General features: G+C 63.7%; 55 protein-coding genes and 3 tRNA genes (1 of these 58 only partly in view). 32 read left to right on the top strand and 26 right to left on the bottom strand.

The window, feature by feature from the left end; all coding sequences use genetic code 11:
* Positions 1 to 607 precede the first annotated feature (607 nt).
* The 11 genes from O4H53_RS19635 to O4H53_RS19585 all read left to right on the top strand — a co-directional run bounded on the left by O4H53_RS19635 (position 608) and on the right by O4H53_RS19585 (position 9,532).
* Positions 608 to 994, top strand: a complete 387-nt coding sequence (locus O4H53_RS19635) for an HU family DNA-binding protein (protein ID WP_269366498.1) — start codon at positions 608 to 610, stop codon at positions 992 to 994.
* 58 nt (positions 995 to 1,052) lie between these two features.
* A tRNA-Val gene (locus O4H53_RS19630) sits at positions 1,053 to 1,127 on the top strand.
* 337 nt (positions 1,128 to 1,464) lie between these two features.
* On the top strand, positions 1,465 to 2,088 hold the full coding sequence (locus O4H53_RS19625; RefSeq protein ID WP_269366496.1) for a histidine phosphatase family protein: 624 nt from the start codon (positions 1,465 to 1,467) through the stop codon (positions 2,086 to 2,088).
* 5 nt (positions 2,089 to 2,093) lie between these two features.
* Complete coding sequence (locus tag O4H53_RS19620) at positions 2,094 to 2,657, top strand: histidine phosphatase family protein (RefSeq protein ID WP_269366494.1); 564 nt, start codon at positions 2,094 to 2,096, stop codon at positions 2,655 to 2,657.
* Positions 2,658 to 2,692: 35 nt separating this feature from the next.
* A tRNA-Val gene (locus tag O4H53_RS19615) sits at positions 2,693 to 2,768 on the top strand.
* A gap of 671 nt (positions 2,769 to 3,439) precedes the next feature.
* Positions 3,440 to 4,516: a hypothetical protein gene (locus tag O4H53_RS19610; RefSeq protein ID WP_269366492.1), complete on the top strand. Its 1,077-nt coding sequence runs from the start codon at positions 3,440 to 3,442 to the stop codon at positions 4,514 to 4,516.
* A gap of 76 nt (positions 4,517 to 4,592) precedes the next feature.
* Positions 4,593 to 5,687, top strand: a complete 1,095-nt coding sequence (locus O4H53_RS19605; protein ID WP_269366491.1) for a GSCFA domain-containing protein — start codon at positions 4,593 to 4,595, stop codon at positions 5,685 to 5,687.
* Positions 5,688 to 5,709: 22 nt separating this feature from the next.
* Positions 5,710 to 6,480: a hypothetical protein gene (locus tag O4H53_RS19600; RefSeq protein ID WP_269366490.1), complete on the top strand. Its 771-nt coding sequence runs from the start codon at positions 5,710 to 5,712 to the stop codon at positions 6,478 to 6,480.
* A gap of 163 nt (positions 6,481 to 6,643) precedes the next feature.
* The gene (locus tag O4H53_RS19595; protein ID WP_269366488.1) at positions 6,644 to 8,155 is read left to right on the top strand and encodes an aldolase catalytic domain-containing protein; all 1,512 of its coding nucleotides are present in this window, start codon (positions 6,644 to 6,646) and stop codon (positions 8,153 to 8,155) included.
* Between the two features lie 7 nt (positions 8,156 to 8,162).
* Positions 8,163 to 8,861: an acylneuraminate cytidylyltransferase family protein gene (locus O4H53_RS19590; RefSeq protein ID WP_269366486.1), complete on the top strand. Its 699-nt coding sequence runs from the start codon at positions 8,163 to 8,165 to the stop codon at positions 8,859 to 8,861.
* The gene (locus tag O4H53_RS19585) at positions 8,858 to 9,532 is read left to right on the top strand and encodes an HAD family hydrolase (RefSeq protein WP_269366484.1); all 675 of its coding nucleotides are present in this window, start codon (positions 8,858 to 8,860) and stop codon (positions 9,530 to 9,532) included. The genes O4H53_RS19590 and O4H53_RS19585 overlap by 4 nt, the downstream gene beginning before the upstream one ends.
* Positions 9,533 to 9,608: 76 nt before the next feature.
* Here O4H53_RS19585 and xth read toward each other — a convergent pair whose 3' ends face one another.
* On the bottom strand, positions 9,609 to 10,418 hold the full coding sequence (xth, locus tag O4H53_RS19580) for an exodeoxyribonuclease III (protein WP_269366482.1): 810 nt from the start codon (positions 10,416 to 10,418) through the stop codon (positions 9,609 to 9,611).
* A 125-nt stretch (positions 10,419 to 10,543) separates the two neighbouring features.
* The gene (locus O4H53_RS19575; RefSeq protein WP_269366480.1) at positions 10,544 to 10,867 is read right to left on the bottom strand and encodes a HesB/IscA family protein; all 324 of its coding nucleotides are present in this window, start codon (positions 10,865 to 10,867) and stop codon (positions 10,544 to 10,546) included.
* Between the two features lie 92 nt (positions 10,868 to 10,959).
* Here O4H53_RS19575 and O4H53_RS19570 point away from each other — a divergent pair, with 92 nt between their 5' ends.
* The 7 genes from O4H53_RS19570 (at position 10,960) to O4H53_RS19540 (ending at position 18,170) form a co-directional block, all read left to right on the top strand.
* On the top strand, positions 10,960 to 12,159 hold the full coding sequence (locus O4H53_RS19570) for a deoxyguanosinetriphosphate triphosphohydrolase (protein ID WP_269366478.1): 1,200 nt from the start codon (positions 10,960 to 10,962) through the stop codon (positions 12,157 to 12,159).
* A gap of 337 nt (positions 12,160 to 12,496) precedes the next feature.
* The gene (gene argS / locus O4H53_RS19565; RefSeq protein WP_269366476.1) at positions 12,497 to 14,242 is read left to right on the top strand and encodes an arginine--tRNA ligase; all 1,746 of its coding nucleotides are present in this window, start codon (positions 12,497 to 12,499) and stop codon (positions 14,240 to 14,242) included.
* 78 nt (positions 14,243 to 14,320) lie between these two features.
* Positions 14,321 to 15,331, top strand: coding sequence for an SPOR domain-containing protein (locus O4H53_RS19560; protein WP_269366474.1), 1,011 nt, complete (start codon positions 14,321 to 14,323; stop codon positions 15,329 to 15,331).
* Positions 15,332 to 15,372: 41 nt separating this feature from the next.
* Positions 15,373 to 16,386 (top strand): beta-N-acetylhexosaminidase, encoded by a 1,014-nt coding sequence (nagZ, locus tag O4H53_RS19555; RefSeq protein ID WP_269366472.1) that lies wholly within the window; start codon positions 15,373 to 15,375, stop codon positions 16,384 to 16,386.
* Positions 16,379 to 17,176 carry a segregation and condensation protein A gene (locus O4H53_RS19550; protein WP_269366470.1) on the top strand — a complete coding sequence of 266 codons (798 nt, stop codon included), beginning with the start codon at positions 16,379 to 16,381 and terminating at the stop codon, positions 17,174 to 17,176. The genes nagZ and O4H53_RS19550 overlap by 8 nt, the downstream gene beginning before the upstream one ends.
* A 40-nt stretch (positions 17,177 to 17,216) precedes the next feature.
* Entirely contained in the window at positions 17,217 to 17,822 is a 606-nt protein-coding gene (gene scpB / locus O4H53_RS19545; RefSeq protein WP_443069620.1) for an SMC-Scp complex subunit ScpB, read from the top strand.
* Positions 17,823 to 17,909: 87 nt separating this feature from the next.
* On the top strand, positions 17,910 to 18,170 hold the full coding sequence (locus O4H53_RS19540) for a hypothetical protein (RefSeq protein ID WP_269366468.1): 261 nt from the start codon (positions 17,910 to 17,912) through the stop codon (positions 18,168 to 18,170).
* A 76-nt stretch (positions 18,171 to 18,246) separates the two neighbouring features.
* On the opposite strand, the gene O4H53_RS19535 is transcribed toward O4H53_RS19540, so the two are convergent.
* The 8 genes from O4H53_RS19535 to O4H53_RS19500 form a co-directional block, all read right to left on the bottom strand.
* Positions 18,247 to 19,323, bottom strand: coding sequence for a 2'-deoxycytidine 5'-triphosphate deaminase (locus O4H53_RS19535; protein ID WP_269366504.1), 1,077 nt, complete (start codon positions 19,321 to 19,323; stop codon positions 18,247 to 18,249).
* A gap of 75 nt (positions 19,324 to 19,398) precedes the next feature.
* A tRNA-Pro gene (locus O4H53_RS19530) sits at positions 19,399 to 19,475 on the bottom strand.
* 67 nt (positions 19,476 to 19,542) lie between these two features.
* Positions 19,543 to 20,715, bottom strand: a complete 1,173-nt coding sequence (locus tag O4H53_RS19525) for a MerR family transcriptional regulator (protein ID WP_269366466.1) — start codon at positions 20,713 to 20,715, stop codon at positions 19,543 to 19,545.
* 4 nt (positions 20,716 to 20,719) lie between these two features.
* Positions 20,720 to 21,022, bottom strand: coding sequence for an integration host factor subunit alpha (gene ihfA / locus O4H53_RS19520; RefSeq protein ID WP_114273520.1), 303 nt, complete (start codon positions 21,020 to 21,022; stop codon positions 20,720 to 20,722).
* Between the two features lie 110 nt (positions 21,023 to 21,132).
* On the bottom strand, positions 21,133 to 22,104 hold the full coding sequence (locus tag O4H53_RS19515; protein ID WP_269366463.1) for a beta-ketoacyl-ACP synthase III: 972 nt from the start codon (positions 22,102 to 22,104) through the stop codon (positions 21,133 to 21,135).
* The gene (plsX, locus tag O4H53_RS19510) at positions 22,101 to 23,177 is read right to left on the bottom strand and encodes a phosphate acyltransferase PlsX (protein WP_114273518.1); all 1,077 of its coding nucleotides are present in this window, start codon (positions 23,175 to 23,177) and stop codon (positions 22,101 to 22,103) included. The genes O4H53_RS19515 and plsX overlap by 4 nt, the downstream gene beginning before the upstream one ends.
* 44 nt (positions 23,178 to 23,221) lie before the next feature.
* Complete coding sequence (rpmF, locus tag O4H53_RS19505; RefSeq protein ID WP_114273517.1) at positions 23,222 to 23,428, bottom strand: 50S ribosomal protein L32; 207 nt, start codon at positions 23,426 to 23,428, stop codon at positions 23,222 to 23,224.
* Positions 23,429 to 23,646: 218 nt separating this feature from the next.
* Positions 23,647 to 24,198, bottom strand: coding sequence for a YceD family protein (locus O4H53_RS19500; protein ID WP_205388133.1), 552 nt, complete (start codon positions 24,196 to 24,198; stop codon positions 23,647 to 23,649).
* 90 nt (positions 24,199 to 24,288) lie between these two features.
* Between O4H53_RS19500 and O4H53_RS19495 the strand changes: the two genes are divergently transcribed.
* The 4 genes from O4H53_RS19495 (at position 24,289) to O4H53_RS19480 (ending at position 27,773) form a co-directional block, all read left to right on the top strand.
* Positions 24,289 to 24,744 carry an outer membrane protein assembly factor BamE gene (locus O4H53_RS19495; protein ID WP_269366458.1) on the top strand — a complete coding sequence of 152 codons (456 nt, stop codon included), beginning with the start codon at positions 24,289 to 24,291 and terminating at the stop codon, positions 24,742 to 24,744.
* Positions 24,745 to 24,813: 69 nt separating this feature from the next.
* A complete protein-coding gene (locus O4H53_RS19490; protein WP_269366456.1) occupies positions 24,814 to 25,536 on the top strand; it encodes a GNAT family N-acetyltransferase in 723 nt (240 codons plus the stop codon).
* 64 nt (positions 25,537 to 25,600) lie between these two features.
* Positions 25,601 to 27,409: an ABC-F family ATP-binding cassette domain-containing protein gene (locus O4H53_RS19485; protein ID WP_269366454.1), complete on the top strand. Its 1,809-nt coding sequence runs from the start codon at positions 25,601 to 25,603 to the stop codon at positions 27,407 to 27,409.
* A 46-nt stretch (positions 27,410 to 27,455) separates the two neighbouring features.
* Entirely contained in the window at positions 27,456 to 27,773 is a 318-nt protein-coding gene (locus O4H53_RS19480; protein ID WP_269366452.1) for a DMT family transporter, read from the top strand.
* Here the strand turns inward: O4H53_RS19480 and O4H53_RS19475 are convergent, their stop codons facing one another.
* The 4 genes from O4H53_RS19475 to tyrS all read right to left on the bottom strand — a co-directional run bounded on the left by O4H53_RS19475 (position 27,774) and on the right by tyrS (position 31,327).
* The gene (locus tag O4H53_RS19475; RefSeq protein WP_269366450.1) at positions 27,774 to 28,319 is read right to left on the bottom strand and encodes a sugar O-acetyltransferase; all 546 of its coding nucleotides are present in this window, start codon (positions 28,317 to 28,319) and stop codon (positions 27,774 to 27,776) included.
* Positions 28,320 to 28,324: 5 nt separating this feature from the next.
* The gene (locus tag O4H53_RS19470; RefSeq protein ID WP_269366448.1) at positions 28,325 to 29,080 is read right to left on the bottom strand and encodes a 3-hydroxyacyl-CoA dehydrogenase; all 756 of its coding nucleotides are present in this window, start codon (positions 29,078 to 29,080) and stop codon (positions 28,325 to 28,327) included.
* A gap of 42 nt (positions 29,081 to 29,122) precedes the next feature.
* Positions 29,123 to 29,956 (bottom strand): GNAT family N-acetyltransferase, encoded by an 834-nt coding sequence (locus tag O4H53_RS19465; protein ID WP_269366446.1) that lies wholly within the window; start codon positions 29,954 to 29,956, stop codon positions 29,123 to 29,125.
* Between the two features lie 120 nt (positions 29,957 to 30,076).
* A complete protein-coding gene (tyrS, locus tag O4H53_RS19460) occupies positions 30,077 to 31,327 on the bottom strand; it encodes a tyrosine--tRNA ligase (protein ID WP_269366444.1) in 1,251 nt (416 codons plus the stop codon).
* Between the two features lie 77 nt (positions 31,328 to 31,404).
* Between tyrS and O4H53_RS19455 the strand changes: the two genes are divergently transcribed.
* Positions 31,405 to 32,511: an anhydro-N-acetylmuramic acid kinase gene (locus O4H53_RS19455; protein WP_269366443.1), complete on the top strand. Its 1,107-nt coding sequence runs from the start codon at positions 31,405 to 31,407 to the stop codon at positions 32,509 to 32,511.
* Between the two features lie 306 nt (positions 32,512 to 32,817).
* Here the strand turns inward: O4H53_RS19455 and O4H53_RS19450 are convergent, their stop codons facing one another.
* The 4 genes from O4H53_RS19450 to O4H53_RS19435 form a co-directional block, all read right to left on the bottom strand.
* Complete coding sequence (locus O4H53_RS19450) at positions 32,818 to 33,234, bottom strand: cupin domain-containing protein (RefSeq protein ID WP_269366441.1); 417 nt, start codon at positions 33,232 to 33,234, stop codon at positions 32,818 to 32,820.
* An 11-nt stretch (positions 33,235 to 33,245) separates the two neighbouring features.
* A complete protein-coding gene (locus tag O4H53_RS19445) occupies positions 33,246 to 33,767 on the bottom strand; it encodes a GNAT family N-acetyltransferase (protein WP_269366439.1) in 522 nt (173 codons plus the stop codon).
* On the bottom strand, positions 33,760 to 35,037 hold the full coding sequence (gene eno / locus O4H53_RS19440; protein ID WP_269366437.1) for a phosphopyruvate hydratase: 1,278 nt from the start codon (positions 35,035 to 35,037) through the stop codon (positions 33,760 to 33,762). The genes O4H53_RS19445 and eno overlap by 8 nt, the downstream gene beginning before the upstream one ends.
* Before the next feature lie 334 nt (positions 35,038 to 35,371).
* Positions 35,372 to 36,241, bottom strand: coding sequence for a DMT family transporter (locus O4H53_RS19435; RefSeq protein WP_269366435.1), 870 nt, complete (start codon positions 36,239 to 36,241; stop codon positions 35,372 to 35,374).
* 99 nt (positions 36,242 to 36,340) lie between these two features.
* Here O4H53_RS19435 and O4H53_RS19430 point away from each other — a divergent pair, with 99 nt between their 5' ends.
* Positions 36,341 to 37,399, top strand: coding sequence for an AbrB family transcriptional regulator (locus O4H53_RS19430; protein WP_269366433.1), 1,059 nt, complete (start codon positions 36,341 to 36,343; stop codon positions 37,397 to 37,399).
* Between the two features lie 244 nt (positions 37,400 to 37,643).
* Here O4H53_RS19430 and O4H53_RS19425 read toward each other — a convergent pair whose 3' ends face one another.
* From O4H53_RS19425 to O4H53_RS19415, 3 genes are all read right to left on the bottom strand, one after another.
* A complete protein-coding gene (locus tag O4H53_RS19425; RefSeq protein ID WP_114276511.1) occupies positions 37,644 to 38,366 on the bottom strand; it encodes an NYN domain-containing protein in 723 nt (240 codons plus the stop codon).
* A gap of 87 nt (positions 38,367 to 38,453) precedes the next feature.
* On the bottom strand, positions 38,454 to 39,206 hold the full coding sequence (locus O4H53_RS19420) for an NAD(P)-binding domain-containing protein (RefSeq protein ID WP_269366431.1): 753 nt from the start codon (positions 39,204 to 39,206) through the stop codon (positions 38,454 to 38,456).
* 137 nt (positions 39,207 to 39,343) lie between these two features.
* Positions 39,344 to 39,757, bottom strand: coding sequence for a Fur family transcriptional regulator (locus O4H53_RS19415; RefSeq protein WP_114276514.1), 414 nt, complete (start codon positions 39,755 to 39,757; stop codon positions 39,344 to 39,346).
* A 381-nt stretch (positions 39,758 to 40,138) separates the two neighbouring features.
* Between O4H53_RS19415 and O4H53_RS19410 the strand changes: the two genes are divergently transcribed.
* Positions 40,139 to 41,464, top strand: coding sequence for a DEAD/DEAH box helicase (locus O4H53_RS19410; RefSeq protein ID WP_269366428.1), 1,326 nt, complete (start codon positions 40,139 to 40,141; stop codon positions 41,462 to 41,464).
* Between the two features lie 686 nt (positions 41,465 to 42,150).
* Entirely contained in the window at positions 42,151 to 43,059 is a 909-nt protein-coding gene (locus tag O4H53_RS19405; protein WP_269366427.1) for a DMT family transporter, read from the top strand.
* Positions 43,060 to 43,068: 9 nt separating this feature from the next.
* Here the strand turns inward: O4H53_RS19405 and O4H53_RS19400 are convergent, their stop codons facing one another.
* From O4H53_RS19400 to mazG, 4 genes are read right to left on the bottom strand one after another with little or no spacing between them, the layout of a single operon-like run.
* The gene (locus tag O4H53_RS19400) at positions 43,069 to 44,481 is read right to left on the bottom strand and encodes a protein adenylyltransferase SelO (RefSeq protein WP_269366425.1); all 1,413 of its coding nucleotides are present in this window, start codon (positions 44,479 to 44,481) and stop codon (positions 43,069 to 43,071) included.
* Positions 44,478 to 44,927 (bottom strand): GNAT family N-acetyltransferase, encoded by a 450-nt coding sequence (locus O4H53_RS19395; RefSeq protein ID WP_114276517.1) that lies wholly within the window; start codon positions 44,925 to 44,927, stop codon positions 44,478 to 44,480. The genes O4H53_RS19400 and O4H53_RS19395 overlap by 4 nt, the downstream gene beginning before the upstream one ends.
* On the bottom strand, positions 44,924 to 45,865 hold the full coding sequence (locus O4H53_RS19390; RefSeq protein WP_269366424.1) for a nucleoside hydrolase: 942 nt from the start codon (positions 45,863 to 45,865) through the stop codon (positions 44,924 to 44,926). The genes O4H53_RS19395 and O4H53_RS19390 overlap by 4 nt, the downstream gene beginning before the upstream one ends.
* Before the next feature lie 57 nt (positions 45,866 to 45,922).
* Positions 45,923 to 46,744, bottom strand: a complete 822-nt coding sequence (gene mazG / locus O4H53_RS19385; protein WP_269366422.1) for a nucleoside triphosphate pyrophosphohydrolase — start codon at positions 46,742 to 46,744, stop codon at positions 45,923 to 45,925.
* Positions 46,745 to 46,808: 64 nt separating this feature from the next.
* Here mazG and O4H53_RS19380 point away from each other — a divergent pair, with 64 nt between their 5' ends.
* Genes O4H53_RS19380 through O4H53_RS19365 form a run of 4 tightly spaced genes read left to right on the top strand, consistent with a single transcriptional unit; the run spans position 46,809 to position 50,349 of the window.
* On the top strand, positions 46,809 to 47,978 hold the full coding sequence (locus tag O4H53_RS19380; RefSeq protein ID WP_269366420.1) for a M20 aminoacylase family protein: 1,170 nt from the start codon (positions 46,809 to 46,811) through the stop codon (positions 47,976 to 47,978).
* Positions 47,979 to 47,981: 3 nt separating this feature from the next.
* Complete coding sequence (gene speB / locus O4H53_RS19375; RefSeq protein WP_269366419.1) at positions 47,982 to 48,947, top strand: agmatinase; 966 nt, start codon at positions 47,982 to 47,984, stop codon at positions 48,945 to 48,947.
* Positions 48,944 to 49,891 carry an agmatinase gene (gene speB / locus O4H53_RS19370; protein ID WP_269366417.1) on the top strand — a complete coding sequence of 316 codons (948 nt, stop codon included), beginning with the start codon at positions 48,944 to 48,946 and terminating at the stop codon, positions 49,889 to 49,891. Before speB (O4H53_RS19375) ends, speB (O4H53_RS19370) begins: the two co-directional genes overlap by 4 nt.
* 47 nt (positions 49,892 to 49,938) lie before the next feature.
* Positions 49,939 to 50,349: a DUF1499 domain-containing protein gene (locus tag O4H53_RS19365; protein WP_269366415.1), complete on the top strand. Its 411-nt coding sequence runs from the start codon at positions 49,939 to 49,941 to the stop codon at positions 50,347 to 50,349.
* On the opposite strand, the gene O4H53_RS19360 is transcribed toward O4H53_RS19365, so the two are convergent.
* Positions 50,296 to 50,583, bottom strand: a complete 288-nt coding sequence (locus O4H53_RS19360) for a hypothetical protein (RefSeq protein WP_269366413.1) — start codon at positions 50,581 to 50,583, stop codon at positions 50,296 to 50,298. The two genes, O4H53_RS19365 and O4H53_RS19360, sit on opposite strands and share 54 nt — an antisense overlap.
* A 62-nt stretch (positions 50,584 to 50,645) precedes the next feature.
* Between O4H53_RS19360 and prfA the strand changes: the two genes are divergently transcribed.
* Positions 50,646 to 51,701: a peptide chain release factor 1 gene (gene prfA, locus O4H53_RS19355; RefSeq protein ID WP_269366411.1), complete on the top strand. Its 1,056-nt coding sequence runs from the start codon at positions 50,646 to 50,648 to the stop codon at positions 51,699 to 51,701.
* Positions 51,698 to 52,268, top strand: the 5' portion of a protein-coding gene (prmC, locus tag O4H53_RS19350) for a peptide chain release factor N(5)-glutamine methyltransferase (RefSeq protein ID WP_269366409.1). The gene runs 266 nt beyond the window's last position; only the first 571 of its 837 coding nucleotides appear in the window; it begins with the start codon at positions 51,698 to 51,700; the stop codon falls past the right edge of the window. The genes prfA and prmC overlap by 4 nt, the downstream gene beginning before the upstream one ends.

The following is a 52,268-nucleotide window of genomic DNA, read 5'->3' as shown; positions in this document are numbered from 1 at the left end:
ACAACGAAATCGTTCTTCCACGACGCCAGCCACAAGCCTTGGCCCGGGTGTCAGCCCGGGCCGCGCCCGACCCTCCCCCCGGGAGGGCGCTTTTGGTGACTTCTCGTATTACACTGACAACATTGATATTTGTAAGGGAGGCGATCCGAATGCGCGTCTCAATGCGCCCTCCCAGGCTCGGGCGCGGCCCTTCGTTCGAAAACGTAACGCAGAACGCAGAAGAACGATTTACCTCCGGCGGCAGCCGTTTCCGGGTTTGTCAGCAATCTGGCGCCCCGATCCACATCGGGGCGTTTTTGTCCGGATGGCGGATTCGCAGGCAGGCACAGGCAGGCGGCGCAGGGTCCGGCCGATGCCCCGGGTGGCAAGGAAAGACTGTGACCGGCGCGGCAGAAACTGGGCGCAACCAGCTGAAACACTGCGTTTTTTGCCGGTTTTGAACCAAAAACACGCAAAATCGGCACAGTCACGCGGATTTTGGGGCCAACACCCTGATTTTGATATTCTCACAACATGGGGTATGGTAGAAAAACCAAAACACAAGAACCTACGAGGCAGTATGATGGCAACCAAATCAACACGGTCCTCTCGGACCAGAAAGACCCCCGTGGCAACAAAATCCTCAACACCCGCCCCCGTAACCGCAATTGATGGCAAGGCGCCCGCCGCTGCCGCAGCAGCGACACCCACCGTCGTGGAGGCACCGCAATCGGTGATCCTGGGCCCCGTCATGCGCAAGAAAGAGCTGATCGACCAGGTCGTGAAACGCTCCGGCATCAAGAAGAAAGACGCCAAGCCCGTCGTCGAATCCCTGCTTTCCGTGCTGGGCGAAGCGCTGGCCGACAACCGCGAACTGGTCCTGCCGCCCTTTGGCAAGGTCAAGGTGCGCCGTGAAAAGCAGATGCCGAATGGCCGCGTCATGGTGGTCAAGGTGCGCCAGTCCGCACCGCCGCAACCCGGCCCGTCCGACAAGCTGCCCGACGCGGCCGAGTAACAGCTTTTTCGCATCTCCTCTTGCAACGGCCCGCGCGATTGTCTAATTCGCGCGGCAAGGGTGATTAGCTCAGTGGTAGAGCGCTTCGTTCACATCGAAGATGTCAGGAGTTCAAATCTCTTATCACCCACCATTTTCCTCGCGTTTCGTTAGATCTGACCGGGTGGCTTGCTGAGAGCCTGACCGACGCGCGCCCTGCGGGCACTCTGGGTCAGGAGTTCAAATCTCTTATCACCCACCATATTTCCTCGCGTTTCGTATGTTCTGACCGGATGGCTTGCTGAGAGCCTGACCGACGCGCGCCCTGCGGGCAGCTGGGTCAGGAGTTCAAATCTCTTATCACCCACCATATTTCCTGCGTTTCGTATGTTCTGACCGGGTGGCTTGCTGAGAACCTGACCGACGCGCGCCCTTAGGCATCGAAACACCTGCGTTGGAATTTGGCATTTCCATCCGGCAACACCCCGGATATGGCTGTCTGCACCCGACGGAACGACGCAGGCGGCAATCACGTGACGACATATCCGAAAATCTGGTTCCTGCGCCACGGCCAAACGGAATGGAACAAGGTATCGAGGCTGCAGGGCCAGCTCGATTCCCCGCTGACCGACCAGGGGCTGGCAGAGGCGCGGCGGCAGGCGGCGCTGATGCCCCCGATCCTTGCAGATGAGCCGGCGCTTTTTGCCTCTCCGCTTGGCCGGGCACGGCAGACGGCGGATATCGCACTGGGGCAAAGGCCGTACCGGACCGACCCGCGGCTGATGGAAATCCACGCGGGCCGCTGGCAGGGGCTGCTGCGCGACGAGATCATGGCCCGGCATCCCGATTGGGCGGCCACCGATCCCACAGCGCTTGAGATCTACGAGGCGGCCGAGGGCGGCGAGGGGCTGACGGCGTTTCACGCCCGCATCCGCGACTTCATGCGCAGCCTCGATGGCCCCACTGTCATTGTCGCTCATGGGCTGCTGGGACAGGTGCTGCGGGCCGAGGCCCGTGGCCTGCCGCTGGCCGAGGCAGGCCGCCTGTCGAACCTGCAAGGCTGCGTCTACCTGCTTGAAAACGGGGTGGAAACACGGCTGGACCTGCCGGAGTGAGCCGGATGCCGCCGCTCTATATCCTGCGCCATGGCGAGACGACCTGGAACGCCTCGGGCCGCTTGCAGGGCCATTTCCACGCCGATCTGACCGACCGGGGCAGGGCCCAGGCCGAGACCCAGCGCCGGATCCTGGCAGCGCGCGACCTGACCGGTTTCCAACTCCTCAGCAGCCCGCAGGGCCGGGCGGTGCAGACCGCCCGCATCGTGATGCAAGCCGTTCCAGGCCCCCTGCAGACCGAAGCGGCGCTGGCCGAAATCGGCCTCGGCGGCTGGGCCGGGGAAACCCGCGCCGATCTGATCGCGCAGACCGGTGCGCAGGACGGGTTCGCGCTTTATGATCTGGCACCGGGGGGCGAGGGGCTGGCGGCCCTGCACGACCGCTGCAGCGCCTTTCTGACGCGGCTGACGCAGCCCTCGGTGCTGGTGACCCATGGCATCACCTCGCGCATGCTGCGCCTGATCCTGACCGGCCGCCCGCCCCGCGATCTGCGCGTCATCGACGGCGGGCAGGGGGTTGTATTCTACGTTGACGGCGGGGTGCAAACCCGACTGACTTTAGGGGCTTGAAGCCGCCCCCCGCCTTGCGCTAAGAGAGCCGGGCCGGGTCGTTAGCTCAGTTGGTAGAGCGCTTCGTTTACACCGAAGATGTCGGGAGTTCGAGCCTCTCACGACCCACCATCCTTCACCGTTTGATCAAGATGATAGGGAGGCTTTCCCTTGCAGGCCCGACCGACGCGCGCCGCTGCGCGGCACTCTGGGTCTGGAGTTCGAGCCTCTCACGACCCACCATCCTTCACCGTTTGAACTGGACGAACTGTAACGTTGCCTTGAAAGCCCGACCAACGCGCACCGCTGCGCGGCACTCTGGGTCTGGCGTTCGAGCCTCTCACGACCCACCATCCTTCACCGTTTGATCAAGATGATAGGGAGCCTTTCCCTTGCAGGCCCGACCGACGCGCGCCGCTGCGCGGCACTCTGGGTCTGGAGTTCGAGCCTCTCACGACCCACCATCAACTACCTGAAAATATTAGACTAAATGATCGGTCTGGCGTTCGTGTCCGTTCTTGTTTCCCAAGTCACGAGATGTGTTTCCCAACATCGGGCAGCGGCAAGATGGGTTCGGCGTTCATGGGGTCCTGAATCGCGCGGCGCGTCGTGCTCTGCCATGCGCCCCGACATGTACCCCAGCATGGAGTTCACATCGGTCCAATGCGCGTTATCGTCTAGCACCTGACGCAGCTTTGCGGTTGACCGGACCTGAGGCGCCATTGCCCAAAGGGCGTTTGGCCTTGCCCGTCTTGCAGTGAAATCATATACGCTGATGGCTTTAGAAGGAGCTGGATTGACCGATGAGTAACACGAATGACGAGACCACGGTTCAAATGGTTGTTGGCGCTATTGCTTATGATCCCCAGCGCGGTCTTGTCTTCAGTGGAACGGCCGGGGCGCAACCTTCGGCCATTCCAGCAACCGCTCCGATCTCAATGAGCTTGAATTACGACGACCGATCAGTCCCTGCCGCAGCAACCTTCTCATGGCTTGACGCAGCAGCTGAGAAAAATGCCGGAAATTCGTTTGAAATCGTCTTGCCGCTGCCGGAGCATTCCGATCAACCGCTGTGTTCCGTTACTTGCGATTTGCCCGATTGGTTGACACTGGACCCCGCCGTCGCAACGTTTCTTGCCGAGATCTTTCCGCGTGATGACAAGGCGTATGAGGCGATGTTCTTGAGAAAGATTCACCGTTTCGGTGACGAGGCGTTGCAGTACTTCATGGCGCGTCAGCTCTCGCAGAGCTTTAGTGGCAAGCGGGCATACCGGGTCGGCGCCGCCGTTGTGATGACCTACAAGGCCCTTGAGATCAATGATCCCGCGCTGCAAGAAGAGGCACTGAGACATGTCAAGACGCAACTTGTGCGGGTGGATGAATGTGAAATCACAAATCATCCCCGGACCAACCGCGAACATCTCGAAATTTCCTTGCTCTGTGCCAAGTGGCATCTGGAACTGGCTCTCCGGCGCCATGATGAGTTCTTTGCTACCCTGGAGCATTGTCGATCGCGTGCCGCAGGTATTACGAACTTCTTTACGCCTGCTTACAATCTGTCGATGACGCTGTTGATGCTCTGCGCGCTGTTGGCACGTAAGGGAGACGTCGAACAAGCTGCTGTCGTTGCAAATGAGGGGATGCAGATATTCAAGAATGCGGTGGCTTCTACAACCCAACAGCTCACATTGTTTCAAGAGCTGCGCATCTCACATCGAAATGTGCATCTTATGCTTTGCGCAACCAAGCCCGATAAACAAACCGACGCAGATTTCAAGATTTACTTTCGAAACAGCTTGAGGGTCCTGGGTGAGGCGGTGGATCGCCTGACGGATGCGGCTCTTGCGATCTATCCTGTACAGGAGGTCAATCGTTCTTGAAGGTTGGGGAGAGCGTTCCCCAGAACGTTTTGATTCGATAAGCGATAACACCTATCGACCAAACGAGGTATTTCAGATGTCCCATCCTTATAGCGATCTTCCAGCGCCAGCATTTTGGCGCAGCGCCGTTTCCGAGCGCAATCCTCTTGAAACATCCGATCTGTGGTCGCCGAAGCATGCGCTTTTGCCCACAGACAGTGTCGTGACCTTTGGCTCGTGTTTTGCACAACACATCAGCCGCGCCCTGCGACGCAATGGCTTCTCCTGGCTGGATTGCGAACCCGGCGCCAGTTTCGTCTCCGACAAGTTGAATAGCCGCTTCAACTATGGTGTGTTCTCGGCTCGAACCGGCAACATCTATTCGGCCAAAGCACTGTTGCAATGGGTTAAATGGTCATTGGGCCATGAGACAGCGCCCGAAGAAGTATGGGAGCGGAACGGCCGCTATTACGATCCTTTCCGTCCTGCGATCGAACCCGGTGGTTTCGCATCTCCCGAAGAAATGCACGCCTCTCGGGCGCAGACCCTGAGCGCTTTCCGTCGCGCTCTGACAGAATCTGATCTGTTCGTCTTCACCCTCGGCCTTACGGAAAGTTGGGAAAACGCCCAGCACGGCTATACCTATGCAACCTGCCCTGGCACCAACGCGGGCACCTTCGATCCGCAAGCACATGTCTTCCGGAATTACAGCTACGCGGATGTGCATGGCCATCTGCAAGAGGCCCTGACATTGCTGCGGGACGTTAACCCAGATGTTCGCATTCTGCTCACCGTTTCACCAGTCCCGCTTACCGCGACAGCATCAGGCAAGCACGTGGTGGTTTCGACAACATACTCCAAATCGGTTTTGCGTGCGGTGGCGGGTGCCGTGTCGGACACTTGGGACTCGGTAGATTATTTTCCCTCCTACGAGATTATTACGGCACCGAGTTTTCGCGGCATGTTCTACGATCCGAATATGCGCACCGTTTCGGGCAGGGGCGTGGATTTCGTTATGAGCCATTTCATCGCCGGTATCTCGGACAGCGCGACAGACAGCGCATCCGCCGATGTTTCGCAGCCTGCGCCTGCCGAAAAGACAGCACCTGTCGAGACGGCGCTTGAGGCAGAGGCCGACGTCGACGACATCAAGTGCGAGGAAGAGATCCTCGCAGCTTTCGCACCTAACTGACTTGCCCGGAGAATTCCACAGAATGCCCAAGATGTGTATTATCGGTAACAGCCACCTGGGTGCGCTGGCCCAATCGGAAACCGGAATGAAGAACTTTGCCGAAGCCGGTTATGATGTCGTGTATTGGGGGGCTGCGGGGACCCTCTTTGGCAAGATTGAATATTCAGATGGTCAGTTGGTTTCACCGGCGCCCGAGCGTTCCAAGATTATTTCTTCCGGTCGCTACGGCCACCTCCCTCTTTCCGATTTTGACGTCGTGGTTTTCTATGGCATGTCAGTCACACTTTCCAACTTTGCCTCCCAGATCACGAACCGCCTGAAAACGATAGAAGGGCGGTCAAAGTCCTTCGTTGATGCGGTTTTGGCGGAACAGATATCTGAATGGTGGGAGCGGCGGTTGGGGCGCGCCTTGATGCAGGTTGTGACAGATGCCGCGCCTGCGAAGAAGTTCTTCTTCACCCCGGATCCGCTGGTGGCGGAGAATCCAGAGTATCTCGGCAAATTCAAGGACTCTGTTCTTCTGCGAAGGGTTCTGGACGCTTTGTATGCCCATTGCGCGAAGTGGTGTGACGAACGCAATATTTCATTCTACAGACAAAGCGACGCGACCCTTGCTGGCAACCGCGTCACGACCGATTTCGATTACAACACCAATTCGGTCAAGATGGAGGCAGGCAAGCCGCATCCCGAGGATGATTTCGTGCATATGAACAGCAAATACGGCGACATCGTTCTTGCCGATCTGCTGACGCTGCTGGAAGCGGACCGTCCGGCAGAACGCGCGGTCGGCTGACAGCTGTCGGTTGCAGCGAACAGCGATAGACGATAAGCGACTTTCAGTAACTAAAGAGGTCCAGATGTCGGACATTAAGATTTTAGACTGCACATTTCGAGACGGCGGTTATTACAACGATTGGGATTTTTCCACACCCCTGATCAACAGTTATCTTGAGGCGATGAAAGCCGCTCAGGTGGATATCGTGGAGCTGGGATTTCGGTTTCTCAAGAACTCCGGATTCAAAGGGCCCTGCGCCTTTGCCACAGATGATTTCATTCGCTCCCTCACAATTCCCGAGGGGCTTGAAGTCGGCGTGATGCTGAACGGCGGGGACCTGCTGACCGATCTTGGTCTGGTGCCCACGCTCGAACGTCTGTTCCCGGAAAAAGCGGATACCACACCGGTCAGCCTGGTGCGGTTCGCCTGCCACTTCCGCGAATTCGAACAGGTGCTTCCGGCTGTCGGCTGGTTGACAGAGCGCGGATACAGGGTCGGTTTCAACCTGATGCAGATCACCGAACGCTCCGAGGAGGAAGTGCGACACTATGCCCGCACCTCCAAGGAATGGCCGATCGAGGCGCTCTATTTCGCCGACAGCATGGGCAGCATGTCCCCGGATGACGTCGGTCGCATCATCGGATGGATGCGCAAGGAGTGGGACGGCCCCATCGGGGTTCATACGCATGACAACATGGGCCGTGCGCTGGCAAACACATTGCGCGCTGCCGCGGATGGTGCGACATGGCTTGACGCAACCGTGACCGGCATGGGCCGCGGACCGGGCAATGCGCGTACCGAGGAACTCGTGATCGAGGCCGAGGCGCTTCGTGGGCGACCTGCAAATCTCGTGCCGCTGATGAATATCATCCGCAAAACATTCCAGCCTATGAAGACTCATTACGGCTGGGGCACAAATCCCTACTATTATCTCTCCGGGCATTACGGGATTCATCCTACCTACATTCAGGAAATGATGGGTGATGCCCGCTACAGCGAGGAAGACATCCTGGCCGTGATCGACTTCCTTCGCCAAGAGGGAGGCTCGAAATTCAGCTCGGAGCGGCTGAACGGTGCGCGCACCTTTTACCGGGGCGAGGCTCAGGGTTCCTGGTCGCCCAAAGAGATCATGGACGGCCGGGACGTTCTCATTCTTGGCACGGGGCCGGGCGTTGCCGAACACCGCGCAGCGCTGGAGGATTACATCCGACGCACGCAGCCGCTGGTTTTGTCGCTCAATACTCAGTCAGCCATTGATCCCGGTCTGATCGACCTGCGTGTCGCCTGCCACCCGGTGCGCCTGATGGCCGATTGCGAGTTGCATACAAGCCTGCCGCAACCGCTGATCACACCCTTTTCAATGCTGCCCGAGGATCTGCGGAAAAATCTGCAAGACAAGGAAGTGCTGGATTTCGGGCTTGCGGTTTCTCCGGGACGTTTCAATTTCCATGACACGCATTGCGAGGTGCCCGCACCGCTCGTGCTGGCCTATTCCCTTGCCATCGCAACCAGCGGCGGTGCCAAGAGGATCTTGATGGCAGGGTTCGACGGATACCCGGCGGGCGACCGCCGCAACGAGGAAACGGCGGAAATCCTGTCGGCATACAAGGGCCATACCTCAGATGTGATGCTTTCATTGACGCCCACGCGCCATGCCATCGCTACCGCCAGCCTTTATGGCTACTTGGAATAGGTCCGCCATGAGCTCAACAAGTCCGGTCAATTGTTTCTTGCCGTGCCGAAAGGGCAGCGAGCGGGTTCCGCGCAAAAACATCAAGCCTTTCGCGGGGTTTGCGAACGGGCTGATCGAGGTCAAGCTACGACAGTTGATCGGAGCCAAGGGGATTGGAAAGATTTATCTTTCCACCAATGATGAGGAAATTCTCGACTACGCCGCGACCCTCGGTTCTGACAAGATCGTTCTTCACAAACGTTGCGAAGAATTGTCTTCAAGCCAGACCAGCACCGATGACCTGGTCGCACATGCGCTGGAACTGATCGGTGATGGCGATATCATGTGGACCCATGTGACCTCACCCTTTGTCAGTGCTGCATCTTATGATTCCATTGTCGCCCGGTATCGGGAGGCTCTCGACGAGGGTCATGATTCACTGATGACCACATCTGTGATCCATGGTTTCATCTGGAACGAAGATGGTCCGGTCAATTACGACCGCAACATTGAGAAATGGCCGCGGACACAAACTTTGCCGACCTTGTACGAAATCAACAGCGCGGCATTTCTGGCGCCGGCTTCGATCTACCGGGACGAGGATGACCGGATAGGCCGTAACCCCTTCATCTACGGCATGGACAAGATCGAAGGTATGGATATCGACTGGCCGGTAGATTTCCAGATTGCTGAAAGCATGGTTCTGCAAGGAATCGCGTCCGTATGACAAACCTGTCACACTACGGTACGCTGGTGTTCGATTGCGACGGCGTGGTTCTTGATTCCAACCAGGTCAAGACTGCCGCTTTTCGCAGCGCGGCAATGCCTTATGGCGCGGCGGCGGCTGATGCGCTGGTCGCGTATCATGTGGCGAATGGCGGGATATCACGATACGTCAAATTCGCGCATTTCCTTGAACGGATTGTGCCGGAACATGGGGCAGGTGCTGTCCCGGGGTGTGACGGCCCGGATCACGAGGCACTGCTCCAGATCTATGCAGAGACCGTTCGAGACGGGCTGATGAACTGCGGGATCGCCACAGGCCTGGAGCAGTTGCGGAGTAAAACCCGGGGTGCCAACTGGCTGATCGTGTCCGGAGGCGACCAGAACGAGCTGCGCGAAGTTTTCGCGGCGCGTGGCATTTCCGATCTGTTCGACGGCGGAATATTCGGAAGCCCGGACACCAAGAGCATGATCCTGGACCGCGAGCTTTCGGTCGGCAATATCTCCGGGCCGGCGCTTTTCCTGGGTGACAGCCGTCTCGACCACGAAGCCGCCTCTGCCGCAGGGCTGGATTTCATCTTCGTCCACGGCTGGACCGACCTGGCCGACTGGCCGACCTACGTTGAGCAAAACGACATCATCACAATTGCCGGTGTTGGCGATCTTGCCAGCTGAGGGATTGCGGTGACCGCTTTGGTTACCGCAGTCTAACGGCGGATACGCTCCGCCATCTCGCTCCCCCCAAACCCCTTCAAAGATCCAGATCGACCCAGACCGGGACGTGGTCCGAAGGTTTGTCGCGGCCGCGGATGTCGCGGTCGATCTGGCAGTCGCGCAGCAGGTCGGCGCAGGCGGGGGACAGCAGGAAATGGTCGATCCGGATGCCGTTGTTGCGGTTCCAGGCGCCGGCCTGGTAATCCCAGAAACTGTAGTGGCCGGGGCCCTGGGTGCGGGCGCGGAAGGCCTCGGTCAGGCCCAGGTTCAGCAGCCTGCGCCACTTTTCGCGGGACTCGGGGCGGAACAGCGCATCGTCGCGCCAGCTTTCCGGTTTGGCCGCATCCTCGGCCTGGGGGATGATGTTGTAATCGCCCGCCATCAGAAAGGGCGTTTCCTCGGCCAGCAGGCATTCGGCGCGGGCGCGCAGCCGGTCCATCCAGCCCAGTTTATAGGCGAATTTGCCCCCCGCGACCGGTGCCCCATTTGCGTCCAGCTCCACCGGGTTGCCGTTGGGCAGGTAGAGCCCGCAGAGGCGCAGTGCCGCGTTTTCGCCGACAATCGTGGCCTCGATATAGCGGGCTTGTTCGTCTGCCGCATCGCCGGGCAACCCGCGGGTCACATCCTCCAGCGGGTGTTTTGACAGGATCGCCACGCCGTTGAAGGATTTCTGGCCGTGGGTTTCGACGTTATAGCCGCGCTCCTCGAAGATTTCGCGGGGAAAGGCCTCGTCCACCGACTTGATCTCTTGCAAAAGCACCACATCGGGCTGCGCCTCGTCCAGCCAGGCGGGCAGGGCCTCGGCACGGGCCTTGATGCCATTGATGTTGAAGGTGGCAATTTTCATCATCTTACTCCCTGCAGGCTGAGGGAGCTATCGCCGATCTGGGGCAGCGGGGCAAGGGGCAGGGACGGCGATCTGGCAAGGGCGCGCAGGCCGGGGCCGGATCCGGGGCTCAGGACCCGCCGATCCTACATCGAGAAGGAGGTGCCGCAGCCGCAGGCGGAGGTGGCATTCGGATTCTCGATCACGAAGCGCGCGCCGATCAGCTCTTCGGAAAAATCAATCACCGCATTGGCGAGGAAGGGCAGCGAGATGCTGTCCACCACCACCTTTTGCCCCGATCCTTCCAGGATCAGGTCATCTTCCCTGGGGTCATCCAGTGCGATGTCATATTGAAAGCCGGAGCAGCCGCCACCTTCGACCGCGACGCGCAATGCCTTGCCCTGATCGCCTGCGCCGATCTCGGCCAGGCGTTCAAAGGCGCGGGAGGTGACTTTGGGCGGCAGGTTCATGGCGCGTCTCCGTTCTGCAGTGCTGGGCCGGTTTTCATCCCCGGTTGCTTGCAATATAGAAGTCCGCAGGACAGGCTACAAGGACCGGCCAGATGCACGCGCCCTATGCCTCTGATCCGACGCGCGCCCGGGGACGGCGTGTGGCGGAGGAGGAAAGCACGTTTCGTTCCTGCTATCAGCGGGACCGGGACAGGATCATTCATGCCAGCGCCTTTCGCAGGCTCAAGCACAAGACCCAGGTTTTTGTGGAACATGAGGGTGATTATTATCGCACCCGGCTGACCCATTCGATCGAGGTGGCGCAGGTGGCGCGCACCATCGCCGGGGCGCTGGGGCTGAATGGCGAGCTGACCGAGGCGGTGGCGCTGGCGCATGATCTGGGCCACACGCCCTTTGGCCATACCGGAGAGGATGCGCTGCATGCGCTGATGGCCCCCTATGGCGGGTTTGATCACAACGCCCAGGCGATCCGCATCGTGACCCGGCTGGAACGCCATTATGCCGAATTCGACGGGCTGAACCTGACTTGGGACACGCTGGAAGGCATTGCCAAGCATAATGGTCCTGTGACGCCCCTGCGGGGCGATGGCCCTGTGACGCCCCTGCGGGGCGATGGCCAGATTGTGGGCGAACTGCCCTATGCGCTGGCGGAATATGACGCCCAGCATGACCTTGAGCTTCATACCCACGCCAGTGCCGAGGCACAGGTGGCGGCGCTTTCCGATGACATCGCCTATAACAACCACGATCTGCATGACGGGCTGCGCGCGGGGCTGTTCACCGAGGATGAGATTGCCGAACTGCCGCTGGTCGGGCCGGCCTATGCGCAGGTGGACAGGCTTTATCCCGAGACTGACAGCTACCGGCGGCGGCACGAGGCGCTGCGGCGGGTGTTCGGGGTGATGGTTGCGGATGTGATCGACACGTCACGGGCGCTGCTGGAAGGGTCGGGGGCGCAAAGCCCCGCAGAGATCCGCCATCTGGGCCGCCCGGTGATCCGTTTTTCACCCGCGATGTGGCGGGATCTGCGCCAGATCCGCGATTTCCTCTTTGCGCGCATGTACCGCGCGCCCCAGGTGATGGCAGAGCGGGCCCGTGTCACCAAGGTGGTGGAGGAGCTGTTTCCGCTGTTTCTGGCACAGCCCGACCTGATGCCGCGCCATTGGGCGCGCCAAATCGAGGAGGCGGCGCAGGACCGGACCACGCTGGCGCGCATGGTGTCGGATTATATTGCCGGCATGACCGACCGTTTCGCCCTGCAGGAGCATGCGCGGCTGATCGGCACCTCCTGAGCAGCTGCCGCTGCGAAGGTTGGCAAAGAGCCCAACTTGCGTTTTCAAAGTGAAGCCCAATTGCCAAAGCAAAGCTTTGGCAGCGCCCGAACCGCCCGCGTCACCGACAGAGCCAGGGCATCGCCTTGGCGGAGGCGTCGTGACCTGTTTTCGGATGTTGGACAGGGCAGCGATGCCCACTCACCAGTCCTCAATACGCATCGCGTCCAAGGTCCGGCTTGCGGGGGAACGGCTTGATGGCCGGGTCAGGATCGCCCGGCATCCGCCCCGCGCGGCCCGTCCCGATTGACTGTCCCCGGCAAGATGATAGACGAGCCTGAGACGAAGGAACTTTCCAATGAACCTATTTGCCGACATCCGCGATGTGATCCTGAACTGCCTTGGCCAACTGGTCGCCGAGGGCGTGCTGCCCGGGGGCCTGAACACCGACCCGATCACGGCGGAACCGCCGCGCGATCCTGCGCATGGCGACATGGCGACCAATGCCGCGATGGTGCTGGCAAAGCCCGCCGCGATGAAACCGCGCGACATTGCCGATGCGCTGGCCGCAAAGCTGACCGATGATCCGCGCATCACCTCGGCAGAGGTGGCGGGGCCGGGGTTCCTGAACCTGCGGCTTGCGCCCTCCGTCTGGCAGGGCATCGCGGGCGCGGTGCTGGCAGAGGGCACCGATTTCGGGCGCGGCAGCCTTGGCGCGGGGCGCAGGGTGAATGTGGAATATGTTTCCGCCAACCCCACCGGCCCGCTGCATGTGGGCCATACCCGGGGTGCGGTCTTTGGCGATGCGCTGGCCAGCCTGCTGGACTTCGCAGGCTTTGACGTGACCCGTGAATATTACATCAACGACGGCGGCGCGCAGGTCGATGTGCTGGCGCGCTCGGTCTACCTGCGCTACCTCGAAGCGCATGGCCAGGAGGTCGCCTTTCCGGACGGCACCTATCCCGGTGATTACCTGATCGCGGTGGGCGAGGCGCTGAAGGCCAAGGTGGGCGATGCCTATCTCGACAAGGGCGAGCAATTCTGGCTGGAAGACGTGCGCAACTTTGCCACCGATGCGATGATGGACCTCATTCGCGCCGACCTGAAGTCGCTGGGCGTCGAGATGGACGTCTTCTATTCGGAAAAGTCGCTTTACGGCACCGGCCGGATCGAAGCGGCGCTGGAAGACCTCAAGGGCAAGGGCCTGATCTATGAGGGCGTGCTGGAGCCGCCCAAGGGCAAGAAGCCCGAAGATTGGGAACCGCGCGAGCAGACCCTGTTCAGATCCACCGAACATGGCGACGACGTGGACCGTCCGGTGATGAAATCCGATGGCGGCTGGACCTATTTCGCGCCCGACATCGCCTATCACTATGACAAGGTGCAGCGCGGGTTCGACCTGTTGATCGACGTCTTCGGCGCCGATCACGGCGGCTATGTCAAACGGATGAAGGCGGCTGTTTCGGCGCTGTCGGGGGGCAAGGTGCCGCTCGACATCAAGCTGACCCAGCTGGTGAAACTGTTCAAGAACGGCGAGCCGTTCAAGATGTCGAAACGGGCAGGGACCTTTGTGACCCTGCGCGACGTGGTGGATCAGGTGGGGCCGGATGTGACCCGCTTCGTCATGCTGACCCGCAAGAACGATGCGATGCTGGATTTCGATTTCGACAAGGTGCTTGAGCAATCGCGCGAGAACCCGGTGTTCTATGTGCAATATGCCCATGCGCGGGTGTCCTCCGTGCTGCGCAAGGCGGCAGAGGCCGGCATGACGCTCGACGATGCGGCGCTGGCACAGGCGGATCTGACGCTTCTGGATCACGAGGCGGAGATTGCCCTGCTGCGCAAGATCGGCGAATGGCCCCGGCTGGTGGAAATTGCCGCCCGGACCAATGAGCCGCATCGGGTGGCCTTCTATCTTTACGAACTGGCCGGAGAATTCCACGGATTGTGGAACCGGGGCAATGAGGTGCCTTCGCTCCGCTTCCTGCAGGAGGACAACCCGAAGGCCACGATGGCAAAAATTGCGCTCGCGCGGTCCGCAGCGATTGTAATTGCGGCAGGTCTTGGTATTCTTGGGGTCACTCCGGCGCAAGAGATGCGATAACGCACGAGCAACGGCGCTGACAGGCAACCCCATATCCAGACCCGCGCGGCGATGTATCTCGCGGGCAGTGAGGCAAAAATGGCAGAATTCACCTCTTCCCCCATGGCGGGGGATTACTCCTTTGAATCCGCAGCCGATTCCGGCCTGACATCCACCGCCAGAAGCTTGAAAAAGCTGACAAATCTGGCGGGTGCCATGGTGTCGCTGGCGCTGATTGCGGGGATCGGGGTCTGGGGGTACAAACTGCTTGTCCGCGACGTCAGCGGCATTCCCGTGGTCCGGGCGGCCAGCGGCGAAATGCGCATCCGCCCCGAAGATCCGGGCGGCGAACTGGCCGATCATCAGGGATTGTCCGTCAATGTGATCGCCGCCGAAGGCAGTGCCGGCCGGCCCGCCGATCAGCTGCGTCTGGCCCCCAGACCTGTCGATCTGTCCGATGAGGATCAGGTGGTTCAGGCGGCCATGGTGACAGATGCGCCACAGCCGCAAGCGCCCGCCGCCGCGGCACCTGCCGCGCAGGTTTCGGCCGATGAGGTGGCAAGCGCGCTTGCCAGCGGGGAGGTGGATGATCTGGTGGCCAAGCTGACAGATGGTGTCGCCCCGCTGACCGGGATCGAGGATGAAACCGATGCCATCGTGGCCGAGGTCACCCAGGATGTGGTGGCCGAGGTTGTCGAATCCGAAGAACGCCTTGCCAGCGTGATCGACGGGCCCGGCGTGCGCCATTCCCTGCGTCCCAAGCGGCGCCCCGCCACCCGCGCCGTTGTCACCCCGGCGGCGCTGACCACACAAAGCGCCGATACCGCGTCGGAAGAAGTGGATGCCGCCAATCTGCCCGCAGGCACCCGGCTGGCGCAGCTGGGCGCTTTCGACAGCGCCGAGGTGGCGCGCGAGCAATGGGATCAGCTGCAGAACCGGTTCAGCGCCTATCTGGGTGACAAGAAACGGGTGGTGCAAAAGGCCTCCAGCGGAGGGCGGGTGTTCTACCGCCTGCGCGCCATGGGCTTTGAAGACATCGCCGATGCGCGCCGCTTCTGTTCGGCGCTGGTGGCAGAGAATGCCGATTGCATTCCCGTGGTAACACGCTGATGCCCCCCTTTGGGGAAACGTCAGCGCGCCCCTTTGGGGAAATGTCAACGCGCCCCTTTGGGGCGACCATCCTCGATGCGGACGGGTTGACCCTCTCTGCGGAGGAAAAGGCGTTTTTCCGCGACACGCGGCCCTTTGGCTTTATCCTCTTTGCCCGCAACATCGACACGCCGGATCAGGTCCGCGCGCTCGGCGATGAATTGCGCGAGGCGGCTGGGCATGAGGCGGTCATCACCATTGATCAGGAAGGCGGACGCGTGCAGCGCCTGCGCGCGCCGCACTGGCGCGAATGGCTGCCGCCGCTCGATTTCGTGGCCCTGGCCGGGCGCGGGGCGGAACGGGCGATGTATCTGCGCCACCGCATCATCGCGGATGAGCTTGCGGCGCTTGGCATCGACAGCAATTGCGCGCCGATGGTCGATGTGGCGGGCCACCAGACCCACCAGTTCCTGCGCAACCGCTGCTATGGCAGCGAGCCTGCTCGCGTCGCCACCCTGGGCCGCGCCGCAGGGCAGGGGATGCTGGACGGCGGCGTGCTGCCGGTGGTCAAACATATCCCCGGCCATGGCCGCGCCACGATGGACAGCCATTTTGACCTGCCCCGCGTCGATGCCGCCCATGCGGATCTGACAGCTGTGGATTTTGCCCCCTTCAAGGCGCTGAACGACCTGCCGATGGGGATGACCGCCCATCTGGTCTATGACGCGATTGACCCCGAACCCGCGACCTGTTCGGCCCCGGTGATGCGCCTGATCCGCGAGGAGATCGGCTTTGACAACCTGATCATGACCGACGACCTGTCAATGAAGGCGCTGGCGGGCAGCCATGTGGCAAGCACCCGCGCCGCACTGGCGGCGGGCTGCGATGTGGCGCTCTACTGCAACCAGCCGCTGGCGGACCGGATCGAGGTGGCCGAGGCGGCAGGCGAGATGACAAAAGCCGCCCAGACCCGCGCGGATCGTGCCCTGTCGATGCGCAAACGCCCCGACGACGTTGACATTCCCGCACTGGAAAGCGAACTTGAAGCGCTTTTGGGCGGGACGGGGCATGGCTGAATCCACATTCGAGGAAGATATTGTTTCGGTTGCCGAAAGGCGCGCCGCCGAAGCGCTGATTGTCGATGTGGATGGGTTTGAGGGGCCGCTGGACCTGCTGCTGACCCTCAGCCGCACCCAGAAAGTCGATCTGCGCAAGGTGTCGGTGCTGCAACTTGCGCGGCAATACCTGGCCTTTGTGGACAAGGCCAAGACCCTGCGGCTGGAACTGGCCGCCGATTATCTGGTGATGGCGGCCTGGCTTGCCTTTCTGAAATCCCGCCTGTTGCTGCCGCCGGATCCCACGGAAGAGGGCCCCTCGGGCGAGGAACTGGCCGCGCATCTGGCGTTTCAGCTGGAGCGGCTGCAGGCGATGCGCGACGCCGCCGCGCGGCTGATGGCGCGTGACCAGCTGGGGCGCGATTTCTTCGCGCGCGGCCAGACCCATGAAATCCGCCGGGTGCGCCGGGTGACATATACTGCCACCCTGCTGGACCTGATGCAGGGCTATGCCCGGATCCGCACCCGCGACGAATTCCGCCCCTTTGTCATGGACCGGGACGCGGTATTCACCATGGAACAGGCGCTGGAACGGATGCGCGGCCTGATCGGCTATGCCGGGGAATGGGGCGACCTGATGAGCTATCTGCCCGAAGGCTGGGAAAGCGACCCGGTGCGCCGCCGCTCTGCCACCGCATCGACCTTTGCCGCCTCTCTCGAACTGGTAAAAGAGGGCCATCTGGAGATCCGGCAATCGGAGGTCTTTGCCCCGATCCAGCTGCGAAAAAGGGATGTGCCGCGTGGCGGATGATATTGAAGAAAAAGAAGAAAGCCTGTTCGAGGCCCCGCCGATGGCCGAACAGGAACGGATGATCGAGGCGGTGCTTTTCGCCACCTCCGAGCCGATCACCCTCAAGGAGCTGGAGGCGCGGCTGCCGCATGGCTGCGACGCGGGCGAGGCCATGGTGCACCTGCGCCGCCGTTACGAGGGGCGCGGCGTGCAGGTCTCCAAGGTCGGGGATGGCTATGCGATGCGCACAGCGGCTGATCTGGGCTTTCTGATGCAGAAGGAAACCGTCGAGGTCCGCAAGCTGAGCCGTGCAGCCATCGAAACACTGGCGATCATCGCCTATCACCAGCCCGTCACCCGCGCCGAGATCGAGGAGATCCGCGGCGTGTCGGTCAGCCGGGGCACGGTGGATCAATTGCTGGAACTGGAATGGATCCGCTTTGGCCGCCGCAAGATGACACCGGGCCGCCCGGTGACATTTGTGGTGACCGAAGGTTTCCTGGATCATTTCGGGCTGGAAAACGCCCGCGATCTGCCGGGATTGAAGGAATTGCGCGCTGCCGGTCTGCTGGAAAACCGGCCACCCCCCGGCACCCTGCCGCTGATGGGCGAGGGCGAGGACGAGGAAGAGAGCACCGAGGGCCAGAGCGAGCTTTTCGAGGATTGATGCCGATGGCCGGTTTTCTGCTCCGATCAGCCTGAAAATTGCCGCAATACGTGCTATATAGGGGGGGAGGTAAAAAGGGGTCAGTCAATGAACCAGATTATCAACATGATTATCCGCCAGGTCATGCATCAGCTGGTGCGGCGCGGCGTGAACGCCGGGTTCGACCAGGCGTCGAAGATCGGCAAGCGCCGCAATCAGCCCGAAGTGGACGCGGATGGCAACCCGGTGCAGCAGCGCCAGCTGACGCCCGAGGAACGCGCAGAGCGGCGCGCCCGGCGTCAGGCGCGCCAGAATACCGGCCATGCCAAGCAATCCATGAAGGCGATGCGCCGCTTCTCGAAGTTCTGAGGCGTTTTTCCGGCGAGGGTGACTTGCGCGGCAGGCGCTGCGCAGGGATATTTTCTTGCCAAAAAGAGCAGGGGTGTCAGGCAGCTTTGAAATGTTTGCTGAGCTTCAGCCCCTGTCCCTGATAGTTCGACGCGATGCCTGCCCCGTAAAGCTGTGTGGGCCTTTCGGTCATGCGTTCATAGATCAGCCTGCCCACCACCTGGCCATGCTCCAGCACGAAGGGCGCTTCATGGCAGCGGACTTCCAGCACGCCGCGTGATCCGCTGCCGCCCGCCGCGGCATGGCCGAACCCCGGATCGAAGAACCCCGCGTAATGCACCCGGAATTCACCCACCATCGCCAGATAGGGGGCCATTTCGGCGGCATAATCCGGCGGGATGGTCACCGCCTCGCGGCTGACCAGGATATAGAATGCGCCCGGATCGAGGATGATATGACCTTCGGTGCTGTGGACCTCTTCCCAGAAATCCGCCGCTGCATAATGGCCGATCAGATCAAGGTCGATCACCCCGGTATGGGGTTTGGCACGGTAGCCCACCAGCGTCGTGCCGGGCAGTTTCAGATCGACGGAAAAGCCCAGCCCGTCGTCGATCACCGGCTTGCCATCCACCAGCGGCGTCTGGTCGTGCAGGGCGCGCAGGGCCGCGTCGTCCAGCATGGCATCGCCCCGGCCAAAGCGGATCTGGTTCAGGCGCATGCCGGGGCGCACCAGCACCGAAAAGGAGCGGGGGCAGATCTCGGCATAAAGCGGCCCGGTATAGCCCGGCGCGATTCGGTCGAATTCGGTGCCGCCATCGGTGATCGTGCGGGTCAGCAGATCAAGCCGCCCGGTCGAGCTTTTGGCATTGGCCACGGCGGAAACATCGTCAGGCAGTGCCAGGGCCTCCATCAGCTGCACCAGATAGACACAGCCTTTTTCCAGCACCGCACCCGGGGTCAGATCAACCTCGTGCATCTGGAATTCGCTCAGACGCTCCGCAACGCTCTTGCCGTGACCGGCCAGAAAGGAGGCGCGCACGCGAAAGGCACGGCTGCCAAGGCGCAGGTCAAGGCTGGCAGGCTGGATCTGGCCCGGAATGACCGGCAGGGCCGCGCTGATCTGACCTGCGTCGATCATGTCGCTGATCTGCTGGTTGGGGATCACGCCATGCATGACATCGCTCATCGGATCGGGCCTTTCAAAAACAAACGCCCGCGAACCACAAAGGGTGCGGGCGTTCGGATTGTTTGGTCGGGCTAGCAGGACTCGAACCTGCGACCTTCCGTCCCCCAGACGGACGCGCTACCAGGCTGCGCCATAGCCCGAACTCAGGCGGTTCATACCTGATCTTGTCCGGCGTGCAAGAGGGAATTGCCGCCCCGGACATGGGGATCAGCCGTTTGACCGCGGGCCGCCGCCATTGCCCCTGCTGGCGGCCATCGAATCACGCAGCTTTGTCAGCCGTGCGACCAGCGGTTCGATCCGGTCCAGCTTGTCCCGGTTCAGGGACTTCAGCCGGTAGGCGGTGGTCAGCACCGCCGGGATCGCATCGAAGTCCTGTTCCGCGGTCAGCACCAGATCCGGCAGCACGCGTGGTTTCGGTGAGGGCGGTGTGTCCTCCGCCGGTGCCTCGGGGGCGGTTTGCGGCCCGTCGGCCTCTGCGGCGGGCGCGTCGCTTTCCGCGGATGCCGGTGGCGGCGGGTTGTCGGAGGGATCGGCAGGGGCGCTTTCCAGCGGGCGGCGCAGAAAGGCGGGCAGGGCCTGTCTTTCTTCGGCGGCGGGTGCCTCTGGCTCCCGCGCTTCGGTTTCCGGTGCTGCCCCGGGGGCATCGGCCTGCCGGATCGCTACCGGCTCCTCCGCTGCAGATTCGTCTTCCGGATCCTCGACATCCTCGGCCATCGGGGCCTCGGGGATCGGCGCGGGGTCTTCGGCGGGTCGGGCCTCAATCTCGTCGGGCTCAGGCGCGCCTTGCGGCGCAGCGGCGGGGGTATCAGGCGCTGCTTCGGGCGCTGGTGCAGCGGGGGCTTCCGGGGCGGCGCTGGCCTGTTCATCCTCTGCCGGGGCATCCGGAGCACTGGCGGCCGCCGATGGTGCCGCTTCACCCGCATCATCAGCGGGTTCAGAGGTGAAATCCTCTTCTTCTTCAATCGCTTCCGGGTCGTTCTTCACGTTCTTCTCAGCCGCCGGTTCAAAGCTGAGCACAACCCCTGTTTCCGGTTCGACCGCTGCAGCCGGGGGCGGCGGCGCGGCAGTTTCCGGCGTGTCGTCGATCTGGGAGGCGGTCAGCTCATCCAGCGGTGCGGACATGGCCGCGACATGATTCATGCCTTCCTCGCGGAGGATCTTCTGGACGCCCTTGATGGTCAGCCCGTCGTCATGCAGCAGCTTCTTGATGCCGCCCAGCAATTGCATGTCGCCGGGGCGATAATACCGCCGTCCGCCCGCCCGCTTGATCGGTTTGACCTGCGTGAACTTGCTTTCCCAGAACCGCAGGACATGGGCCTGTATGCCCAGCCAGTCGGCCACTTCGGAAATGGTGCGGAAGGCGTCGGGCGATTTGGCCATGATATCAGGACTTGTTGCCGTCTGCGACGCGGTCTTTCATCAGATGGGAGGGGCGGAAGGTCAGGACACGGCGCGGGTTGATCGGCACTTCTTCTCCGGTCTTGGGATTGCGGCCGACGCGGGCGGTCTTGTCACGGACCGAGAAGGTGCCAAAAGACGAGATCTTGACCTGTTCGCCAGCGACCAGCGCGTCGGACATATGCTCCAATACGGATTCGACAAGTTGCGCGCTTTCGTTGCGCGACAGACCCACTTCGCGAAAGACAGCTTCGCTCAGATCCATGCGCGTCAAAGTCTTGTTTGACATTCAATCCCCCATTTATTTTCAGCAACTTTGGCGGCACTGGAATAGGGAGTCAATATCAATGACTTGCAGGGCGCTGTTTCGGCGGAAATTTCCGCCCCGATTACAGGTGCTTACCACCTGAGAACCACGGCGCCCCAGGCCAGGCCGCCGCCGATCGCCTCGGTCACCAGCAGGTCGCCCTGCTTGATCTGGCCCCGGTCGCGGCCCACGGAGAGCGCCAGCGGGATGGAGGCCGCCGAGGTGTTGCCGTGATCCTGGACCGTTACCACCACTTGCGACATCGGCAGGTTCAGCTTGTTCGCGGTGCCCTGGATGATGCGGATATTGGCCTGATGCGGCACAATCCAATCCACGTCTTCGGGGGTCACGCCGGCCCGTTCCATCGCGGTGGTGGCGGTGGCGGCCAGCTTGCCGACCGCGTGGCGGAACACCTGATTGCCCTGCATCCGCAGATAGCCGACGGTGCCCGTGCTGGTACCGCCATCAACATAGAGCAGGTCGCGGTGCCGCCCGTCGGAGTTCAGATCGGTCGAGAGGATGCCACGGTCCTGCGCGGTGCCCTCGCCACTTTGCGCTTCAAGCAGCACGGCACCGGCGCCATCACCAAAAAGCACGCAGGTCGACCGGTCGGTCCAGTCCATGATCCGGCTGAAGGTTTCCGCCCCGATCACCAGAACCCGCGTTGCCTGACCCGAGAGGATCAGCGCATTGGCATTGGCCAGGGCAAAGACGAAACCGGCACAGACCGCCTGTACGTCAAAGGCAAAGCCCTTTGTCATGCCCAGCTGCGCCTGCACCATGGTCGCGGCGGAGGGGAAGGTCAGATCGGGGGTGGAGGTTGCCAGGATGATGGCATCGACGTCATCCGCACCGAGGCCTGCGTCGTCCAGCGCCGCCCGTGCGGCGGCTGTGGCCATCTGCGAGGTGGTCTCCCCCTCGGCCGCGAAATGGCGGCGTTCGATGCCCGACCGCGATCTGATCCATTCGTCATTGGTGTCCAGCGTGGCTTCGAACTCGGAATTCTCGACAATCCGCGAAGGCAGGTAGTGGCCGCAGCCAATGACAACAGATCGGGTATTCATATGGGCGTCTCTTCGGTCGGCAGCGTGGCGGCGACGCGCGCGGCAAGTTTGTCGTTGAAACGGCTTTCGGAAAGCTGCGCCGCCAGTTTGATGGCTGCCGACACGCCGGTCGCATCCGCAGAGCCGTGCGATTTGACCACCGTGCCATTGAGACCGAGGAACACGCCGCCATTGACGCGGCGCGGGTCGATCCTGCGGCGCAGGCGCATCAGCGAGGTATAGGCCAGCAGCGAGGCCAGCCGCGACAGGGGCGAATATTTGAAGGCCTCGCGCAGGCGGTTGCCGATCATGTTGGCAGTGCCTTCGCCGGTCTTGATCGCAACATTGCCGGTGAAACCGTCGGTCACGATCACATCCGCCGCATCGCCGGAGATATCGCCGCCCTCGACGAAGCCGACAAATTCGAACCCGGCCTGATCGCGCTGGTCGCGAATCAGATCATAGGCTTCCTTCAGCTCGGCGCGGCCCTTGTGTTCCTCGGTGCCGACATTCAGCAGCCCGACACGGGGGCGGGCGATGTCCATGCCGTTGCGGGCGTAAGAGGTGCCCATCAGGGCAAAGCGCAGCAGGTCGTCGGCATCGGCACGCACATCCGCGCCCACATCCAGCATCACGTTGAACCCCTGCGGATTGGACGAGGGGTAGAGCACGGCAATGGCCGGACGGTTCACACCGGGCAGTTTCTTGAGGCGGATCATCGACAGCGCCATCAGCGCGCCGGTATTGCCGCAGGAGACCGCCACGGCGGCCTCGCCCGTGCGCACGGCCTCGATCGCGGACCACATGGAGGTATCCTTGCCGGTGCGTACCACCTGGCTCGGCTTGTCCTTCATGGTCACGACGTCGGTCGCATGCCTGATTTCGCAGCGGCCCTCCAGCTCGCGCCGCCTGGCGACAAGCGCAGTGAGCTGCGCCTCGTCCCCGTGCAGGATAAAGGCGATATCGGGATTGAGCTTTGCAGACAGAGAACACCCGGCAACAACGGCTGCCGGGCCTTCATCACCCCCCATGGCGTCCACGGATATCAGGGTGCGTCCGGCCTTCGCTGCGGTATGATCGGTCGGGGCCGTCATGGGTGCGAATGCCTTTTTATGATCTGAAAATGGGCAGCGCCGGCTCAGGCCGCGTCGTCTTCCAGTTCGATCTCGTCTGTCAGGGCGACCACCTCTGCATCATCGTAGTGACCGCAGGCGGCACAGATGTGGTGGGGACGCTTCAGTTCACCGCAGTTGGAACATTCGTTCGGGTTCGCAGCGGAGAGCGAATCGTGCGCACGGCGGTTGTTGCGGCGCGACTTGGAAACTTTATTCTGCTGGACAGCCATGTCTGGTGCCTTTGTCGGTTCGGGGCTGTGCATCATGGGCGCAAACAGCCGTGTTTCAATCGACCCCTCATCGGGCGTGACGCCGCTTTAGGCGAGAGGCCCTGCATTGTCCAACCTTAATTGGGGTGAGGGCGGCAAAATACCCGGAAAATGTCGCGATGCAAGCAGGTATTTCCGGTTGCGCCACACCAATCTCAGGGCCACTCCGGCTGCGGCCCTCAGGGGTCTTCCTTGTTCAGCTTTGCCTTCAGACCGGCCAGCCCGGCAAAGGGTTTGGCGTCATCATCCGTCATCGGGGCCTGACCGGGTTCGGTATAGACGATCTGCACCGGTTCCGCCCCCTCCGCCCGGGGATAATCCGGCACTGCCAGCGCCAGCGCTTCGCGCATCACAATGGCGGGATCAATCCACTGGCCAAGCGGTTCGACGGTGTCATCCTCGGGCATTTCCGCCTCCGGCTCCTCGGGATCTTCGAAGGCAGTCACGAACTGGCGGGTCACATCGGTGTCAATGCGGGTGGTGACGGGGGCCAGGGTGACGACGCAGGGCTGCACCACGGTGGCACCCAGCCTGCCGGTCAGCTGCCAGTCGCTGCGGCCCAGCGGGCTGATCCGCCCGTCGAAGCTGAGTTTGCGCAGCGCGCTGAGGTCGAGGTCGGCCGCGATCTGCTCCAGCGTGGCCTTGTCGGGGCGCAGGGCAAAGCCGTTCTCGGCACTCTGCGACAGCTCCGAGACGCGGATGGCGGTGTCACTTGGGGGCTTGGGGGACATGGGGGGCCTGTTTTCGTTTCTTGAACCTGAGGGGGTCCATGGTGTATGCGAAATAAAGCCAGACCAAACAAGGGCAAGAGGGCAGGACAGATGCACAGGACCAACAAAGCCGGCATGATGGCATTGGCGTTTGCCGGGATCGTCGCCCTGGGCGCATGTTCACCGCAGTACCGCAACCATGGCTATGTCCCCCCCGAGGAAGACCTGCAGCAGATCCAGGTCGGCGCGGATACCAAGGAAACCGTGGCCGAAAAGATCGGCGTGCCTGCCTCCTCCGGTGTGCTGACCAATTCCGGCTATTATTACGTGCGGATGCGCACCCGCACCCTTGGCCCGCTGGCCTCAAAGGAGATCGACCGCCAGGTGGTCGCGATCAGCTTCTCCGAACAGGGTGTGGTGCAGAACGTCGAACGCTTCGGTCTGGAAAAGGGGCAGGTGGTGCCGCTGACCCAGCGTGTCACCTCCTCGCCGGTAAGCGACAAATCCTTCATCCGGCAGCTTCTGGGCAACATCGGGCGCTTTAACCCGGCTGGTCTGGCGGGCTGACATCATGGTGTCATATCCCTTTGGCAGGTGGTGACACAGACCGCGTTGCATAGGGGACATGAACCAGTGATGCATCTGAAAAAGGGAAGATACACCGCCCGCAGCGCCAGCGGCCCCGCCGATCTGGCGGCAGCCCAGCGTCTGCGCGCCTTCTGTTTCGGGCTGCAGGCACCGCTTGATGTGGATGCCTATGACGACCAATGCACCCATGTGCTGATCGAGGACACCTCCAGCGGCACCCTGGTCTGCTGTTACCGGCTGCTGACCCTGCGGGGGGCGGACCTGCCGCAATCCTATGCCGCGCAGTTCTACGAGCTCAGCGCGCTGCAATCCTATGAAGGCCTGATGATGGAGCTGGGACGCTTCTGCGTGCACCCAGACTGGCGCGACCCCGACATCCAGCGTCTGGCCTGGGCGGCAATGACCGAGCTTGTGGACGCGCGCGGGGTGCAGATGCTGTTTGGCTGTTCCTCCTTTGCCGGGACGGAAACCGCAGAGTATCTCGACGCCTTTGCCATGCTGCGCGCCCGCCACCTGGCGCCCAAGCGCTGGCTGCCCCGGGTGAAGGCGCCGGATGTCTTCCGCTTTGCCGCCCGGCTGCGGCGCAAGCCTGACCTGAAGAAAGCGATGCTGCGCATGCCGCCGCTGTTGCGGACCTATCTGATGATGGGCGGCTGGGTCAGCGACCATGCGGTGGTGGACCGCCAGATGAACACGCTGCATGTTTTCACCGGGCTTGAGATCGGCGCGATTCCCGCCGCCCGCAAGCGCCTGTTGCGGGCACTGGTCTAGGATATTTTTGGCCAAAAAGAGGAGGGGCGTTGATTTCCCCTCAAGGTGACGCTAGCTGCGGCGCATGGCACGTGCACCCCTTCTTCAACTGAATGAAATATCGCTCACCTTCGGGGGGGATCCGGTATTCGAGGACCTGTCTCTGGTCGTGCAGCCCGGCGACCGGGTGGCGCTGGTCGGGCGCAACGGGTCGGGCAAATCGACCCTGATGAAGGTCATGGCCGGCCTGGTCGAGGCCGACAGCGGCGATGTGATCGCGGGGCCGGGCGTTTCCGTGGGTTACATGGAACAGGATCCGGATCTGAGCGGTTTCGACACGCTGGGCGATTTTGCCGCCCATGGGCTGGACCCGGGCGAGATGTACAAGGTGGAACGCGCAGGCGAGGGGCTGAAGTTCGACCCGGCGCGCCCGGTGGCCACCGCTTCGGGCGGCGAACGCCGCCGCGCGGCACTGGCGCGGCTGATGGCGCAGGCCCCGGAACTGATGCTGCTGGACGAACCCACCAACCATCTGGACATCGAGGCAATCGGCTGGCTGGAAGAGGAGCTGAAGACCACCCGCACCGCCTTTGTCATCATCAGCCACGACCGCGCCTTCCTGCGCGCGCTGACACGGGCAACCCTGTGGATCGACCGGGGCCAGGTGCGGCGGCAGGAAAAGGGCTTTGGCGATTTCGAAGCCTGGCGCGACCAGATCTGGGAAGAGGAAGACACCCAGCGCCACAAGCTGAACCGCAAGATCAAGGCCGAGGCCCGCTGGGCGGTCGAGGGGATCTCGGCCCGGCGCAAGCGCAACCAGGGCCGGGTGCGTGCCCTGCAGGACCTGCGGGCCGAACGCGCCAGCCAGATCAGGCGGCAGGGCACGGCGGCAATGGCGCTGGATGCCGGCCCCAAATCGGGCCGCAAGGTGATCGAGGCGGAAGGCATCGCCAAGCACTTTGGCGACAAGGTGATTCTGCGCGACTTTTCCCTCAAGGTGCAGCGCGGTGACCGGATTGCGCTGGTGGGCCCCAACGGGGTGGGCAAGACCACGCTGCTGAACATGCTGATCGGGGCGGAACAGCCCGACGCGGGCAGGGTCACGCTGGGCACCAATCTGGAACTGGCGCTGTTCGATCAGGCCCGGGCACAGCTGGACGGCGACATGCCGCTGTGGGACTCGCTGACCGGCGATCCCGAGATGCGGGTCAGCGGCAAGGCCGATCAGGTGCTGGTGCGCGGCCAGCCGAAACATGTGGTGGGCTACCTCAAGGAATTCCTCTTTGACGAGGCACAGGCCCGTGCGCCGGTGCGTTCGCTTTCGGGCGGTGAAAAGGCGCGGCTGTTGCTGGCGAAACTGATGGCGCGGCCCTCCAACCTGCTGGTGCTGGACGAACCCACCAACGATCTGGATGTGGAAACCCTCGACCTGTTGCAGGAACTGCTGGAAACCTACGACGGCACGGTGATTCTGGTCAGCCACGACCGCGATTTCCTGGACCGTGTCGCCGCCACCACCATCGCGATGGAGGGGGACGGGCGCGCCACGGTCTATGCCGGCGGCTGGACCGATTATCTGTCCCAGCGCGGGCAGGATGATTTTTCGCAAAGCGTGGTCAAACCCCGGGAAGCCCCGGTGCGGGAAAAGACCTCCAAAGCGCAGAAATCCGGCCTGAGCTTTACCGAAAAGCACCGGCTTGAGGCCTTGCCCGCAGAGATCGCGCGGCTGGAGGCCGAGATCGGCAAACTGGAAGCGTTGCTGGCCGATGCAGAGCTCTTCACCCGCGAGCCGGTCAAGTTCAACAAGGCGACGCAAGCCCTTGTGGAACGTCAGGAAAAGCTGTCAGCAGCGGAAGAGGAATGGCTGCTGCTGGAAGACAAGGCAGAGGCCTGATCGCGCCCAGAGCGCGGCGGCACCGAGGGCGTGAAAGGATCACATCATGGCTTGGCTACTTCTTGTTCTGGCGGCGGTTTTCGAGGTCATGTTCGCAATGGGCATGAAGATGTCACATGGGTTCACCCGGCTCACGCCGACGCTGGTGACCATCGTGGGGATCATATTCGGCCTGTGGTTTCTGGCCCTTGCGATGAAACAGCTGCCGGTTTCCATCGCCTATCCGGTCTGGACCGCACTTGGCACGCTGGGCACCGTGGCTCTGGGCACGCTGCTGCTGGGCGAGGCGATGACCCCGCTCAAGGCGGTTTCGGTGCTGGCCATCGTCGGCGGGGTGATCGGGCTGAAAATCTCCGGCGGCTGATCAGAGCAGTCGGGCAGGCACGCCCGCTACGGTCAGCCCTGCAGCAACATCCCGGGTGACCACGGCACCGGCCGCCACAATCGCCGCATCGCCAATCGTCACCCCCGGCATGACAATTGCCCCGGCCCCGATCCAGACATTCCGGCCAATCGTGACCGGCAGGGCTATTTCCTGACCGGCCGCGCGTTTGACCGGATCCTTGTGGTGCTGGGCACAAAGCAGCTGCGCGCCGGACCCGATCATCGTGTCATCCCCGATCTCCACCCTGGCGCTGTCCAGAATTGTGCAATTGGCATTGATGTAGACGCGCGCGCCCAGATGGATGTGACAGCCATAGCTGGCATGAAACGGCGCTTCGATCAGGCAGTCGGGGCCATGTTCGGCAAAGAGCCCCCGCAGCGGTGCGCTCAGCGTCTCGCGCCCGGCGGGGGGCATGTGATTGTGCTGATGCACCGCCTCCCGCGCTGTGCGGCGCAGGGCATCCAGCGCCGGGTCAAGGCAGGAGTACCATTCCCCCGCCGCCATCTTCTCCTGCGCGCTCCGCATCGGCGTCAGCGCATCCGCAGCGCGCCGTCCAGGCGGATCACCTCGCCGTTGAGATAGCCCATCTCGACGATGAAACCGGCCAGTCGCCCGTATTCCGCAGGATCGCCCAGCCGCGCGGGGTTGGGCACATCGGCGGCAAGGCCGGCCTGCACCTCTTCCGGCAGACCCGCCAGCATCGGCGTGCGGAAAATGCCCGGCGCGATGGTCATCACGCGGATGCCCTCCTTGGCGAGATCCCGCGCCATCGGCAGGGTCATGCCCACGATACCGCCCTTCGAGGCGGCATAGGCCGCCTGGCCCTTCTGCCCGTCAAAGGCAGCGATGGAGGCGGTGTTGATGATCACACCGCGCGCGCCGTCAGGTTCGGGATCGTTCCCTGCCATTGCCTGCGCCGCCAGCCGCGCGATGTTGAAACTGCCCACCAGGTTGATGTCCACGGTGCGCTGGAAATCGCCCAGGGGATGCGGCCCGTCACGGCCCAGCGTCTTGATGCCAAGCGCGATACCGGCGCAGTTCACGGCAACGGTGATCCGGCCCATCTTCTCGGTGGCCAGCGCGATGGCGGCCCTGACCGAATCCTCATCCGTCACATCGGTTTCGGCGAAATGCCCGCCGATGTCGGCAGCGACCTGCGGCCCGCGCGTGGTGTCGCGGTCCAGCAGGGTGACCTGTGCGCCCTGTGCGGCAAAATGGCGGGCGGTGGCCTCGCCCAGGCCGGAGGCCCCTCCGGTGATGATGGCGGCGGTGGTGTCGAGCTGCATGTGGCCCCTCCCGGATATGCAATTGAACAGGAGTTCAGATGATCATGGGCAGCGGCGGCGCGCAAGGGGATGCCAGCGCAGCCATGTGCCGCCGGTCGCACAGGCCCGCGCGCCGCTGCGCAGCTTGAACCGGTTCAGCCCGGGGGTGGCGCTGTGCAGCAGCCCGAGGTCGAGGGTCTCATGACCCTCTGCCGCCAGCCAGTCGCAGGCTGTCATCAGCAGCAGGTTATGGGCGTGGCATCTGCGCCCTTCCGGAAAGCTGTGGCCGATGTGATAGCTGGCCCCGGTGCCATGGCGCAGGAACAGCATCTGCGCCACCACCCGCTGCCCGCGCCGTGCGGTGAAGAGCCGGGTCTGCGCGGGGGCCACGGCGGCAAAGGCACGGGTCAGCGCCAGCGGCCATCCGGCATAGCCGCGCTGCCGCTGTTGCAGCGCCTCTGTCAGCAGCAGCGGATGGTGCGGATCGGCGGGCATCGGCCCATGTGACAGGCGCAGCTCTGCCCGGCGCGCCTTTCGCCATTGGTTGCGCCATTTCGGATGCAGCCGGGCGATGCGCCGCTCCGGATCGGTGCCGAGGTCCAGCAGGGCGATCTGCTGCGCTGCGCGCAGCCGCAGGGCGCGGGGCAGCGGGCAGGGATGCGCAGGCGACAGGATCAGCGGCAGCCGGGCCAGCCCGGCCGCGGCAAGCTGTTCGTTCAGGTCCCGCGGTGGCGCCATACGCGGCAACATCAGGACCGGCAGACCCAGAATGCGCCGCCGCAGGATTATCGCCCCGCCGGGCAGGATCAGCGGCGCAGCCCCACAAAGTCGCAGCGCCGCGGCAAAGGCCGGGTCCTGCATCAGGGCAGGCGCGGGCGGGGGCGGTGCATCAACCATGCCCCGATGTGAGCGCGAGAAAGGTTAATAGTGCGTTACACCTGGCGGGGGAAAGGCGGCTCTGTTCGCTGCACCACCACCATCCTCACGATGGCGGTGTCGCTGCGCGGCTACAAGCTATCAGCCGATCTGCACCAGCGCATGGCGCTTCTTGCCGGCAGACAGCTTGACCGGGCTGGCCAGCGCCGCGGCATCCAGCATCAGCCCCGCGTTGGTAATCGGCTGATCGTCCAGCCGCGCGCCATTCTCTGCGATCAGGCGCTTGGCTTCCTTGCCGGACCCCGCCAGCCCGGATTTCACGATCAGCTGCACGATGGAGATGCCGTCGCCCAGTTCCGCCGCCGTCAGGGTCAGGGTGGGCAGGTCATCGCCCACGCCGCCGCGTTCAAAGACCTCGCGCGCGGTGGCCTCGGCTGCGGCTGCCGCATCGGCACCGTGCAGCAGTGCCGTCACCTCATTGGCAAGCCGCACCTTGGCCTCGTTGATCTCGGAGCCCGCCAGCGCGCCCAGACGCTCGCATTCATCGACGGGCAGCTCGGTATAGAGCTTGAGGAACCGGCCCACATCCGCATCGGTGGTATTGCGCCAGAACTGCCAGAATTCATAAGGCGACAGCATGTCGCCATTCAGCCAGATCGCGCCCGACTGCGACTTGCCCATCTTCTTGCCGTCACTGGTGGTCAGCAGCGGCGAGGTGAGGCCATAGACCTCCCCCTCGATCACCCGGCGGGTGAGGTCGATCCCGTTGACGATATTGCCCCATTGGTCGCTGCCGCCCATCTGCAGGATGCAGCCATAGCGGCGGTGCAGCTCCATGAAATCATAGGCCTGCAGGATCATGTAGTTGAATTCGAGGAAGGAGAGCGATTGCTCCCGGTCCAGCCGCGATTTCACGGATTCGAAACTCAGCATCCGGTTGATGCTGAAATGCCGCCCGATGTCGCGCAGGAAATCGAGGTAGTTCAACCCGTCCAGCCATTCGGCGTTGTCGATCATCAGCGCATCCGATGGCCCGTCGCCATAGGTCAGATAGGCGCTGAACACCTTGCGGATGCCCGCGATGTTCTCGTCAATCTGTTCCGGCCCCAGCAGCGGGCGTTCATCGGCGCGGAACGAGGGATCGCCCACCTTGGTGGTGCCGCCGCCCATCAGGGTGATCGGCTTGCCGCCGGTCTTCTGCAACCAGCGCAGCATCATGATCTGGATCAACGAGCCGACGTGCAGGGATTTCGCGGTGGCGTCGAAGCCGATATATCCCGGTTGCCCGCCCTTCCGCAGGGCCTCGTCCAGCCCCTGATAATCGGTGCAATCGGCCAGAAAGCCGCGTTGCATCATCGTGTGGATGAACTCCGATTTGGGGTGATAGGTCATGATGTCTTGCCTCGGGCTGGGATTGCGGGGCATCTATAGGCCCAGCAGGATCAAAGGGAAAGGCCTTGGACGGCAACATGAGCAGGGCCATCGGGAAAACGGGCGTGGTGACGGCGCTGGGGGCGATGTCGGGGACATCGCTGGACGGCGTGGATGCGGCGGTGCTGCGCACCGACGGGCGGCAGATCACCGCCTTCGGCAAGAGCGGCTACCGCGCCTATTCCCCGCAGGAGCGGGCGGTGATCGCGGCCGGTCTGGGCAAATGGGCAGGGCCCGAGGTGCAGGCGGCGGCAGAGGTCGTGGAGGCCGCGCATCTGGAACTGCTGCGCGGTTTCGACAGGGTGGATCTGATCGGCTTTCACGGCCAGACCCTTGCCCATGCGCCACGCGCGCAGGGCACGCTGCAGGTGGGTGACGGCGCGGCACTGGCGCAGGAACTGGGCCTGCCGGTGGTCTGGGATTTCCGCAGTGCCGATGTGCAGCTGGGGGGCGAGGGCGCTCCGCTGGCCCCTTTCTTTCACCACGCCTGCGCGCGCTTTGCGGGCATCGGGGGCCCGGTGGGGTTCCTCAACCTTGGCGGGGTGGGCAATCTGACATGGGTGGATCCGGCGATCGAGGCGCCGGAGGCGGAAGGGGCCTTGCTGGCCTTCGACACCGGGCCCGCCAATGCGCCGCTCAACGACCTGTTGCAGTCGCGGCTGGGGCTGCCCTTTGACGAAGGCGGCAGGATCGCGCGGCGCGGCACGGTGGAAACCGGCGCGCTGGAGCTTTTCCTGGCGGAACCCTATTTCGCGCGCATCCCGCCCAAATCCCTGGACCGCAACGATTTTGCCGAGATGGTGGCGCTGGTCAGCGAGCTTTCCGACGCCGATGCCGCCGCCACGCTGACCGCCATGTGTGCCGCCGGGGTGGCCGAGGCGATGCAGCATTGCCCGCGCCCGCCCGACCGGGTGCTGGTCACCGGCGGCGGGCGGCACAACCCGGTGCTGATGCAGATGCTCAGCGTTTCGCTGGAATGTCCGGTCATGCCGGTGGAGGAGGTGGGGCTGGATGGCGACATGCTGGAGGCCCAGGCCTTTGCCTATCTCGCGGTGCGGGTGGCGCGCGGGCTGCCCACATCCTGCCCCGGCACCACCGGGGTCCGCGCCGCGGTGGGGGGCGGCACGGTCAGCCTGCCGGGGTGATCTGCGCTGGCGTGATCTGCGTCGGCGTGATCTGCGTCGGCGTGATCTGCGTCGGCGTGATCCAAAGGTGCGGCTGCGCCGCAAGACATTATGGATTTCGCGATGGGGTGGATCTTCGCTGCGGGCCCACCATCCCAGGAAGGTCTGGCACCCCCCTTGATTGATCTCTTTCATGGCACCATCCGCCCGTCTTCCCAAGCACAATAGCCGTCTCCCCCTGCGGGGGCCCCTCGGCGATTGTGCTTGGCAATCCGGCCGTCTGGCGCCCTGACGTGCTCAAGCAAGGGCGGCGCCAGACCAGGGATGTCAGCGGGGAATGTCGAAGCCGGGGGGCGCGAGGGTGAAGCCCTCGAACTGGAAGCCGGGAGAGACGGTGCAGCTGACCAGGGTGTAATCGCCGGTGCTGCGCGCGGCCTGCCAGTGGTTTTCCGGCACGATCACCTGGGGCGCGCCCTGCGACAGATCCGGGGTCAGCAGGTGATCGCGCGCGGGCCCTGCATCGGTTGCGGACAGCGACAGGATCAGCGGTGCGCCCGCGTGGTAGAGCCAGATCTCGGTTGCATCGACCCGGTGCCAATGGCTGCGCTCGCCCGCCTTCAGCAGGAAATAGATGCAGGTGCCGCTGGGGCGGCCCGCATTCCCGGCCACCCAGGTCTGGCGGTAATGGCCCCCCTCCGGATGCGGGGCAAGCCCGAGCTGCGCGATGATCTGGTCGGCGGTCATGGGCAGGCCTCTCAGCTCAGCGGATATTCGAAAAACAGCAGATGGGGCAGGGCATCTTCCGGGAGCGGCTGGTAGGGTCCGCGTGCCTTGAACCCCAGCGCAAGATAGAGCGGACCCGCCGCGGGCAGGCTGCGCGAGGTGTCGAGCACGACGCGGGTGAAACCATCGGCGCGGGCCTGATCCAGCAGGGCGCGGCAGATCGCCTTGGCCAGTCCCGCGCCGCGCGCGGCCGGGCTGACGAAAACGCGTTTGATCTCGGATGTCTCTGCGTCCAGCGGGTGCGACATGCCGCAGGCGACGGGGCTGCCCTCTGCGGATCTTGCCAGCAGGATCACACCCTTTGGCCGGGCGTGGATCACCGGCAGTTCCGCCATCAGCGCCTCGTATTTGGGCACCGGATAGAAGGTTTCGGTGATGTCCCGGTCTTTCGGCGAATTGGCGACCAGGGTGGCGCGGTAATCCCAGCACAGGGCGACCACCGCCGCGAGGTCAGCGGGGGTGGTCGCCTGAACGATGCTGTAACTCTCAGCCACGCAGGATCGAGCGGCCTGCGTATTCGGCCGTTTCACCCAGCGATTCCTCGATCCGGATCAACTGGTTGTACTTTGCCAGCCGGTCGGAGCGCGCGAGGCTGCCGGTCTTGATCTGGCCGCAGTTGGTGGCAACCGCAAGATCGGCGATGGTGGCATCCTCGGTCTCGCCCGAGCGGTGCGACATCACATTGGTGAACCCCGCGCGATGCGCCATCTCGACGGCTTTCAGCGTTTCGGTCAGCGTGCCGATCTGGTTGACCTTGACCAGCATGGAATTGGCCGAGCCGCGTTTGATCCCTTCGGCAAGGCGGGCAGGGTTGGTCACGAAAAGATCGTCGCCCACCAGCTGCACCTTGTCGCCCAGACGCGCGGTCAGCGCCGCCCAGCCGTCCCAGTCATCCTCCGACATGCCATCCTCGATCGAGATGATCGGATAGTCGGCCACCAGGGCGGCAAGGTAATCGACGTTTTCCGCCGAGCTCAGCTTCTTGCCTTCGCCCGCCAGGGTATAGACGCCGGACTGATAATATTCGGTGGCGGCACAATCGAGCGCGAGATACATGTCCTCGCCCGGTCTGTAGCCTGCTTTTTCGATGGATTTCAGAATGAAATCAAGCGCGTCGCGGGTGGAGCTGATGTTGGGGGCAAAGCCGCCCTCATCGCCCACACCGGTGGCCAGACCCGCCGCCGAGAGTTCCTTTTTCAGGGTGTGAAAGACTTCGGCCCCCATGCGCACGGCGTCGCGGATGTTCTCCGCGGCAACCGGCATGATCATGAATTCCTGGATGTCGATGGGGTTGTCGGCATGTTCGCCGCCGTTGATGATGTTCATCATCGGCACCGGCAGAACCCGGGCCGAGGTGCCGCCGACATAGCGGTAAAGTGGTTGCGTGCAGAAATCCGCCGCCGCCTTGGCCGCGGCCAGGGACACGCCCAGGATCGCATTGGCGCCCAGGCGGCTCTTGTTCTCGGTGCCGTCCAGCTCGATCATCATCGAGTCGATTTCTACCTGTTCGGTGGCGTCGATGCCCACCAGCGCCTCGGCGATTTCGCCGTTCACGGCGGCGCAGGCCTCCAGCACGCCCTTGCCCATGTAGCGGGCCTTGTCGCCGTCGCGGCGTTCTACCGCCTCATAGGCCCCGGTGGAGGCGCCCGAGGGCACGGCGGCCCGGCCCATGGTGCCATCTTCGAGGATCACGTCGACCTCGACCGTGGGGTTGCCCCGGCTGTCCAGGATTTCGCGGGCATGGATGTCGATGATGGTGCTCATGAGATGTCCTAAGGTAAATGGCTTTGAGCGGGTTTTAGCGGCATGGGGCCGGGATGAAAAGAAGGCTTTGCGGGGGAGCGTCAGCGGGCTGCCCCGCGCGCGCGGACAGGGGGGCGGGATGAGGCAACGGCTTGCCGGGGATTCGCGGTGCCTGCGGTGCCGTCAAAGGCATGCAAAAAGCCAGCAAATGCCTGCAATGTTTGCCATCCCGAAATGATGACATGTCATTTTTGACATGTCTTCGGTGACATGTCTTGCATGACAAGTCGTCCTTTATTTCATCCCTAGCGGGCATCTCTTCCCTGGCGGCTCAGGCCGTGGCATCGTCGCGCGCTCAGGGCAGCACGCCGATCCTGCGTTCGCGCCAGACCGTGTAGATGCCCGACAGCACGATCACTGCTGCACCGATCAATGTCAGCGCATCGGGGCTTTCGCCAAAGACCGTCACGCCGATGACCAGCGCGAACAGCAGCCGCGCATAGCGGAACGGGGTCACGAAACTGACCTGCCCCACGCGCATCGCCGCCACGATGGCATAATAGGCCAGGATGCCGACGCTCATGCCGCTCAGGAAATAGACCCATTCGATCCCGCGCGGCAGCACGAAGGCGTCACCCTGCGCCGCCATCAGGATCAGCCCCGCCGGGACCACCACGGCGAATCCCAGAAAGCTGAGCTGCATGGTGGAAAAGACCGCCGGGGTGCGCCGGGTCGCCAGATCGCGCATCGCCAGGGCAAAGACCGCACCCACCGCCAGCAGCGACAGCATCTGGAAACTTTCCATGCCGGGCCGGATGATCAGCAGCACGCCCAGCAGCCCCGCGATGATCGCGCTCCAGCGCCGCCAGCCGACCGCTTCGCCCAGAAACAGCGCCGCCCCCAGGGTGACCACCAGCGGCGTGGCCTGAAGGATCGCCGAGGCGCTGGAGATCGGCGTCAGCACGATGGCAGAGACAAAGCACATCGTGCCGATGATTTCTCCCAGCGCGCGCAGGGCGATGGGCAGGTTCAGCATGTCGCGGCTCAGCGGTTTGCGCCCCTGTGCCACGACAACACCGCCAAAGACCAGCGCGCCGCCAAGGCCCAGCATGACCAGAATCTGCCCGACGCTCAGCGCATCGGCCAGCAGCTTGATGAACATGTCCTCAAAGGCAAAGCCCAGCATCGACAGCACCATCAGTGCCGCGCCGCGAAAATTGTCCATGATGCCTGTCCTTTGCCAGTTGTCGCACCGTTGCCCGGTTTTTGTGCAAAGGACAAGGGACGGCTGGCAGGCGCGCATCAGCGATGATAGCTGTCGGCCATGCGCTGGCCAAACATGACCCTCCCGCCACTGGTGACCTTGCTGACCCTTGCTGTCGGCGCCTTTGGCGCCGCTGTGGCCTGGGCAATGTCCGCGCCGATCTTCATCCTGCTGGGGCCTGCGGTGGCGGTCTCGCTGGCCGGGCTGGCAGGGCTGCGCACCGGGGTCGACCTGCGGCTGCGCGATGCCTGTTTTGTGGTGCTGGGTATTGCCGTGGGCGCGGGCTTTGACAGCGACGCATTGGGCGCGATGCTGCGCTGGCCGCTGGCTTTCGTGCTGATGGCGCTGGTGCTCTGGCTGATCCTCGTGGCCAGCCGCGCGGTGCTGACCCGGCACTTCGGTTTCGACGGCCGCTCGGCGCTGCTGGCCGCTGCTCCGGGGCACCTCAGCTTTGTCATCGCGATCGCGGCGGACAGCGGGCTGGATGTGCCGCGCGTCTCCATCGTCCAGTCGGTGCGCCTGCTGGCGCTGACGCTGGTGGTGCCCTTTGTCGCCATCGCCCTGGGGGTCGAGGTTTCGGGCAATATCGCGCCGCAGGGGCAGGCGATGGGCCTTGGCACCTTGGCCATGCTTGCACTGGTCTCGCTCGGGCTGGGGCAGGTCTTTGCCCGGCTGTCGGTGCCCGCGCCGCTGCTGCTGGGGGCGATGGTCGCCTCTGCCCTGGGGCATTTGACGGGGCTTGCCACGGGGGTGCTGCCGGGCTGGCTGATCCAGCCTGCCTATCTGGTGCTTGGCGCGCTGATCGGCACCCGGTTCTCCGGCGTGACACCCGCCCTGCTGATGCAGGGGCTGGGCGCGGGGCTGATGGTGACGGCGGTTGCCGTCGGGGTTGCGGGGCTGGGCGCGCTGCCGGTGGCGCTGGCACTGGGCATGCCGCTGGCCCATGTGCTGGTGGCCTTTGCCCCCGGCGGGCTTGAGACGATGATCGCTCTCGGCGTGGTGCTGGGGGTGGTTCCCGGCTTTGTCGCGGCCTGCCATATCGCGCGGCTGCTGGTGCTGACCGTGTTGCTGCCCCTGATGCTGGGCCGCCGGACCCCGGCGGCAGAGGGCTGCCCGTAGCGCCAGTCACCCGAAGCTGAAATGCGCCTCATTGATCCGAAGCGCGGTGCGAAGTTCGGATCCACCATACCAGGGCGGCAGCGCCAAGGAGGCCCGGCAGAACCGCGCACGACGCGCGGTCAAATGATCAAATTCAAGTGAATCAAGAGGGTCCCCGCAGAGAACCCGCGACGCAGGCTCTGCTTGCGCGGTCCCGTCAGTTTTCCATCCATCCGGCCCAGGGCGCCCCCGGTGGCGTGGTGAGCTAATTCTTCGGCCGGATCACCAGCCGGTTGCCGTTCTTCTCGGTCTCCAGCGCGGTCAATGCCGCGACCAGCGCGCTCAGCTTGCTATGGCCATAGGTCCGCGTGTCAAAGTCCGGGTGGCTGGCCTGTATGGCCTGTCCGACCTGGCCAAGGTTGTACCAGCCGTCCTCGGCATCGATCTTGTCCATCGCCTCTTCGAACAGTGGCAGGGCCTTGTCGGCCTTGGCATTGCTCTCCCTGACGGTTTTGGGCGCATCCGGGTCGGGGATGTTCTCGATCAGGATGAAGCGGTTGTAGACATTGCGCAGCGCCGGGTTGGTCTTGGCCTCGCCGATGCCGATCACCGTCAGCCCGTCCTCGCGCAGGCGGTTCACCAATGCGGTGAAATCACTGTCCGAGGAGACAATGACAAAGGCGTCGAACTTGCCGCCATGCAGGATATCCATGGCATGGATCACCAGACCGATGTCGGTGGCGTTCTTGCCGGTGGAATTCGAGGTTTCCTGGTGCGCCACCAGTCCCAGCTCGTGAATCGGCTGTTTCCAGCCCTTCAGATGCGGGTTCGACCAATCCCCATAGACCCGCCGCAGTGCAGGCTCCCCGATGGAGGCAACCTCGCGCATGATCTTGGTGGCATGTTTGGCGGGCACATTGTCCGCGTCGATCAGCACCGCCAGCAGGGGGCGGTCGCGTGGCGCGGTGTTGCGAATTTGATCTGTCATGCAAGCGGTGTGGCAGAGCCCCGGGGTGAAGTCTAGTAACTTGAGTCATCTGCAGCGGATCAGGCAGGTAGCGGCACCGGAGCGCGGTTATTCCGGGGCAGGGGAACGGGCAGTGGGTTGGGCCAGATCGTCCAGCCCCTGCCGCAGCGCTTCGGCCATGCCGGTTGCCTCCATATGCTGGCGCAGGCGCTGGTTGTAGCCGCCCTGCGTGTTCAGGGCCTCCAGCAGGGCTTCGCTTGTCAGACCCGAGAGGTTCGAGGTCACCAGCGCCCGCAGAAAGGCCTCTCCCTGTGTCTTGTCCGATACATGATCCCCCAGCCAGTCTGCCGCGTCCTGGAGCATCCGGGTGACGGACGAAAGCACGGCCTGGGCGCAAAGATATGCCGACAGCTCATCCGCGGTCTGCAGCGGGAAGATGCTGTTCCGGGCACCGAACAATTCCCTGACAAGGGCCTCGTCACCCTGCATCATGACGGGTGTTCCGCCCTCGGCTATGCCGGGAAAGGGCATCATGATCGCCACCGCCCGCGCGGGACGCACCATGGCATCGGCCTCCGTCAGGCTCGCCCCGGCCATGAAGGTGATGATCCGCTGGTCTTCGCGAAAGGTGAGCGCGCCCAGAATCTCAGGCGCGGTTTCGGCCATCAGTCCCAGAAAGATGACATCGCTTGCGTCCACAACGCCCTGATTGCCCGCGATGCTGACATTGGCAAGGCTTTCAGCCAGGGCATTTGCATGGGCCGCACTGCGTTCTGACACGGTGATCTGATGACCATCCGCGGCAATGCCCCGGACCGCTGCGCTGGCAATCTTGCCGCATCCTATGACACCAATTCTCATGGTGTCGGAGGTTAGATGAATTTGTCCTCGGCGTCATCAAGTGATCCCAGGCATCGCCTTGGTGGAGTCGGCGCGATCTGTTTGCGATGTTGGACATGGCAGCAAAACCCGCCCAACACCCACCCGGCGGCGGGCCTTCAGGACTTCTTGATCGGCACGCCATAAAGCTCAAGCCGGTGGCCGCGCAGTTCATAGCCCAGTTTCTCGGCGATCTTTTCCTGCAGTGCCTCGATCTCGGCGTCGACAAATTCGATCACCTCGCCCGAATGCATGTCGATCAGGTGATCGTGGTGGTCGCGTTCCGCGTCTTCATAACGCGCGCGGCCGTCGCCGAATTCCAGCTTGTCGAGAATCCCCGCCTCTTCGAAGAGTTTCACGGTCCGGTACACGGTCGCGATGGAGATGCCGGCGTCCAGCGCCACGGCGCGGCTGAACAGCGCTTCCACATCGGGGTGGTCCTCGCTCTCTTCGATCACGGTGGCGATGGTGCGGCGCTGGCCGGTCATGCGCAGGCCCATGGCCTCGCAGCGTTTGATGATGGGTTTGCTCATGACGCATCTTTCCGCTTCGTTCGGACCCCTGCTTTAGCGGGAAACGTGAACCGGTGCCACCGGGTTTCGCACCCCGACGCAGACCGAGTGGCGGTCAAAGGTTGACTTCTGCACTGCAGCACGCCATCTGGGGGGCAAGCGATGCCTTCTGCCGCGTGAGCAGTGCCGGTGCCAGCCCCCTTTGACAGATGTCGGGGCGTAAATGCACTCCGGTTCACAAGGTCCGCCGATGTTCCCAAAATCACGCGTGGGGCCAAACGCCGATGGACAGGTGTTGTGGCAGTCAGCCCGATACCTGCGATTCCCTTGGCGTGACCCTGCGGGCGCGTGATGCGCCCCGACGATAGGGCGTGGGCCTTGCCCGTGCCGGAAAGAATGAAGATGAGCGATTTCGACATGATGGAGCTGCCGCCGAAACTGGTGGCGCGGCTCAAGGAAATGGGGATCACCGACCCGACCCCGATCCAGAAACAGGCGATCCCCCATGCGCTGAACGGGCGCGACGTGATGGGCCTGGCGCAGACCGGCACCGGCAAGACGGCGGCCTTTGGCGTGCCGCTGGTGGCGCAGATGCTGGAAAACCCCCGTCGCCCCGGACCGCGCTGCGTGCGGGCCCTGGTGCTGGCACCGACCCGTGAACTGGCCCAGCAGATCATGGTCAACCTCAAGGGCTATTGCGAGAATACGCCGCTCAAGGCGCAGATGGTGGTCGGCGGCGTTTCGATCAATCCGCAGATCAAGCGGCTGGAGCGGGGCGTGGACATGCTGGTGGCGACACCGGGCCGTCTGCTGGACCTGATGGACCGCCGCGCGGTGGACCTGAGCGAGACAACCTTCCTGGTGCTGGACGAAGCGGACCAGATGCTGGACATGGGGTTCATCCATGACCTGCGCAAGATTTCCGCCGTGATCCCGAAAGAGCGTCAGACGATGCTGTTTTCGGCCACCATGCCCAAGCTGATGAACGAGATCGCCAATTCCTACCTGGTCCGGCCGATCCGCATCGAAGTCACCCCGCCGGGCAAGGCTGCCGACAAGGTCACCCAGGAGGTCCATTTCATCGCCAAGGCGGAAAAGACCGCGCTGCTGACCGAGCTGCTGGCCAAGCACAGGGGTGAACGGGCGCTGGTCTTTGGCCGTACCAAACACGGGTCGGAAAAGCTGATGAAGACGCTGGTCAAGGCCGGTTTCGATGCGGCCTCCATCCATGGCAACAAGAGCCAGGGGCAGCGCGACCGCGCCATCGAAGGGTTCAAGGAGGGCAAGATCACCGTGCTGGTGGCCACCGATGTGGCCGCGCGCGGGCTGGATATTCCCGATGTGAAACACGTCTACAATTATGAGCTGCCCAATGTGCCCGACAATTACGTGCACAGGATCGGCCGGACCGCGCGGGCGGGCAAGGATGGCGCCGCCATCGCCTTTTGCGCGCCGGACGAGATGGGCGAGTTGAAGGCGATCCAGAAGACCATGGGCATTTCGATTCCCGTGGCTTCGGGCCGGATCTGGGAAGCCTCCGAAATTCCCGACAAGCCCAAGCAGGCTGGCGGACGTCGCCGCGGCGGCGGCGGTGGCGGCGGCCGTCCCGGTGGCGGTGGCCCGCGTGGCGGCGGTGGTGGCGGCGGTGCTGCCAAACCCGGCGGCGCGGGCCGCAACCGGCGCCGTGGTGGCGGCGGTGGCAAGCCCAGGGGACAGCACGCGGCCTGAAAAGGCCAGTGACCCCGGGGACAGGATGCGTGGCATCTCGCGGCTGGTAAGAGCAGGGCGGCGGAGGGGTGAACCTTCCGCTGCCTTTTGTTGTGGCGGGGGGTGTCGGAATTGGCTGTTCCGAACGAAAGGCCTGCGCAATCCTGCGGGCCGTCGTGATTTGTAAAAGGACCGGGGGCCTTGTCGAATGCCACGCAAAAGCGAGGCGAAACAACGGCATTTCTGATCCGGACCGGACCTTCGGCACGGAGTGGGTGACGTTCCGCGAAGCGGACTTTGCTGCCGTCGATCACTGGCACCCAGGCCGGAACAAGCCGAAGGCGCCGGGCCATCGCCTGCCCGCCCCTCGGGTAGGCGATTTGGTGAGGCTAGTTGTTCCCTCGTTAGGATTCATCACGGTTGAGAAATAAAGTGGCATGAGCCAAGGTCAGTATCGCCCACCCCGGGCAGGCGCTGGCCCGGCTTGCGCCTTGCGTCGCTTCGGACTCTGTTCGGTCGTTCGCTGCGCCAGCCGTGGACATCCGCTTTGCACGCCGCTCCTGTGAGCCAGCGCATTTCCGGTTTTCGTTGAAACGAAGCATCGCCAATGTCCAGAGAGCGCCGGAGGCGTGGCGGGTGTTGGCGATACAACGGCAACGGTTTGATCACGCATTGACTTCCCGGTTCCGTTGACCGTTGTTGTGGCCATGGAACGCAAGGATCATATGGACCTCTTCGGGGCGGTGGCGCTGGTCGTCTTTGCCCTTCACCTGGGGTTCAACCAGGTGGTGGTCAAGGTCACCGCAGGCGGGTTCAACCCGGTGTTTTCGGCCGGTCTGCGCTCGGCGGGTGCGGTCGTGGTGCTGCTGATCTGGATGAAACTGCGCGGCGTGTCGCTGCAGGTCCCGCGCCGGGCGTGGTTTGGCGGTATCCTGTCGGGCCTGTTCTTTGCCTTTGAATTCATGTGCCTTTTCATCGCGCTGGATATGTCCACCGTCAGCCGCGTCTCGGTGATCCTCTATACGATGCCGGTCTGGCTGGCGATCCTGGCGCATTTCCTGTTTCCGGGCGAGGGGCTGACCCGGTTCAAGGTGCTGGGCCTGATCATGGCCGTGGCGGGCGTGGCGATTGCGCTGCTGGACAGGGATGCGGCCGGGGCCAGCTGGACCAGCGATCTGCTGGCACTGGCGGCAGCGCTCTGCTGGGCGGGGATCGTGCTCTGCGTGCGGATCACACCGCTGTCAGAGGTGCCGCCCGCGCAGCAGCTCATGTTCCAGGTAGCGATATCCGGCCCGATCCTGCTGCTGATCGCGCCGCTGTTCGGTCCGCTGATCCGCCAGATCGAGCCGGTCCATATTGCCGGTATCCTGTTCCAGATCATCGCCGTGGCCAGCTTCGGTTTCCTCGCGTGGTTCTGGCTGATGTCGATCTACCCGGCATCCTCGGTGGCCTCCTTCAGCTTTCTGTCGCCGGTGTTTTCGGTGATCCTGGGCTGGCTGCTGCTGTCGGAAGAGGTGACCGCATCGGTCTGGGGGGCGCTGGCGCTGGTCGCCGCGGGCATCTATCTGATCAACCGCAGGCCGCGGGTGAAAAAGGCCGTCCCGCCCGCCGTGTAACCGGGCGGCTCAGGTCCCGCAGAAGGTCGCGGGCACGATTTCGTCCTGCGAGGGGGGGCGGGCAAGTTCGGGGGCGGTTTCCTCGAACGGCGTGCAGAGCGCCTTCATCAACCGCTCAAAGGGGGCCATGTCGCCCGCAACGGCAGCTTCGATCATCTGCTCGATCCGGTGATTGCGCGGGATCACCGCCGGATTTGTGGCCTGCATCAGAGCAAGAGGTGCCGGCTCCGATGCGATGCGGTCGCGCCAGCGGGTTGCCCAGGCGTCAAAGGCCGCGCGGTCGGTGAACTGATCGCGGGCGGTCTCTTTGCCAAGGGCGCGGAAGCTGTTGGTGAAATCCGCGCCGTCCTTCTGCATCAGCGCCAGCAGATCCTCGATCAATGCCGTGTCATCCGCCACCGGCGTGGCAATGCCCAGCTTGGCGGCGAAACGGCTGCGCCAGGCCTCTTCGATCTGCCCGGGCATCGCATGGATCACTTCGGTGGCTTCCTCGACAGCGGCATCCTTGTCGTCCATCTGCTGGATCAGGGCCGTCGCCAGCTGCGCCATGTTCCAGACCGCGATATTGGGCTGATTGCCATAGGCATAGCGGCCCTGCTGGTCGATGGAGCTGAACACCCGGCCCGCGTGAAAGGCATCCATGAAGGCGCAGGGGCCATAATCGATGGTTTCGCCGGAAATCGCCGCATTGTCGGTGTTCATCACCCCGTGGATGAAACCCACGGACATCCATTGTGCAATCAGGCTGGCCTGGGCGGCGCAGACCCCGCGCAGCAGGTCCATCGGGCCCTTGGCATCCGGGTAATGGCGCCGGATCGCATAGGCGGTCAGGGTCCTGAGGTTCTCGACCTCGCCCCGGTGGGCAAAGACCTGAAAGGTGCCGACCCGCAGGTGGCTGCGGGCCACGCGGGTCAGCACGGCACCAGGCAGGGCGCCCTGTTCGCGCCAGATGTCCTCGCCCGTGGCGACAGCGGCCAGCGCACGGGTGGTGGGGATGCCAAGCGCATGCATCGCCTCGCTGACCAGATATTCCCGCAGCACCGGACCAAGCCAGGCACGGCCGTCGCCCATGCGCGAATAGGGGGTGGGGCCGGAGCCCTTGAGCTGGATATCGCGGCGGATGCCGTCACGGCCCAGCACCTCGCCCAGCAGGATCGCGCGGCCATCGCCCAGCTGCGGGTTGTAGGTGCCGAACTGGTGGCCCGCATAAAGCTGTGCAAGCGGTGCGGCGCCTTCCGGCAGCTGATTGCCGCTGAACACCGCCGCGCGGTCCTCGGGCGGCACGCCATCAAGACCCGTCAAATATGACATGTCGTCATTGAAGGCGAGCAGCCGGGGGGCCTTGACCGGTGTCGGGTTCAACCGGCTGTAAAAGGCCTGCGGCAGGGCGGCATAGCTGTTGTCAAAGGTCAGCGGTTTCATAGCTTTCTCGACATGAACACATAATTGTCACGCGGGGCGAATCCAGCGCGGCGATAGAGTTTCTTGGCGGCCTCGTTGGTCTGGTCCACTTCCAGGTGGATGGCGCGCAGCCCGCCGCCCGCCAGCGCCCGGGGCAGGGCGATCAGCGCTTCGGAGGCGATGCCGCGGCCGCGCACGCCGGGGCGGATGTAAAGCTCGTCTATGATCGCATCCAGCCCACCGAATTCCACCGACCAGCCAAAGGTGATCACGATATAGCCGATGGGCGCACGCGGCGGGCCGATCAGATAGGCCGCACCATAGGGGATACCCTCCAGCAGCGGGGCCACACCGGCGCGGCGCGCCTCCTCCGTCAGTTCGATGCCTTCCTCGGCGTGAAAGGCCGCGACCAGCGCCAGCAGCTTGTCCAGATGCTCCGGCTTGCCGAGGGTGAGCGAGGCGCTCATAGCCGTGCCAGACGCTCTGTCAGCAGGGCAAAGAAGCCGTCGGCGTCGATCCCGCCCATGAACATCGCATTGGGCGCGCGGTCGGTGACGCGCCACCAGTCGGCCACGGTCATGCCCATGGTCAGTTCCGATGTCACCTCGATCTCCACGTTGATGTGGCGGCCGGTGAAAAGCTCCGGTTTGATCAGATAGGCGGTGACGCAAGGATCATGCAGCGGCGCGCCTTCGGAGCCGTATTTCTCCTTGTCGAAACGCTCGAAGAAGTCGGTCATCTGCGCCACCGCGATGCCTGCGGGGGTGTTCAGCGCGCGAAAGGCATCGTTGCGCGGTTTGGTCACCAGCGCCTTATGGGTCACATCCAGCGGCATGACCACCAGCGGCACCCCTGATCTGAAAACGATATCAGCGGCTTGCGGGTCGACATAGATGTTGAATTCCGCCGTGGGCGTGATGTTGCCCCCCTCGAAATAGCCGCCGCCCATCAGGACGATCTCCTGCACCTTTGCCACGATGTCCGGGGCTTTCTCGAAAGCCGTGGCGATATTGGTCAGCGGCCCGAGCGGGCACAGGGTGACGCTGCCGGCAGGCTCGGCGCGCAGGGTGTCGATGATGAAATCCACCGCATGGCCGTCCTGCAGCGGCATCTCGGGATCGGGCAGGTCGGGACCGTCGAGGCCGGTCTTGCCGTGCACATGTTCTGCGGTGACCAGATCGCGGCCCAGCGGGCGGTCGCAGCCCGCAAAGACCCGGACCTGCGGCTTGCCCGCCAGTTCGCAGACGATGCGCGCGTTCTTCGATGTCAGGTCCAGCGGCACATTGCCCGCGACGCAGGTGATGCCCAGCACCTCGATATCCTCCGGGCTGGCCAGCGCCAGCAGGATGGCGACGGCATCGTCCTGGCCGGGGTCCGTGTCGATGATGATCTTGCGAGGGGGCATGGGAAAATCCTTTTGGCTGAAATAGGGCGTTTGGTGGCGGAACGAAAGGGGGCGGGGTCAGGTTGCGGTTTCGCGCTCGCGGGCCTTCACCGCGTCCCAGAGCGCATCCATCTCCTCCAGCGTGCTGTCTTCGGGCCGCTTGCCCCGCGCGGCAAGCTGCGCCTCGACGCCGGCGAAACGGCGGGTGAACTTGGCATTGGCGGCGCGCAATGCCGCCTCGGGGTCCAGCCCCAGATGGCGGCCCAGGTTGGCCATGACAAACATCAGGTCGCCGAATTCCTCTTCGGTTTCCGCCTGGCTCAGCGTGTCGCGGGCTTCGACCAGTTCGGCGGCTTCTTCGGCGATCTTGGCAATCACCTCGGCAGTGTCGGGCCAGTCGAATCCCACCCGCGCGGCGCGTTTCTGCAGCTTGTAGGCGCGCAGCAGGGCGGGCAGGCCGACCGCCACACCGTCAAGCGCGCCCTTCTGCGCCTTTCCGGCACGTTCCCGCGCCTTGATCGCCTCCCAGTCGGCGGTTTGCTGCTCGGCCGATTTGTCGCGGGATTCATCGCCAAAGACATGCGGATGCCGGGCCACCATCTTGTCTGAAATGTTGCGCACCACGGATTGAAAGGTGAAATGCCCCGCCTCGCTGCCCATCTCGGTGTGATAGACGGTCTGCAGCAGCAGATCGCCCAATTCGCCTTCCAGTTCGGCCCAGTCGCTGCGCGCGATGGCATCTGCAACCTCATAGGCTTCCTCAATCGTATAGGGGGCAATGCTGGCAAAATCCTGTTCGATGTCCCAGGGGCAACCGGTTTGCGGGTCGCGCAGCCGGCGCATGATTTCGAGCAGCCGTTCGATGCCTGCCTCTGGGTCGTGGATAAGATCTTGTGCCATTGCAGCCGGGTCCTGTCTGGTGTCAGATGCGAAGGTGAGTTTTTACGTACGAGGAGTCCAGCCCATGGTTGTTGTCAACCGCATCGCCGATTTCAGCGAGGATATGACCGCCTGGCGGCGGCATCTGCACACCATCCCGGAACTGGGGCTGGAGTGCCATGAGACGGCGGCCTTTGTCGCGGCGCGGCTGCGCGAATTCGGCGTGGACGAATTGCACGAAGGGGTGGCAAAGACCGGGATCGTGGCCATCATCAACGGGCAGGGCGTGGGCCCCACCATCGGGTTGCGCGCCGATATGGACGCGCTGCCGATTCTCGAAGAAACCGGGCTGGACTATGCCAGCACCCATGCGGGCAGGATGCATGCCTGCGGCCATGACGGCCATACCGCGATGCTGCTGGGGGCGGCGAAATACCTAGCCGAGTCGCGCAATTTCGCGGGCCGTGTGGCGCTGCTGTTCCAGCCCGCGGAAGAGGCCGGCGGCGGCGGCGAGGTCATGGTGAACGAAGGTGTCATGGACCGGTTCGACATCGCCCAGGTCTATGCGCTGCACAATGCGCCGGGGCTGGATTTCGGACGGTTCCACACCACCGCCGGGCCGATCATGGCGGCGGCGGATACCTTCACCATCCGGCTGACCGGGCAGGGCGGCCATGGCGCGCGGCCCCATGAATGCATCGACCCGGTGGTGGCCGCCTGCGCGCTGGTGCAATCGCTGCAGACCATCGTCAGCCGCAACACCAACCCGCAGTCGCAACTGGTGATCTCCACCACCCAGATCCACACCGGCACCACCGACAATGTGATCCCCGAAGAGGTCTATATCAACGGCACCGTGCGCACCTTTGACAAGGAGGTGCAGGCCATGGTCATACGCCGGATGCAGGCCATCGTGGACGGCCATGCCGCCAGCTTTGACCTGCGGGCGGAGCTGGATTTTGAATTCGGCTATCCGCCCACGGTCAATGACCCCGCAAGCACCGGTTTCGCCGCCGCGGTCGCGGAAGAAGTGGCCGGCAATGCCGGGGTGGAAACCCATTTCGCGCCCGTGATGGGGGCAGAGGATTTTTCCTATATGCTGGAGGCGCGACCGGGGGCCTATCTGCTGCTGGGCCAGGGTGAGGGCGCAGGCGTGCATCACCCGAAATACAATTTCAACGATGAGATCGCGCCCATCGGCGCATCCTTCTTTGCCCGGCTGGTCGAGCGGGCGCAACCCATGGCAGGGAGCTGACAAATGGCGCTGGAAGACGCGAAAACCCAGGTCGATCAGGCCTTTACCCGCGACGATCTGAAGGGGCCGAGTTTCGAGAACGCCTTTGGCGGGGCCACGTCCTTTCTGCGGCGGCGCTATACCAAGGATCTCAGCGGCGTGGACATCGCCGTGACCGGCGTGCCCTTTGACCAGGCGGCGACCAACCGCACCGGCACCCGCCTTGGCCCCCGCGCCATCCGCGAGGCCAGCGCGCTGCAACCCTATGATCCGCCCTATGGCTGGGATTTCGACGTGCTGAGCGAATTTGCCATCGCGGATTATGGCGATCTGGCCTTTGATTATGGCCATGTTTCGCAGTTTCCCGCCGCCCTCACGGCGCATATCAAGGGGATTCTGGATGCCGGTGCCGCAACTGTGGTGCTGGGCGGCGATCACTACATCAGCTTTCCGATCCTCAAGGCCTATGCAGAGAAATACGGCCCGATCAGCCTGTTGCAGTTCGATGCCCATTCCGACACCTGGCCGGATGACGACATGGAGCGGATCGACCATGGCACGATGTTCTACAAGGCGGTGAAATCGGGGGTCGTGGACCCGGCGACAAGCGTTCAGGTGGGCATCCGCACCACCAACCCCGATACATTGGGGGTGACCACCATCGACGCCCGCGACGTGCATGAAAACGGGCCTGCCGCTGCCGTGGCGAAGATCAAGGAAGTGCTGGGAGACCGGCCCTGTTACCTGACCTTCGACATCGACGCGCTGGACCCGGCCTTTGCCCCCGGCACCGGCACGCCGGTCTGGGGCGGGCTGACATCGGCGCAATGTGCGATCATGCTGCGCGATCTGGCGGGGATCAACATCATGGGCGGCGACATCGTCGAGGTCTCTCCGCCCTTTGACACCACCGGGGCCACGGCGATTGCCGGGGCGCATGTGGCGACGGAGATCCTTTGTCTGCTGGGGCACCGGATGAGGACGGCATGAGCGGCAAGAATCAACCCATCAGCGGCAACGACCTGGCGCGGTTTTCGGGGCCGAATACCTTCATGCGGCTGCCATCGGTGAACGATCTGGCCGGGCTGGATGTGGCGGTGCTGGGCGTGCCGATGGATATCGGCACCTCCTGGCGCTCCGGCACGCGCTTTGGCCCCAAGCAGCTGCGCAGCGAAAGCGCCATGCTGCGGCCCTATAACCTGGCCACCGGGGCGGCCCCCTTTGACAGTTTGCAGGTGGCCGACATTGGTGATCTGGCAATCAACACCTTTTCGCTGAGCGACAGTTTGCGCATTATTGCAGAGAGTTATGACGCGATCCTCAACTATGATGCCATTCCGCTGGCGATCGGCGGCGATCATTCCATCACCCTGCCGATCCTGCGGGCCATGGCACGGCGCCACGGGCCGGTGGCGCTGATCCACGTGGATGCCCATGCGGATGTGAACGATGAGATGTTCGGCGAGCGGGAGACCCATGGCACCGTGTTCCGCCGGGCACATGAAGAAGGGCTGATAAACCCTTCGAAAGTCTATCAGATCGGTTTGCGCGGGACGGGGTACGGGGCGGATGATTTTACCGAGGCGGCGGGCTGGGGATTTCAGCAGTTCCCGGCGCATGAGCTCTGGGGGCGCAGCCTGTCGGCGCTGAGCGGCGAGATCCGCCGCGACATCGGCGCGCTGCCGACCTATGTGACCTATGACATCGACAGCCTTGATCCGGCCTTTGCCCCCGGCACCGGCACGCCGGAGATCGGCGGGTTGACCACCATGCAGGCGCTGGAGCTGATCCGGGGGCTGCGCGGGCTGAACATTGTGGGGGCCGACATGGTTGAAGTGTCGCCGCCCTACGATACATCGGGCAATACGGCGCTGACCGGGGCGAACCTGCTTTTCGAGCTGTTGTGCGTCCTGCCGGGGGTGGCCTACCGCTGAGAGGGCGGAAGAGTGTATTTTTGGAACAATGAGAGAGCGGGGTGCGCATGTATTTCATCTTGATTTTGATCATCCTGCTCGGCGGGCTGCTGGGCTATGTCCGGCTGGCGCCGCATAACGTGATGCGCTGGCATCATGCGGCGGCCGGCGCGCCGCTGGGCGAGACGCAACTGGAGGGCGGCTTTATCTGGCGCGAGGATGTGGGGGCGGCGGGGCCTGCCAGGCTGGCGCAGCTGGACCGGATCATCCGCGACACCCAGGGGACGCAAGTTCTGGCCGGGTCTGTCGCGGACGGGCAGGTCACCTATATCAGCCGCACCCGCTGGATCGGCTTTCCCGATTACACCACAGTAACGCTGGATGACGGGATTCTCGAAGTCTTTGGCAGGCTGCGCTTCGGCCGCTCAGATTTCGGGGTAAACGCCAAGCGGATTAAAGGCTGGCTGGCCCAGCTCTGAGGACAGGCAGCCCTTTTGCACCTCGCGCCACATCGGCACGTTCAGTGACATCTGGCATTGCGCCATGAACATGCGCCCATCCACCTGCAGGCAGATGGTTTCGCCCAGTTCGACGCGGTTGTGGTTGCGGTCGGTGCAATAGCAATCAACCGTCTTGCCGCTGGGCGAGGTGACATCACCCCAGGTGACGGCAGGCAGGGCGATGAGCCCGAGGAGAAGCGTGGCGCGAAACATGGGGCCATTATAGCACGCGGCGGCCCTTGACCAAAGCCTTTCCATCGGCGACATCCCTGACGATGATACCCATGGACCGTCTTTTGCAGATCACCCAGCGCTTCCAGTACCTGGAAGCCGCCATGTCTGCCGGGTCCGGCGGGGCCGATTTTGCCGCATTGGCCAAGGAATATGCCGATCTGAAGCCGGTGGTGGAACAGATCGACCATTACCGCCAGTTGCTCAAGGACATGGAGGAGGCCAGGGCGATGCTGGCCGACCCGGAGATGGCCGAGCTTGCGCGCGAGGAATTGCCGACGCTGAAGGAGGCGCTGCCGAAGGCGGAGGCGGCGCTGCAACTGGCGCTTTTGCCCCGCGATGCGGCGGATGCCAAGCCCGCGATGCTGGAAATCCGGCCCGGCACCGGGGGCGATGAGGCGGCCCTGTTCGCGGCGGATCTGCTGCGGATGTACCAGCGCTATGCCGAGGCGCGCGGCTGGGGGTTCGACCTGATCGAAAGTCAGATGACGGAGCTGGGCGGGGTCAAGGAAGTGGTGGCCCATGTCACCGGCCAGAATGTCTTTGCCCGGCTCAAGTTCGAAAGCGGCGTGCACCGGGTGCAGCGGGTGCCCAGCACCGAGAGCGGCGGGCGCATCCACACCTCTGCCGCCACAGTCGCGGTGCTGCCGGAGGCCGAGGACGTGGATATCGAGATCAATGCCAATGACCTGCGCATCGACACGATGCGGTCCTCGGGTGCCGGGGGGCAGCACGTCAATACAACCGATTCCGCCGTGCGGATCACCCATATCCCGACGGGCATCGTGGTGACCTCTTCCGAGAAATCGCAGCACCGCAACCGGGACAAGGCGATGCAGGTGCTCAAGGCGCGGCTTTACGACATGGAACGCTCGCGGGTGGACAGTGAACGTTCAGCCGACCGGGCGGCGCAGGTCGGCTCCGGTGACCGGTCGGAGCGGATCAGGACCTATAATTTTCCGCAAGGGCGGATGACCGACCACCGGATCAACCTGACGCTCTACCGGCTGGATGCGGTGATGCAGGGCGATCTGGACGAGATCGTGGATGCGCTGACGGCGGATGCCCAGGCGCGGCAGCTTGCGGCGATGAACGCATGACCACCGCGGGCGCCCTGATGGCGGCGGCTGCGGCGCGGCTGAGGGCGGCGGGCGTGCCGGACCCGGCCCGCGATGCGCGGCTGTTGCTGGCCCATGCCGCATCGGTGGATGCGGGGCGGGTGACGTTGATTGCCCCGGAAGAGGTGGCGCCCGAAATCGCGGAGCGGTTCGAGCGGCTGGTGTCGCTCAGGGCGGTGCGGGTGCCGGTCAGCCAGCTGGTGGGCGCAAGGGCCTTTTACGGCCGCGACTTCAAGGTCAGCCGCGATGTGCTGGACCCGCGGCCGGAAACCGAGACGCTGATCGAACTGGCGCTTGCTGCGCCTTTCGCGCGGGTGCTGGACCTTGGCATCGGGTCGGGCTGCATCCTCGTGACCCTGCTGGCGGAGCGGAAAGAGGCGACGGGGCTGGGGATCGACCTGTCGGAGGGGGCCTGCCTGCAGGCCAGCGCCAATGCCATGGTGCATGGGGTGGCGGCGCGGGCGGATATCCGGCAATCGGACTGGTTCGATGCGGTTGAGGGGCGCTTTGACCTGATCGTGTCCAATCCTCCTTACCTTGCTGCCGATG

The sequence above is a fragment of the Sulfitobacter sp. G21635-S1 genome, assembly GCF_027213915.1.
In the GTDB taxonomy this organism is placed as follows: Bacteria; Pseudomonadota; Alphaproteobacteria; order Rhodobacterales; family Rhodobacteraceae; genus Sulfitobacter.
This window is presented reverse-complemented; position numbering and strand designations above follow the sequence as displayed.

Coding starts and splice junctions, on each gene's coding strand:
- O4H53_RS19625 (WP_269366496.1), top strand. CDS start 1,465: ATGGCTGTCTGCACCCGACGGAACGACGCAGGCGGCAATCACGTGACG.
- O4H53_RS19620 (WP_269366494.1), top strand. CDS start 2,094: ATGCCGCCGCTCTATATCCTGCGCCATGGCGAGACGACCTGGAACGCC.
- O4H53_RS19610 (WP_269366492.1), top strand. CDS start 3,440: ATGAGTAACACGAATGACGAGACCACGGTTCAAATGGTTGTTGGCGCT.
- O4H53_RS19605 (WP_269366491.1), top strand. CDS start 4,593: ATGTCCCATCCTTATAGCGATCTTCCAGCGCCAGCATTTTGGCGCAGC.
- O4H53_RS19600 (WP_269366490.1), top strand. CDS start 5,710: ATGCCCAAGATGTGTATTATCGGTAACAGCCACCTGGGTGCGCTGGCC.
- O4H53_RS19595 (WP_269366488.1), top strand. CDS start 6,644: ATGAAAGCCGCTCAGGTGGATATCGTGGAGCTGGGATTTCGGTTTCTC.
- O4H53_RS19590 (WP_269366486.1), top strand. CDS start 8,163: ATGAGCTCAACAAGTCCGGTCAATTGTTTCTTGCCGTGCCGAAAGGGC.
- O4H53_RS19585 (WP_269366484.1), top strand. CDS start 8,858: ATGACAAACCTGTCACACTACGGTACGCTGGTGTTCGATTGCGACGGC.
- xth (WP_269366482.1), bottom strand. CDS start 10,418: ATGAAAATTGCCACCTTCAACATCAATGGCATCAAGGCCCGTGCCGAG.
- O4H53_RS19575 (WP_269366480.1), bottom strand. CDS start 10,867: ATGAACCTGCCGCCCAAAGTCACCTCCCGCGCCTTTGAACGCCTGGCC.
- O4H53_RS19570 (WP_269366478.1), top strand. CDS start 10,960: ATGCACGCGCCCTATGCCTCTGATCCGACGCGCGCCCGGGGACGGCGT.
- argS (WP_269366476.1), top strand. CDS start 12,497: ATGAACCTATTTGCCGACATCCGCGATGTGATCCTGAACTGCCTTGGC.
- O4H53_RS19560 (WP_269366474.1), top strand. CDS start 14,321: ATGGCAGAATTCACCTCTTCCCCCATGGCGGGGGATTACTCCTTTGAA.
- nagZ (WP_269366472.1), top strand. CDS start 15,373: ATGTCAACGCGCCCCTTTGGGGCGACCATCCTCGATGCGGACGGGTTG.
- O4H53_RS19550 (WP_269366470.1), top strand. CDS start 16,379: ATGGCTGAATCCACATTCGAGGAAGATATTGTTTCGGTTGCCGAAAGG.
- scpB (WP_443069620.1), top strand. CDS start 17,217: ATGGCCGAACAGGAACGGATGATCGAGGCGGTGCTTTTCGCCACCTCC.
- O4H53_RS19540 (WP_269366468.1), top strand. CDS start 17,910: ATGAACCAGATTATCAACATGATTATCCGCCAGGTCATGCATCAGCTG.
- O4H53_RS19535 (WP_269366504.1), bottom strand. CDS start 19,323: ATGCATGGCGTGATCCCCAACCAGCAGATCAGCGACATGATCGACGCA.
- O4H53_RS19525 (WP_269366466.1), bottom strand. CDS start 20,715: ATGGCCAAATCGCCCGACGCCTTCCGCACCATTTCCGAAGTGGCCGAC.
- ihfA (WP_114273520.1), bottom strand. CDS start 21,022: ATGTCAAACAAGACTTTGACGCGCATGGATCTGAGCGAAGCTGTCTTT.
- O4H53_RS19515 (WP_269366463.1), bottom strand. CDS start 22,104: ATGAATACCCGATCTGTTGTCATTGGCTGCGGCCACTACCTGCCTTCG.
- plsX (WP_114273518.1), bottom strand. CDS start 23,177: ATGACGGCCCCGACCGATCATACCGCAGCGAAGGCCGGACGCACCCTG.
- rpmF (WP_114273517.1), bottom strand. CDS start 23,428: ATGGCTGTCCAGCAGAATAAAGTTTCCAAGTCGCGCCGCAACAACCGC.
- O4H53_RS19500 (WP_205388133.1), bottom strand. CDS start 24,198: ATGTCCCCCAAGCCCCCAAGTGACACCGCCATCCGCGTCTCGGAGCTG.
- O4H53_RS19495 (WP_269366458.1), top strand. CDS start 24,289: ATGCACAGGACCAACAAAGCCGGCATGATGGCATTGGCGTTTGCCGGG.
- O4H53_RS19490 (WP_269366456.1), top strand. CDS start 24,814: ATGCATCTGAAAAAGGGAAGATACACCGCCCGCAGCGCCAGCGGCCCC.
- O4H53_RS19485 (WP_269366454.1), top strand. CDS start 25,601: ATGGCACGTGCACCCCTTCTTCAACTGAATGAAATATCGCTCACCTTC.
- O4H53_RS19480 (WP_269366452.1), top strand. CDS start 27,456: ATGGCTTGGCTACTTCTTGTTCTGGCGGCGGTTTTCGAGGTCATGTTC.
- O4H53_RS19475 (WP_269366450.1), bottom strand. CDS start 28,319: ATGCGGAGCGCGCAGGAGAAGATGGCGGCGGGGGAATGGTACTCCTGC.
- O4H53_RS19470 (WP_269366448.1), bottom strand. CDS start 29,080: ATGCAGCTCGACACCACCGCCGCCATCATCACCGGAGGGGCCTCCGGC.
- O4H53_RS19465 (WP_269366446.1), bottom strand. CDS start 29,956: ATGGTTGATGCACCGCCCCCGCCCGCGCCTGCCCTGATGCAGGACCCG.
- tyrS (WP_269366444.1), bottom strand. CDS start 31,327: ATGACCTATCACCCCAAATCGGAGTTCATCCACACGATGATGCAACGC.
- O4H53_RS19455 (WP_269366443.1), top strand. CDS start 31,405: ATGAGCAGGGCCATCGGGAAAACGGGCGTGGTGACGGCGCTGGGGGCG.
- O4H53_RS19450 (WP_269366441.1), bottom strand. CDS start 33,234: ATGACCGCCGACCAGATCATCGCGCAGCTCGGGCTTGCCCCGCATCCG.
- eno (WP_269366437.1), bottom strand. CDS start 35,037: ATGAGCACCATCATCGACATCCATGCCCGCGAAATCCTGGACAGCCGG.
- O4H53_RS19435 (WP_269366435.1), bottom strand. CDS start 36,241: ATGGACAATTTTCGCGGCGCGGCACTGATGGTGCTGTCGATGCTGGGC.
- O4H53_RS19430 (WP_269366433.1), top strand. CDS start 36,341: ATGCGCTGGCCAAACATGACCCTCCCGCCACTGGTGACCTTGCTGACC.
- O4H53_RS19425 (WP_114276511.1), bottom strand. CDS start 38,366: ATGACAGATCAAATTCGCAACACCGCGCCACGCGACCGCCCCCTGCTG.
- O4H53_RS19420 (WP_269366431.1), bottom strand. CDS start 39,206: ATGAGAATTGGTGTCATAGGATGCGGCAAGATTGCCAGCGCAGCGGTC.
- O4H53_RS19415 (WP_114276514.1), bottom strand. CDS start 39,757: ATGAGCAAACCCATCATCAAACGCTGCGAGGCCATGGGCCTGCGCATG.
- O4H53_RS19410 (WP_269366428.1), top strand. CDS start 40,139: ATGAGCGATTTCGACATGATGGAGCTGCCGCCGAAACTGGTGGCGCGG.
- O4H53_RS19405 (WP_269366427.1), top strand. CDS start 42,151: ATGGAACGCAAGGATCATATGGACCTCTTCGGGGCGGTGGCGCTGGTC.
- O4H53_RS19400 (WP_269366425.1), bottom strand. CDS start 44,481: ATGAAACCGCTGACCTTTGACAACAGCTATGCCGCCCTGCCGCAGGCC.
- O4H53_RS19395 (WP_114276517.1), bottom strand. CDS start 44,927: ATGAGCGCCTCGCTCACCCTCGGCAAGCCGGAGCATCTGGACAAGCTG.
- O4H53_RS19390 (WP_269366424.1), bottom strand. CDS start 45,865: ATGCCCCCTCGCAAGATCATCATCGACACGGACCCCGGCCAGGACGAT.
- mazG (WP_269366422.1), bottom strand. CDS start 46,744: ATGGCACAAGATCTTATCCACGACCCAGAGGCAGGCATCGAACGGCTG.
- O4H53_RS19380 (WP_269366420.1), top strand. CDS start 46,809: ATGGTTGTTGTCAACCGCATCGCCGATTTCAGCGAGGATATGACCGCC.
- speB (WP_269366419.1), top strand. CDS start 47,982: ATGGCGCTGGAAGACGCGAAAACCCAGGTCGATCAGGCCTTTACCCGC.
- speB (WP_269366417.1), top strand. CDS start 48,944: ATGAGCGGCAAGAATCAACCCATCAGCGGCAACGACCTGGCGCGGTTT.
- O4H53_RS19365 (WP_269366415.1), top strand. CDS start 49,939: ATGTATTTCATCTTGATTTTGATCATCCTGCTCGGCGGGCTGCTGGGC.
- O4H53_RS19360 (WP_269366413.1), bottom strand. CDS start 50,583: ATGTTTCGCGCCACGCTTCTCCTCGGGCTCATCGCCCTGCCTGCCGTC.
- prfA (WP_269366411.1), top strand. CDS start 50,646: ATGATACCCATGGACCGTCTTTTGCAGATCACCCAGCGCTTCCAGTAC.